Source organism: Sinorhizobium kostiense (assembly GCF_017874595.1).
GTDB lineage: Bacteria > Pseudomonadota > Alphaproteobacteria > Rhizobiales > Rhizobiaceae > Sinorhizobium > Sinorhizobium kostiense.
In genome coordinates, this window is sequence record NZ_JAGILA010000012.1 from 1 (window position 1) to 54113 (window position 54113).

The window sequence follows — 54113 nt, forward strand, 5'->3', positions numbered from 1 at the left end:
GGCCGTATGCTTTGGCTACGCCGCGCGCCAGCCGGGCAAACATTCCGCTCCGCTTGAGCCAACAGAATTGTTTCCATTTAACCCGGAAAGGCTCTGGAGCGGTGCCGGCGCCGCGTCCAATCAGACGCGCGAAGACTACTGGAGCATTCCGAACTGCTGTGGTCGGTTCGAGGATGTGCAGCAGGGCGGCGCAGCACACCGCCGCCCTTCGTCGCTTACCCGGCGATGTAAGCCTTGATCTCTTCGGTTTCCCGCTCCATGGCGCGAATGTGATACTTCACCACGTCGCCGATCGAAATGATGCCGGCAAGTCGTCCGTCCCTCTCCACCGGCAGATGGCGCGCGCGCAATTTGCTCATCATTTCCATCAGCGTCTGGGCGGTCATCTCCTCGCTGCAGCAATAGACGTTCTGCCACATCACGGTCGAGACCGGCTTTTCGAGACACGAGGCGCCATGTTTCGCAATCGAGGCGACAATGTCGCGTTCCGTCAGAATGCCGATAATACGGTCGTCCGGATCAACGACGACGACGGCACCGATATGATTGTCATGCAGAAACGCCGCCACTTGCTGTACCGTAACCTGCGGCGTCACGGTTACGACGTTGTGGCCCTTTTCGTTGAGTATCGCTCTTACTGACATGCACACATCTCCCGTTGCGATAATACCGGGCCGAATGGGGAAAAGTTCCGGCCTGCCCACCCGAGCGTCCCAAGGTCGCAATGGTGCGCGCAGTCGGCCGCAGGAACCTCTACCCATGCCGGCACCAAACCGGCTTTCCGCCCTTCCTCCTTCGGGCGAAGCCGCACCGACACTCGGCCCTTCAGCGGGCGCCGCACATGAGGGTGGCCGGCGACCATGGCGGATGGTGCCCTTACGACCGGGGGAAATCAAGCATTGTCACGACGCTGTCCCGGCTCGACGTCAGAATCCGCCATCACGAAAATTCCGATGTTGAAATAAACCATTTTGCAGGGCCTGATTTCGCATTCGCGGTACAGCCGCCCATCTCATCAGACTCGAAGGTTGCGGGCGCAGCGCACTCGTCGCAAGCATTCCGGGTTCGATCCTTTGCACGTCAAACCCCTCACCGGCGCGGGTCGAACCATCCGAACAGCAGGAAGCCGAACAGGAAGCCGCCGATATGCGCTTCCCAGGCAACGCTTTCCGCGCCGCCTATCGACAATAGTCCGAACGCCACGAGAAAGTTGGTGAGGAACCATACGCCCGTAAAGATCAGCGCCGAGCGATTGGCGAGCGTCTCGGTCAGGGACAGGCGCCGATTGAGATGTGCGAACTGGCGGCTGATGCGACCGCTCGGTGAGAAGACGAAGCGCACCGCGGCGCCCATGAGAGCTGATACGACTCCGGAAGCGCCGACCACAACCGCCATTTCTGCCCAATGGAAAACGAGGTGCAGGGCGACGGATGCTGCCGCCGAGAGACACCAGAAGACGGCGAGGCGTGCCGGTCCGATACGCCGCACGACCGGCGCCCCGAACGCAACCATCCAGAAGATATTGAATATCAGATGCTCCCAGCTGCCGTGCAGAAGGGAATAAGTCACCGGCGTCCATAGCCAGGCGAGTCCCTGCTCGGCGAGCGGGATCGCGTAGCGCGCCGGAATGAAGGCGAAGTTGAGGATAACTTCCTGATCGGCCGCAACGGACAGCACGTAGCTTCGCAGTACATGGACGGCGATGAGGAACAGGAGGACCGCGGTCAGCCCCGGGGGGAGATTGAAAGCGGGCTCACGACCGTGCCGAGCGGCAGCCTCGGCATTCGCTTCCGCCGGCGCTGCCGACTGATCCTGCTCCATCGTTCGAATCCTATCGATATGCCGGCTGGACCAAGATCCAGCCGCTTCGGCGACGTTCGCGCGCCGGAGGCAAGGCATAAGCAAAGGAAAAATGGCCGTCCAGCAAAAACTGAACGGCCATGAGCGCAATGTTCGGCGCTCCAGTCGATGTGCCGAAGACAAGCTTCGTGAAGTGATGGGAGAGCAATGCCAGCACCGCGCGTCAGGCGCAATTGGAACCAAGCGTTAACCTTAATACCGACGGCAGCAGATTCTGACCGATCTGACCGGAGCGCTGGTGTGTCATGGCAAGGCGCGTCCCGCGCCGTGATGCCGGAGCATGAGAAGTGCGGCGCAACGCAAGTCAGAATCTACTGCCTTTGGCAATTATTCCATCTGGCACGAATCTCGCTCGGCTCATTGCAGGGTCGAATCCCGCGGCGGCAACTGTACCGATCCGGAACAGCCTGCCTCCCCACGGCATGAGGACAAGCATATGCGTAGCAAAACGGCCAACGAACTGTTCCAGTACTGGAATACGGTTCGCGGTGACCGCCCCCTTCCCCGACGCGACGAAATCGCGCCAGCGGAAATCCGCTCGCTGCTACCTGATCTCTTCATGCTCCAACGACAGGCGGACGGAACCAGCCGCTTCCGTCTTGCCGGCACCGGCGTTTGTGCGTTGTTCGGGAGCGAGCTGCGCGACCGGCAATTTTCGCTGCTGTGGCAGGAATCGGAGAAGGCGGAACTCGCTTGCGTTCCCGATCAGGTGATGACGCGCTGCGCGCCGATCCTCGTTTCCGCCGTCGGCCATTCGGCAGCCGGAGAGGTGCTCGACGTGGAACTGCTGCTTACTCCCCTTGCCTCCGCCGACGGAAGCAACGACCGCGTGCTCGGAACGCTTTCGCCACTCTCCCGTCCGCTCTGGCTGCACATGGCTCCAGTCACGAGGCTCACCGCGAGCAGCCTCAGCATTCTCGGTCCCACCAGGAACGTTTCGCTGGACGACCGACATATGCCTCCCCGGACGACGGCGGTCGGCGCCATGAACGAATGTGCGACCCGGCGAACGCTGCACCTTCGCGTCCTCGACGGCGGACGCCGGGATTGAGACCTTTAAAGCGGCACGGGAACCACTCAGCAGGGTGCATTGCAGCGCGCGCGTCCATCAGACGCTCGTGTCGTGTGGGGGCGCCGCTGCAACTCTTTGAATTTGCGCATGGAGCTTTCAAAAAAACGGCTCGGATTTTCAGCCTGTGCGCTGGAACTGATTTCAACAGCCAACCTTCTATTAACCGCCCCGACCTATACTGACGCGTGCAAGCCTATGTCGATTGCAGAGCAACAATGTTCTCGTTTCAGCACACTCAAAGCACCCACGCGAAGACACAGCAGGAAAGCGCATTTCAGCGGGTTTCGGTCAACCTTGCCGGACGGCTGATGCTTGCCAACCGCGACGAATACGAGTGCACAGCAGTTGACATGTCGCCCGGCGATGTTCTCTTTGCCACCGTAGCGAGGCCGCGCGCTGGTGAGCGCATAATCGCCTATATCGATCACGTCGGGCGGATCGAGGGCACCGTCTCCCGGCTTGCCGAAGATGCGTTCGTTATCCAGATCAACGCGACGGAACGCAAGCGCGAGAAGCTCGCGGCGCAGCTTACCTGGATCGCGAACAAACACGAACTCGGCCTGCCCGAGGACCGGCGCCACGACCGGCTCGCTCCACGCAAGACCTTGACGGAACTGGCCGTCGAAGGCGGCGAGAAATACCGTTGCCGGATCATCGACCTTTCATTGTCCGGCGCAGCGATCGATATTGAGGTTCGACCTGCGATCGGCACGCCCGTCACGCTCGGCAACAGCATGCGTGGCCGGATCGTCCGCCACTTCCAGGAAGGCGTCGCCATGGAGTTCTCCGGCATTCAGTCGCGTGAGGCTCTTACCGAGTTCCTCTGAGCAATCGCTGGCGGGCCGCCGCAAAGCTGCCGCCGCGTAATTCGCTTGGACCGCTGGTCGCCTTGCTCCGCCTGCCCCCCGCGCCATGCCGACTTTTGCAAGGGCAAGCACGCCACTCGACCGGAGCCGCTTCAAGGCCCCATGCAGTACTACGGCGTTCTCATCCTGGTGAGATGGTCGTTCGGCAAGTAAAACCAATCTTCTGATAAAGAAATATCTTCTGGTAAATCATCCGTTGCTGCAACTTTGCCCGACCGCGGCAAGAGGCGCCCGCCCTTGACTAACTCCCCGCCGCCATCGCCATCCGCCGTGAGCCAAAGCAGCAAAAAGCGCGCTCGAAATCTCTCCAATTTTTCATTAGCTTAGATGTTGTCCGCCTTACCCGGCAGGCGCCACAGCGGTGACTTCGCTCAACTTTTAGCTAAATTTTCCGAAAATACAAATCGAGATTTATTCTTATTTCTCTAGAACACCGCTCGAATTTGTACTTGTTTTTACCTCCCATCTTCGCCGCCGATAAAAAACTCTGTGCCAATGTCGAACCAGAACGGGGAGACAAAAATGCACAAGTTCATCACCAGCACGCTTGCGGGCGCAGTCATGGCAGTCGGCCTTCTCGCCGGTTCGGCGTACGCCCTCCCGACAAATATGGTCGCGAGCGGCGCGACCAATCCGCCAGTCGGCCACTATGAGTTCTGCAAGAGCCATGCGCCCGAGTGCAGCCCGGTCGGCTCCGATCAAGGGCCAACCGTGCTCTCGCGCGCGGGATGGCAGACCATTCTCGCGGTGAATTATGAGGTCAACCACGCCATCATGCCGATGACGGACATGGAGATCTATGGCGTCGAAGAAAAATGGACCTATCCAGACAGTATTGGTGATTGCGAAGACTACGTGCTTCTGAAGCGCCGCAAACTGATCGATGCCGGCTTCTCGCCCGCCGATCTGCTGATCACAGTCGTCCTGCAGCCGAATGGCGACGGACACGCGGTCCTTACAGTCCGCACCGACCGCGGCGACTTCATCCTCGACAACATGCGCAACAAGGTCCTGCTTTGGTCGGAGACGGAATACACGTTCCTCAAGCGGCAATCTTCGGAAAACGCCGGACGGTGGGTGAAACTCCAGGACGGCCGTGCGGTTGCGGTGGGCACTGTGCGAACGGAATAAGATGCCAACGCCGGTTCGCCGCATAGCGGCGAACGGCTCTCCCATCGGGCTTCGGTCAGTCCCTTGTGTCCCCGTCCAGACCAAGCCCCTCCGGCCGGCTTCGATTGTCCCCGAAGCCGGCCGTTTCTTTGTCCATGAACCATCCACGACTTCGCCATCGGCCGCGGAAGCGCACATGCTTCAGTGAAAATTAACCATATTCGACGACTGTCGGGCAGCACACACATCGACGGCGTCTCTCATGAACTCACCTGACGTCCCCGATCCGAACTTTCTTCCGCTCCTGTCGTCGCGTTTCGCATACAGAATAACGACAATCGTCGGATTGCTGGCAGCCTTGGCTGTCGCCATTTCCTTCACGGGGCGATGGTTCGGCGAGAATCTCGCGCTCGCCGGACACACATCCAGCCTCGAAACCTACGACATCTTCATCGGGCAGGATCACTTGCGCCTACCCGCCAATGTCATCCGCTTCGAAAGCCAGCGCATGACACGCGTTGCCGAGCGCGTGGACCTCTATCTGACATGGCCGACCCTCGCCGGATACAGCGACGAGACGCGGCACCTCTTCAACGATTTTGACCATCCGGAGAAGCTGATCTTTCTTCAGATCGCGCAAAGCACCATGTCGCGCGACATGTCGGGACGGCTGGAGCCGATTTATCGACACCTCTTCGAAGGCGCGCCCCGCTCCGGCCCGGCGGGGCTCGCGAGATATGACGCCAAGGCGAGTTCCAGCTATGCGGGCGAGGTTTTCTTTACTGGCCCCCGTCTCGCACGTAGTCCCTATGTCGTGCGCTGCCTCCTGCCTGAAGACCTGGCCGCCTCCTCCAGCGCCGACTGTCAGCGAGACATTCATGCGGGCAAGGATCTTATCGTTCTTTACCGCTTCTCCAGCAAGTTGCTGCCCGAATGGCAGGCGATCGACGAATCCATCGAATCTTTCGTGCGCGGCCGGCTGGTGCCGTGAATTTGTCCAAGTGTCGTGGTGGAGGGCAGCGTGCGTGGCCGATGCGGCACGTAACGCTCCCGAACAAATCGCCCAGCCAGGGAAACCAATCATTCATCATAAACCGATTGGTAACGCTATCCGGCTACAGTCCTGGGAACGATCGTTTCCGGAAACGACGTCCGGACGGCACCCCCGAAATAAGAATGAAGAGCAGCGCAGTGTCTCGATCCGTTTTTTCTGATCTCGCGAAACGTCCACTTGGTGTCTTTGCACATGTTGTGGGACGATTTTTCCTTGCAGCCGTCATCGCCGTTTTGGCCCTTTCGGCGCCGGCCTTCGCCAACTCGAAGTATGCCGGCATCGTCGTCGATGCAAAGACCGGCAAGGTGCTTTACGGCGAGTCTGCAGACGAGCTGCGCTATCCGGCGTCCTTGACCAAGATGATGACATTGTACCTGGCTTTCGAGGCGCTCGAAGCCGGAAGGGTCAGCAAGTCCACGCCGGTGCCCTTTTCCAAGAATGCGGCGGCCGAGCCGCCATCGAAACTGGGGGTCCGCGCGGGCCGGTCGATTACGGTGGAGCAGGCGATCCTCTCACTCGTCACGCGTTCTGCCAATGACGCCGCCACGGCATTGGGCGAGCTCCTGGGCGGCTCCGAACAGCGCTTCGCGCGGATGATGACGAACAAGGCTCGCGCACTTGGTATGACCCGCACGACCTATCGCAACGCCCACGGTCTGCCGAACTCGGAGCAGCGGACGACGGCGCGCGACCAGGCGCGGCTCGGCCTCGCCCTGAGGCAGCACTTCCCCCAATATTACGACTATTTCTCCACGCGCAGCTTCCGCTTCGGCAAGCAGACGATCGGCAATCACAACCGGCTGCTAGGCAATGTGCGCGGCGTGGACGGTATCAAGACCGGCTATACCCGCGCATCCGGCTACAACCTGGTAACCTCGGCGCAGCTCGAAGGTCGCAGCATCGTCGCGGTGGTGATGGGCGGAACGTCCGGCGGTGCCCGCGACGCCCAGATGCGCAAGCTCGTCGCCAAATACATGCCGGCGGCCTCACGCCGCGGCAGCGGCAACCTCATTGCGCAAGCACCGGCAACTCCGGTTGCTGTCGCCGAAGCCGAGAGCCAACCGAGTGAACCCGCAGCCATGGCCGCGGCGGCCTTGCCGCACACGGGGCCGGTCCCGGACTTCCGTTATGGTGGCGAAGAAGCCGCGGGAAGCGTCGAGATGGCCTATGCGGAAGCAGAGCCCGCCTCCGACAACCCGGTCCTATCCGGCAAGATCGCGCCGAACACGCTCGAGGCCCAGAGTGTCAAGCTCGCGCAGCATCCGACGCCGTCGTCCGACGTCGATGCCCAGATCACAAATTCTGTGGCCAAGGCCGAGGTCGCCGCGGCTAAGGCCGAAGCGCAGACGGAAACGGTGCCTGAGGGCTGGGTCATCCAGATCGGGGCGACAGCCGACAAGGCGCAAGCGATGACGCTCCTCGGCAATGCCCAGGAAAAGGGCGGCAAGGTGCTGCGCCATGCGACGCCATTTACCGTCGCCTTCGGCAGCGGTGCAGCGCAGGTCTACCGCGCTCGCTTCGGCGGCTTCGATGACCAAAACAAGGCCGTCAACGCATGCAAGGTGTTGAAGAAAAAGGGATTTGCATGCTGGGCGAGCCAGCAGTGACCTGGCGCATCGTGCCGAGAATCGGAATCGCTTGTCGGAAAGCGTGATGCGCAGTTTCAAAGACCTACAGCGTCCTTTGTGCGTCCTGAAGGACGGACGGCGTTGTAGGACACATGACGGCCGGACGCGTTCCCTCCGGCCGCCCCTCGGATTTGTACAGCGTAACGAGGTCAGTCATGGCAATGAACGAGAATGTTCCCGGCATGAACATCGCGGCCGGGAAGAAACCTAAGCCCTCGCGTCTTCGGTTGCATCCACTCCATGAGGCAGCCATGCGCATCGCCGATCTCGGGCTCAACCGCTCAAAGGCGAGGACTCGGGATCTGGTGAGCATGCTTCTCACCCATGGGGCGCGAGCATGGCGCTCGACCCAACCGCGCGCGGTGATCCACCTGCACGTGACCGCTCCCGGTCGCGGCCGACCTCTCAGACTGCACATGGATAGTTGTTTGCCTGAGCGTATGTGAGCGCATACGGGGCCAGCTTGTCAGATTGACCAGGTTTAGGATTAGGGTCGATCCGACCTGAAATCGCGATCTAGAGAAGACCGAGTTCCGCAAGCTCGCGCCGCAGTTCTAGGGGCATATCGGCAGAACCTGAAAGCGAGGCGAGGTCGCGCGGCGCTTCTTTGGCCTCGAGATAACGCCAACCTTGGAAGGCGCGTCGCGGCTGGAGTTCCGTCTCGACGACCTCAGGGCCGAGAATGAGGTTGCAGCGGCCGATCGCCTCGCCGTCCGTAAAGGGTTCGACCCCGATCAGCGGCTGTCTCGCCTGCACATACCCCTTGATTACCCAATAAAGCGAGCCGCCGGAGAGAAGCTCCTCCGTGCGCTTCGGCACCATGCGGGTCGTATGGAACGAGTGCGGCTCCTGTCCGGCCGCGATCGCGGCGAGCGACCGGCGCGAGACCCACTCGCGAAGGTCTTCAATGGATTCGGCACCGACGCAGAGCTTTATGATATGCAGAGCCATGGAATGCTTGAACACCCGTCGGGCGGCGCGGTCAACCTTGGTGAGGAGCCCCATCCACAGGGGCACCTTTTCGACCCGCCTCTCCTGAGCCCGCTGCAAGTCAAAGTGCTGCAGCGAGCTTTGCGCGTCTGATAACACGCCGACGCTGTCGTCAGCACTCGACCATGTTGACCGCAAGCCCGCCGGTGGATGTCTCCTTGTACTTCTCGTTCATGTCGACGCCTGTCTGCCTCATCGTTTCGATGCAGGCGTCGAGCGGTACGAAATGCTTGCCGTCGCCCTTGAGGGCAAGCGAGGCGGCAGTGACCGCCTTGACTGCCCCGAGGGCGTTACGCTCTATACAGGGGACCTGCACAAGGCCGGCCACCGGATCGCAAGTCATACCGAGATGATGTTCGAGCGCGATCTCCGCCGCATTCTCGATCTGTTCGGGGGTGCCGCCCATCACCGCCGCCAGTCCAGCCGCCGCCATCGCGGAGGCCGAGCCGACTTCGCCTTGACAGCCGACCTCCGCACCGGAGATCGAAGCATTATGCTTGATGATGCCACCGATTGCCGCTGCTGTCAGCAGATAGTCGCGAATGCCTTCCTGGTCGGCATCGTCATGGAATTGCAAATAATAGCGGATCGTCGCCGGAACGACGCCGGCCGCTCCGTTCGTCGGCGAGGTCACCACGCGGCCGCCAGCGGCATTCTCCTCATTGACCGCCATTGCATAGACGCTCAACCAGTCGTTGGCGAGCAGGGGATTGGTTTTGTTGGAGCGCCATTCATCCTGCAGCTTGTCGTGGATCGCCCGGGCGCGGCGGCGTACCTTCAGGCCACCCGGCATGATGCCGTCCTGGCTGAGACCGCGATCGATGCAGGCGTTCATCGCCGCCCAGATGCGGTCGAGCCCGGCATCGAGCTCTTCCCTCGATATTGAGCACTCCTCATTCGCCCTTTTCATCTGCGCGATCGTCAGCCCGGAACGCGCGGCCATGTCGAGCATCTGCTCAGCCGTCGCGAAGGGATAGGAGACCTTGATGCCGGCGGGCTTGTTCTTCGCCGCCCGCATGGCCTCGAGCTCGGTATCGGTGACCACGAAGCCGCCGCCGATCGAATAATAGATGCGCTTCAGCAGCAGCCGCCCGTCTCGGTCGAAGGCGGAGAAGGACATGCCGTTGGCATGGCCCGGCAGCGGCACCTTCTTATCGAAGACGAGATCGGGCTTCGGCTGGAACAGATACCCCGGGTGCCCGGGCGGCGAGATGCGGCCGGTCCGCTCCACCTCCTCGATGATCGCGTCCATACGGTCGGGGTCGACCACGTCCGGACGCTCTCCCATCAGCCCGAGAATGACCGCCCTGCCCGTTCCGTGGCCGATCCCCGTATGCGCCAGCGAGCCGTGAAGGCTAACCTTTATGGCGGCGACGGCCGCATGCGACGGCCGCGGCCACTCGTCGGACAGGATGAGGTCGAGAAACCTATTGGCGGCCGACATCGGCCCCATCGTATGGGAGCTCGAGGGACCGATACCGATCTTGAACACGTCGAAGACGGAAAGAAACATAAACTGCCTGCCCAGACCCGGCCACGCGCCAAGCGCCACGCCGACAATAAGATCGGAACTGCGCCGGTTTCTAGGAGGTGGCGTCCGATCCCTTCTCTTATATAGGAAGAAACCTATGCGATCCTATGCCGGTCCATCAGGCAGCCGACCGACATCGAATTTGGTCCGTGCGACATCGTCTCCGAAGGAAGTCCGTCAACGTGCCAAGCGAGAGGTAAAAAAGCGATGCCGTCGGCGGACACGCATCGCTTCGATCCTTCATCTTAGAAGCCACCAAAGAGATAGGCAAGAACGAGAACGCCAGCGAAACCTGCCACGGCGCGCACGGTTACGCCCCAGCATGACTTCTGTATTGTGCTGTCCATGATTTCTCCGATAGCCAAGTGTCGACAAGCGGCGAAGGGCTCGCTTGTGGCGGCATCCATACTGAAGAAAGTGTAAACGCGCAATGCTGAAATGTGGCAAAACGATGTCACAGTTCTCCGACCTTCGTGGCGCGGAGTGGTAGAGCCCCAGAAATGCCCGGAAGCCCGGTGCGTCAGGGAACAAGAATGGCCGCGGTTTTGCCGCATTGTTTGCGCGTGAAGGGCTATCTTGCGCGGCACACCGATGTTGCATTTTCAAAGGAGCGTGCGAAAAGACGCGCATGACAACGGAAGATTACATAGCCTTCTCGATCTTCTTGCTGCTATGGGGCGGCTTCAGCTGGGCCAGCGATGGCCGCCGGAACTTCAAGCGCATCAGCCTGACGCGGTTGATGAACGAGCACAGGGCACGCTGGATCCGCAACTCGCTCAGTCGCGACCTGAAGATGATCGACACGCAGATCATGGCGGGTCTGCAGGCGGGTACTGCTTTCTTCGCCTCGACGACGATCTTCGCTCTGGGCGGCTGCTTTGCCCTGCTTGGCGCGACCGAGCAGGTGCAGATGATCTTCAATGACCTGCCGCAGATTTTTCGCGGCGGGCGGGCCGGTTTCGAACTGAAGGTCGGCGGGCTTACCTGTCTTTTTGGCTATTCCTTCTTCAAGTTCGGCTGGTCCTATCGGCTCTTCAACTATTGCTCCATACTTTTGGGCGGCATTCCGATGACGGCCGATATGTCACGCGATCGCCCTGCGGCCGAACAGGCTGCGGAGCGCGCGATCCGCATGAACATCATGGCAGCGAAACACTTCAATGCCGGCCTCAGGGCGATCTTCCTGTCGATCGGTTATCTCGGCTGGTTCATCAGCCCCTATGTCTTCATCCTGCTTACCGGCTTCGTGATTTTCGTGCTGACGCGGCGGCAGTACTTTTCCGAAGCGCGGGCAGCCCTGCTGGCAGACGGGCAGTAGTCAACGGTAGCCGGAGATATATGGACCGTCCCCGCTGGGTGACCGAGACCGTCAAGCATCGCGCGTTCTCCCCCGCAATCCCGTTTCACTTTCGAGAGAACATTGCAATAGTCAGGGCGAACACCGCTACATGAACAGGATGGCATCAGAATGGGCGACAGCCGCACGACAACGGTCGACCAGACGAAGGCTTCGCGTCCCATCACCAAGCGGATCGCGCTCCTGGATGCGTTGCGCGGTGTGGCGCTCGTCGCAATGGCGATTTACCACTTCGTCTGGGATCTCGAGTTCTTCGGCTACGTGACCGCCGGCACCGCTGGAACGGGCGGCTGGCGGCTCTTTGCGCGCCTGATCGCCAGCAGCTTCATCTTCCTCGCCGGCTATAGCCTCGTCCTCGGTCACGGGGCCGGGTTCCGTCCCCGAGCCTTCATGCGCCGTTTCGTCCGGATTGCCGGTGCGGCCGCACTCATCAGCTTCGCCACGTGGTTCGCCTTCCCCGCCTCCTTCATATTCTTCGGCATTCTCCATGCGATAGCCGCGGCAAGCCTCATCGGCCTCTTGTTCCTCCGGCTTCCCGCACCCGCCTCCTTCCTCGCCGCAGGCGCCGCCCTCGTCGCACCGCTTTATCTGCGTTCGCCGCTCTTCGACGCGCCTCTGCTCTGGTGGGTGGGCCTCTCCGAAACTATCCCAAGGTCGAACGACTATGTGCCACTGCTCCCGTGGCTCGGGCCGTTCCTGGCTGGCCTCGGAACGGCAAAGCTGCTGCAGCCGCTGCTCAGGCCGCGACAACAATCCCTCGCGAACAGCGAGAGCGGGCGCAAATTGTGGATAAGGCCCCTTGCCTTCGGCGGGCGTCACAGTCTGGCCATCTATCTTATCCACCAACCGGTGCTTATCGGACTAGTTTATGCCTTCTCTCTCGCCTTCCCTGCTCCCGCTCCGGATGCGAGCTGGGCCTACCGGCGGAACTGTGAACGGGCCTGCAGCCTCAACAATCCCGCAATCGACTGCGGCGCATTTTGCGGCTGCACGCTTACCCGGCTCCAGGAACAGAACCTGTTCGAGGACTTAAACCTAGGTAAGATCGACGTGAATTCGGATGAACGCATTGCGCGAATCGCCGGTCAGTGCACAATGGATGCTCGTTCAGGGGACTAGGACATGAATGCCTATCGTGCCAAGCCGCTGAGTTTCCCGTGGCCGCCGCTCGTGTACGGCGCGGCAGTGCTGATGGCGCTGGTCCTCGCCCGCCTCTACCCAATTCCGGTTGCACATGGAGATGGCTGGACTCCCTGGCTCGTGGGCGGCGCTATGATCCTTGCAGCCATTTCCCTTGATCTTTGGGCCGTCAAGACGCTGCTCGAGCGGCACACGGCGGTCCTGCCGCATCGTTGCGCCACTTGCCTCGTCACTTGCGGACCCTTTCGCTTCACCCGCAATCCGATCTATCTCGGCTATACGCTCGCAATGATCGGCCTCGGGCTGATGACTCTGAACCCCTGGTTCTTCATCATGGCGATCGGCGCCGTCGTCGTCATGACGCTCTTTGCGATCCGGAACGAAGAGCGGCACCTGCTTTCCCGCTTCGGCTTCGAATTCGAGCGTTATTGCCGCCACACCACGCGATGGTTGTGAGTGCCACCTAAAGCGCCGCGCGTCTTATCAGACGCGCAAGATCGCTGTAGCACCTTGAATTGCTCTATTGCCTTGGGAGGTCAGGTCCCGACGCCGATCTCGGCCAGGCGTGTAAGGCAGGCTTCCTCGACATTGTCGAGTTCGGCAAGCGTATCTTCGATATCCTTACGCTTCTGCCGCAGATCCTCGCGCTTTTCCTCGACGCGCTTCATCAGGAGCTGCAATTGGCCGATCTCGCCCGGCGGGTCCTTGTAGACCTGAATGATTTCGCGGATTTCGGCGATGGTGAAGCCGATCCGCCGACCGCGAAGGATTTCCTTGATGAGACGCCGGTCCGCCGGCCGAAACAGACGCGTACGACCTCGGCGCTCCGGATGGATCAGCCCCTCATCCTCATAGAAGCGCAGCGTCCGGGTCGAGATGCCGAATTCCCGCGTCAGCTCGGTGATGCTATAGTATTTGTCCACGCCGCCATTCCATCAATTCATGCGCATACACTATTGTTGACTTTGACGTAAAAGTCAAACAAGCGCCCTCATGTGACGTGGAACCACCATGTCGCCAGACCCAGGAAGCTGAAGAAGCCGATTATGTCGGTGACGGCTGTGACGAATACGGCGGAGGAGACGGCCGGGTCGGCGCCGGACCTTTCCAGCAAAAGCGGGATCAGGATGCCGGCGAGCGCCGCAGCCATCATGTTGATCAGCATTGCCGCGGCGATGATGCCGCCGATATGAACGTCCTGAAACCAGAGCCCGGCCACGACGCCGATGAACGTGCCGAAGATCAGGCCGTTCAAGAGACCGACGCCCGCTTCGCGGCGGATGATCCTGGGCGCATTGTGTATATCGAGGCCACGGGTCGCTAGCGCCCGCACCGTGACCGTCATCGTTTGCGAGCCGGCATTGCCGCCCATGCCGGCCACAATCGGCATCAGGATCGCCAGTGCCACGATTTGCTGAATCGTGGCGTCGAACAGGCCGATCACCGATGCGGAGACGCAGGCTGTCATCGAATTGACGAACAGCCACGGCACTCGTGAACGAGACGCCCCGGTGATGGTATCCGAAAGCTCCTCGTCGCCGACACCGCTCATGCGCAGGAAGTCCTCTTCGGCCTCTTCCTGGATCACGTCCACCACGTCGTCGATCGTCAGCACGCCGACCAACCTACCGTTGTCGTCCACCACCGCCGCGGACAGGAGGTCGTATTGCTCAAAGAGTTGCGCGGCCTCCTCCTGATCCATCTCCGCCGGGATGGCATGACTCGTATCGCGCATGATCGCGTCGATCTTCACCGAGCGCTTGGTGCGCAGCACCCTGTCGAGATCGACGGCGCCGAGCAGCTTGAAAGTCGGGTCGATGACGAAGATCTGCGTGAAGCTGTCGGGCAGATCCTCGTCCTCGCGCATGTAATCGATCGTCTGCCCCACGGTCCAGAAAGGCGGGACGGCGACGAACTCGGTCTGCATGCGCCGGCCGGCGGTGCTTTCCGGATAGTCCAGCGACCGGCGCAGGCGAACACGTTCGGTGAATGGGAGCTTGGCGAGGATCTCTTCCTGATCCTCCTCGTCGAGGTCCTCGAGAATATAGACCGCGTCGTCGGAATCCATCTCGCCGAGCGCCTCCGCGATCTGCTCGTTCGGCAGGTGCTCGACGATGTCGAGACGGATCGCCTCATCGACCTCGGTCAGTGCCGCCAGGTCGAACTCCTTGCCGAGCAACGAAACCAGAGCCAGCCGCTGCTCCGGTTGGATCGCCTCGAGAAGGTCGCCCAGTTCCGACGCATGCAGACCAGCGACGTGCTGGCGCAGGTAGATCGTGTCACGATCGGCGATCGCTGCGCCGACATGCATCAGGAAGTCTGAACGTACCGAGCCGTCCTCGGCATAGATGTCCGAATGTTCAAAGGCGGCGATTTCATCGGAACCGCGGTCGTCGCCAATATCGCTCATGGACCCGCCCTCGAAAAGAATGCCGCCGTCGGGATCCGCTGCCAGCCCCGAAAACGGTGTGCCGTCTTAAGCCCGGCCCCACACGGGCCAAGCTATAGCCCTGCTAACGCAAACTACCGCCAAGGTCCACAGCCAGGCGGAGGCAGCTGGACGTTTTAACCAAGCTGTTGCAAATGCATGGGAACAGTGGAAAAAGCGCGACACGCCAATGGCTCCGCTCAAGCGAATTTGGACGGGCTCGGCGAGCCCGGCCCCAGCAAAGAGAACTGCGCATGGCGATCCGACCAATCATTCGATTCCCCAATCCGCTGCTGAACATGGCCGCGGAGAACGTCAGCCAGTTCGATGAAGATCTCCGGCAGCTTGCCGACGATCTGCTCGATACGATGCATGCCGCTCCGGGAATCGGCATTACGGCCCCGCACATCGGCATCCTGCGACGTCTGACGGTCATCGAGATCGACCCTGAGGCCGGTCCCCGCACCTTTGTCAACCCGGAGATTGTCTGGCAGTCGGAGGAGACGGCGCGCCAGGACGAAGGCAGCGTTTCGATGCCGGGCATCATCGAGGAGGTGGAGCGACCAAGGAACGTGCGGGTCCGCTATCAGACGCTCTCTGGCGAAACGCGAGAGGAGGAGGCCGCCGGTCTGTTGGCGATCTGCCTCCAGCATGAAATCGACCAACTCAACGGCATGTTCTGGACGCGGCGACTATCGCGCGTGAAACGCGAACGCGCGGCGAAGCGCTTCGAAAAGTCGCTTGCGGCTCCCCGCCCCCTATCCAGGGCCTGAAGCTTGCGCTAAAGCACGCCTCCAGCGACCTTTGCGCGTCTCATCAGACGCGCAAAGGTCGCTGCAGCACTTCGATGCGCTGCACGGCGAGTTCCCCAAGACCGCAGCACACCATCAGTTTCAGCAACAGACCGAAGGATATGCGATGAGATCGATGCGTCTGATACTACTATGCGTGACGGTACTGGCGGGATGCACGGCCACGCCTGACCTCGAACCGCTCCCGGGGAGCCTCACCTATGGGGAGACGGCCTCGTCTCGCAAGACCCAGGCGGCACCGGGCACCAAGATACAGAACCGGTTCCTGCACGAAGGCAGATACGTCCACGAGACCTATGAGGTGCAGTCCGACCACACCTACAAGCTCATCCGACGTACGGTCGTCGACAGCCTCGGCGATTGATCGCGAAACGCTGCCTCGCTGCTCAACCTACAGCGCCGCGCGTCTTATCAGACGCGCAAAGGTCGCTGTAGCACTTTGAAGCGCTGCATGTCTTTGTCCTTAAATCGAGGTAGATTTAAGGAGACATGCAGTAGCCGGAACCTTGCGCCCCCCTCGCCGTTCTCCGTTGAGGCAACAAAGGGAGACGAAGCGATGGCAAGAAATTTGGATGAGCGTGGCGAGCCGCTCGACGCCACACACGGGGCGGATAGGGGAGAGTTCTCGGCCGAAGAGGCGAAGCAGGGCCGGAGTGGAACGGCCGTCCTCGCCGTACTGCTTGGCGGGCTCGTTCTTGCTTTCCTCGTATGGGGGGCAGTCGAAATCTGGGGCGAGAGCACAGACAGCGATCGCACGGCCGAGACGGAAGAGGTGCAGCCGTCTCCCTCGGAAGAGCAAACCGGGGCGGTTCAAAGCGCGCCGACGCCCGCCACGCCTGCCCCCGTCGACAGCGACCCGACCGCGCAGACGGGAACCGGCGGCGAATCGCAGCAGGTCTCGCCCGACGGCACGCAGAGGTGAGCAGAGGCTACAGCGCCGCGCGGCCTATCAGACGCGCACAGGTCGCTCACTTTTCCGACCTGAAGACGCGCGGCGCAACAACGACAGGCTTTCACTAATCCCGAGCGATATTCCAGGGGCGACCGCGATCGAGTTCCTCAGTCCTCCGAGAGATCGGCGGTCGAGCATTCGTAGAGCGTCTCGCCCGTTTCGGAGTCGACGCCCGCGAGGCTGACCTCGTAGCCCCACAGATGGCGCACGTGGCGCAGGGTGGCATCCCGGCTGTCCTCCTCGAGCAGGACACCGTTCTTCACATTGTGTTGCAGCCGCAAGTGCCGGTCACCAAGAAGGTCGACGTCCATCACCTGGATGTCGGGCTGGTTCGCACCAATGTCGTAGCTGCGGGCCAGCGCCGTGCGGATCGCCTCATAACCGCGTTCATTGTGAATGGAAGCCACTTCGCAATAGTTGTCGTCAGCCTCGTCGGTGAGCAGGAACAGCCTGAATTTGCGGATCAGGGCCGGGCTCAGATATTGCAGGATGAAGGACTCGTCCCGGTGGTTCGCCCAGGCGTCGAGCAGCGTCTCCCGCCAATTGCCTGTGCCGGCGATCTCGGGGAACCAGTCGCGGTCCTCCGGCGTCGGGTCCACGCAGATGCGTTCGATCTCCTGCATCATCGCAAATCCGAGCGCATAGGGATTGATGCCGGGGAACCGGGGATCATCGAAGCCCGGCTGGGAGACGACATTGGTATGGCTCTGGAGAACCTCCAGCATCGCGCCTTCACTGATCTTGCCCTGATCGAAGAGCCTGTTCATGATGGTGTAATGGACGAAGGTGGCGCATCCCTCGTTCATTACCTTCGTCTGCCGCTGAGGGTAAAAATATTGGGCGATCACGCGGACGATCCGCAGGATTTCCCGTTGCCAGGGCTCGAGGATCAGGCTGGTCTTTTCCAGGAAATAGAGCAGGTTCTCCTCGGGAAGGTTGAGCGCCTTCTTTCGTTCCGAGACGGCGCGCTCGACCTCCTTCGGATCGCTGCCCTCGGTGGTGGGCGGAAGCGTGCGCCAAAGGTCGCTATAGGTCTGTTCCTCGTATTCGAGCCTCTCGCGGGTCCGCTCCCGCTCCTTCTCCGACGACAGTCTCGGCGGGCGACGGTAGCGGAAGACCCCCTGGTCCATCAGCGCATGGGCGGAGTCGAGCATGGCCTCGACTGCGGTCGTTCCATGCCGCTCCTCGCATTTGGCGATATATTTCTTGGCGAACTCCATGTAGCTGAGGATCGCACTGGCGTCGGTCCACTGCCGGAACAGGTAGTTGTTCTTGAAGAAGTGATTGTGACCGAAGGCCGCGTGGGCGGTGACCAGCGCCTGCATGGCCATGGTATTTTCTTCCATCAGGTAGGTGATGCAGGGATTGGAGTTGATCACGAGCTCATAGGCGAGCCCCCGCCGACCCTTACGGTAGAGGTGATCCTCGAAGACGAAGCGCTTTCCGAAGGACCAGTGCTGGTACATCAGCGGCATGCCGACGGAGGAATAGGCGTCGAGCATCTGCTCGGAGGAAATGATCTCGAGCTGGTTGGGATAGACCTCCAGCCCTAGCTCATCGAGAGCAATCGTCTCGATTGCGTCATAGGTGCGCGCCAGCGTCTCGAAGTTCCAGTCCGAACCCTGAAACAGGAGGTTTGAGGACGCGCCCTCTCGCATCATCGTTGCCTTTCACTTACGAAGTTGCACCGTCTGCTGTTTGCCGAAGAGCTTGCGGAACACCGGATAGATGTCCGCCGGCTTCGCTATGCGGGTCATCTGAAAATTCGACCATTCGTCATCGACGGTGCGATAGGCCCGCCACAGCGACGTGCCGTTGTCGGTCGTCCCGAATATTTCCGTTTCGCGTTCATCGATGATTTCGACATAGGCGTAATACTGACACAGTCGCATCAGTTCGTCGTTCAGCAGCGAAGCGCAGCGCTCCGAATCTCCGGAGATGTTTTCCCCGTCCGAGGCCTGGGCGGCGTAGATGTTCCACTCGTGCGCCGGATAGCGCTCGCGTATCACGCGGAGCATCTCCTCGAGCGCCGTCGAAACGATCGTGCCGCCGCTCTGCTTGCTGTAGAAGAACGTGTTTTCGTCGACCTCGCCCGCCTCGTCCGTGTGGCGGATGAAGACGATCTCGATGCGCTCGTACCGCCGTTTCAGGAAAAGGTGCAGCAGAACGAAGAAGCGCTTGGCGAGATCCTTCTCGCGCTCGCCCATCGAGGCGGAAACGTCCATCAGGCAGAACATCACGGCGCTCGCGTTCGGCAGCGGCTGCGGTTCGAAGCGGTTGTAGCGGATGTCCACCGGATCGACATAGGCTATACGCCGGCGCCGGCGCTCCAGCTTGTCGAGCATCGTGCGCAGTTCCTCGAGACGCTGCTTGTGCTTCGTCCCGGCGCCCGGCGCCGATTCGAGCCTGGCGATCTCTTCCGCGATTGCCTCGACCTCTCGCCGCGACGGCCGTCGCAGCGCGATACGACGGCCGAAACTGTTGCGCATCGTACGGCCGACATTGATGTTCGTGGGAGAGCCGCTAGCGGTGAAGCCTGCGCGGCGCCGTTTGAAGGCGACGGATTCCTTCAGGTTGAGCTTCACCATGTCCGGAAGCTCAAGGTCCTCGAAGAAGAGGTCGAGCACCTCCTCGCGCGAAAGGGCGAACTGGAAGTCGTCCTCGCTTTTTCCGATTCCGGCGCCGGCGCCCGTCGCTCCTGCACCGGAGCCCTTCTTCGGAAGACGATCGCCGGCGGCAAATTCGCGATTTCCAGGCAAGACATATTGCCGCTCCCCGGTGTCGCTGTCCGGCTGAAAGCTCGGCTCGGTGACGCCGCGCGCCGGCATCGAGACGCTGTGTTCGGCATCGACGTCGGCAATCTTCCCCGATTTGACGCGCTCCTTTATGACGCGCTTCAATTCCTCCCGGGCCCGCTTCAGAAAACGCTGCCTGTTACCGAGGCTCTTGTCCTTTGGATTAAGGCGGCGGTCGATGAAATTCGGCATTGATTGGCCCCTGCGTCACGCATCTTCAACCTGCCTTGTTCACGCGCATGTACCAGTCGACGAGCCGCCGCACCTGCCGTTCCGTGTATCCACGCTCTTTCATGCGCTGAACGAATTCGGCATGCTGCTTCTCGGTGGCGCTGTCCTTCTTGGAACCGAAGCTGATCACCGGCAGCAGGTCTTCGACCTGACCGAACATTCGCTTCTCGATCACTTCGCGCAGTTTTTCGTAGCTGGTCCAGGCGGGGTTGCGTCCGTGGTTCTTGGCGCGGGCCCTGAGCGTGAACTTGACTACCTCGTTGCGGAAGTCCTTCGGATTGGCGATGCCGGCCGGCTTCTCGATCTGCGATAGTTCGCTGTCGAGAATCTTGCGGTTAAGGATCTGCCCCGTATCCGGATCCTTGAAATCCTGGTCTTCGAGCCATGCGTCGGCATAGGCGATATAACGGTCGAAGAGGTTTTGGCCGTATTCGCTGTAGGATTCCAGATAGGCTTTCTGGATCTCGTGACCGATGAACTCCGCATAACGGGTCGCGAGTTCCGACTTTATGAAGTCGAGATAGGCGGCTTCAGCCTCCTTCGGGAATTGCTCGCGCTTGATCGCCTGCTCCAGAATGTACATCAGGTGCACGGGATCGGCCGCAACCTCCTTGGTGTCATAATTGAAGGTTTCCGACAGCACCTTGAAGGCGAAGCGGGTGCTGACGCCGGTCATGCCTTCGTCGACCCCGGCGGCATCGCGATACTCCTGGACCGAGCGCGCCTTCGGATCCACGTCCTTGAGGTTCTCGCCGTCATAGACCCGCATCTTCGTGTAAAGTGAAGAATTCTCGTGCGGGACGAGGCGCGTGGAGACGGTGAAGCGGCTCAGTATCTCCAATACCTCCGGTGCGCAAGGATTGCTGACCAGCTCGCTTTCGCGGAGAAGCTTCTCATAGATCATCTTCTCCTCGGTGACGCGCAGGCAATAGGGAACCTTCACCACCAGGATGCGGTCGAGAAACGCTTCGTTGTTGCGGTTGTTCTTGAACTGCAGCCATTCCGATTCGTTGGAATGGGCGAGGATCGTGCCCTGGTACGGGAAGGCACCGAAGTTTTCCGTACCGTTATAGCTGCCCTCCTGGGTCGCTGTCAGGAGCGGGTGAAGAACCTTGATCGGCGCCTTGAACATCTCGACGAATTCGAGCAGGCCCTGGCTCGTGCGATTCAAGCCGCCGCTATAGGAATAGGCGTCAGGATCGGCCTGGCTGTAGTTCTCGAGCTGCCGGATATCGACCTTGCCGACCAGCGAGGAAACGTCCTGGTTGTTTTCGTCGCCCGGCTCGGTCTTGGCGATGGCGATCTGGCGAAGGCGCGAGGGCGTCAGCTTGACGACGCTGAACTTGGAAATGTCGCCGCCGACCTCGTCGAGTCTTTTTGCCGCCCAGGGAGAGATCAGCCCGGTCAGGCGCCGCCGGGCGATGCCGTATTTGTCCTCCAGAAGATCGGCCATGCGCTCGGGATGGAACAGGCCGAGGGGCGATTCGAAAATCGGGCTGATCTGACCGTTGACCATCAGCGTGTAGATCGGCCGCTGCTCCATCAGTCTCTTCAGCCGCTCGGCGAGCGACGACTTGCCGCCCCCCACCGGACCCAGCAGATAAAGAATCTGCTTGCGTTCTTCCAGGCCTTGCGCTGCGTAGCGGAAGTATCCCACGATTCGCTCGATCGTGTCTTCCATGCCGTAGAAATCGGAAAACGCTGGATAGATCTTGATGGTCCGATTCGCAAAGATCCGGCCGAGACGCTCGTCAGCGCTGGTATCGATGAGAACCGGTTCTCCAATCGCGTCCACCATCCGCTCCTGAGCGGTGGCGTACATACTCTTGTCGTCGCGACATGCGAGGAGATATTCCTGCAGACTTATCTCTTCTTGCGCTGCACTCGAATAGATCTCCGAAAAGAGGTCGAAGACGTCAGATTCACTCCTTTGCATCGTGCTCTCCCGCGGCAGGCCGCTTGGTTGAAACGGGATCGCTGCCTGCTGGCTTCTGCTTCAAGTGAACGGTTTTCGTGTCTTCAAAGTTCCTTACTTTATAACCGGCACTGGAATTGGATGCCGAAGCAGCAGCTCACGACGACATCCGCACATCAGTTCGGGACCGACCGATCGGCGCCTCTTCAAATTCGAGGCGCACTCCGCAAGACTCGTCGCTCTGTCACCCCATCATGACGGCCGCCTTGGGCGAATCCGTTCGTGACAAAAGAAGCATAGCCAATCCCTGCCCGTTCGCCGACTTTTTTTTTTGGATTTCGCGAATTTAGCCATCAACATTATCGTGTAGGGAAGTTGCTTCGTGAGCATTGCGCTCGGCCTAAGGGCGTAATACCGCCGCTGGGCAAAGGCGGCTGAAGACAACCCTCGCAACGCCGCGCGTCTTATCAGACACGTGCTATGGCACGATTGCTGCCTGTCGTCCGTTAAGTCGAAGGAGACATGCAGTAGCGCAACATTCCGGCCTTCAGATGGCGAGATGATGGAAGCTGAAAATAAAAAACCCGCCGAACCACTTGGTTACGGGGGCTTCTTATCGAGCTCTTGGTGCGGTCGAGAAGACTCGAACTTCCACGGGTTGCCCCACAGCGACCTCAACGCTGCGCGTCTACCAATTCCGCCACGACCGCATCGTGGTAGGTGCCGATTGCGTCGGCGGGGCTGCATGTAGCAAAAGCATTTGGGGTGCACAAGGGCATGACGACAGAAATTTGAAGCCAAACCGAACTATTTCCACCGCGCCCGCCCAACGCGCTGGAAACGCTGGACTCTTGTCGCCCGACGGCCCATGTACAAGCCGTGAAAATCAGCAATGCAGGGGCTCCCATGCAGCGAGAAGACCTCAGTCAAAGCATGTTCGCTTCGCCGGAGTCGCCGCCGGTGCGTTGGCGCATCGCCCCTGCCCTCGTCAATTATTCACAGGCGGTCGAAACGATGGAACGCGAGGCCGCTGCCATTGCCGCCGGCGCCGCCGACGAACTCGTCTGGCTGGTCGAGCATCCGCCACTCTATACGGCCGGAACCAGCGCCGATGCCGCCGATCTCGTCATGCCCGATCGCTTTCCGGTGTTTGCAACCGGCCGCGGCGGCGAATACACCTATCATGGCCCCGGCCAGCGGGTCGTCTATGTCATGCTCGATCTAAGACGCCGCCGGCAGGACGTCCGTGCCTTCGTCGCCGCCCTCGAGAGCGTCGTCATCACCACCCTCGATGCGATGAACGTCAAGGGCGAGCGCCGGGAGGACCGCGTCGGCGTATGGGTACGCCGGCCGGAGAAGCCGCCGCTCCCCGATGGGACCATGGCCGAGGACAAGATAGCCGCCATTGGCATCCGGCTGCGCCGATGGGTCAGCTTTCACGGTTTCTCCCTCAATGTCGATCCGGACCTCGACCACTTCAATGGCATCGTTCCGTGCGGTATCCGTGGCTACGGCGTGACAAGCCTCGTCGACCTCGGCCTGCCCGTCATGATGGCCGATGTCGACATCCGCCTGCGCGAAGCATTCGAGACGGTTTTCGGCCCTACCCGCTTCGAGGCAGGTTAGGAATCGATAAGCCCGAGGTCGGCCGGGAGGCCGCAATTGACCGCCTTTTTGCCGCTACGAAATAGTCCTTTCGCAGGGTATGACCTATAAGCTCGCCTCACCTTCGCCCCACTGCGGGCAGTCAAGGCGCTTGCGGCGCCGCCGACAACGATAACAGGCGAAAGGAGCAAACATGCTATTTTCTACGGAAAGCGCGATTGAACGTCTGCGCCAGACCGGAGACGGCGACACGTTGGGCGGTCGCATCTCAAGGGCGCGGGACGCAGCGAATCTTTCGACGAAGGAACTCGCAAGCAAGCTCGGGGTTCGCAGCGAGACCATCTCCTCCTGGGAAAGCGACCGGGCCGAGCCCAGGGCCAATCGCCTTTTCATGCTGGCTGGCGTGCTTGGTGTGACCCCGGCCTGGCTGATCACCGGCATCGGCCGGGCACCGGACGGCGATGCTGCGGGGTCAGCCGGCGACGAGCTTCGAAAGCAGCTGGACCTCATCAAGAAGCTGCACAAGCAGACCAGTGAAGCTATCGCGGCTATCGAGACGGAGCTTGATCGGGTCGAGCAGACCATTCGTTAAGAGCGTACCTTTTTCAGCTTACGCGTATCGCGTGCTGTTGTATTGACGATTGCAATACTCTGCCAAACATTTGCGATTAGGGAGAAAAGAGATGGACGTACGGGCCGCCGTGGCCGTTCAGGCCGGCAAACCCTTGGAAGTGATGACGGTGCAACTCGAAGGACCGAAGGCCGGCGAGGTGCTGGTCGAGGTGAAGGCGACCGGCATCTGCCACACCGACGACTTCACCCTCTCCGGCGCCGATCCGGAAGGGCTGTTTCCGGCCATCCTCGGCCATGAGGGAGCTGGCATCGTCGTCGACGTCGGTCCTGGCGTCACGAGCGTGAAGAAAGGCGATCACGTCATCCCGCTCTATACGCCGGAATGCCGCGCCTGCCCCTCCTGCCTCTCGCGCAAGACCAATCTCTGCACCGCCATCCGCGCCACGCAAGGCCAGGGCCTGATGCCGGACGGCACCTCGCGCTTTTCGATGGGCGGCGAGAAGCTGCACCACTACATGGGCTGCTCGACCTTTGCGAACTTTACCGTCTTGCCGGAGATCGCCGTCGCCAAGGTCAACCCGGACGCCCCCTTCGACAAGATCTGCTACATCGGCTGCGGGGTGACCACCGGCATCGGCGCGGTGATCAACACGGCACGAGTGGAGATCGGCGCGACGGCGATCGTCTTCGGTCTCGGCGGCATCGGCCTCAACGTCATCCAGGGGCTTCGCCTTGCCGGCGCCGACATGATCATCGGCGTCGATTTGAATAACGACAAGAAGCCCTGGGGCGAGAAGTTCGGCATGACCCACTTCGTCAATCCGACCGAGGTCGGCGACGACATCGTGCCCTATCTCGTCAACCTGACGAAGCGCGGCGCCGACCAGATCGGCGGCGCCGACTACACCTTCGACTGCACCGGCAACGTCAAGGTGATGCGCCAGGCGCTCGAAGCATCGCATCGCGGCTGGGGCAAGTCGGTGATCATCGGCGTCGCCGGCGCCGGCCAGGAGATATCGACGCGGCCGTTCCAGCTCGTCACCGGCCGCACCTGGATGGGCACCGCCTTCGGCGGCGCGCGCGGCCGCACCGACGTGCCGAAGATCGTCGACTGGTACATGGAGGGCAAGATCGAGATCGATCCGATGATCACCCATACGATGCCGCTCGAGGACATCAACAAGGGCTTCGAGCTGATGCATTCCGGCGAAAGCATCCGCAGCGTCGTCGTCTACTGAGCCAGCGATGCCCCGCGAAGCGCCCGATCTATTGAATTCCGGCGCTTCGCAGTTCAATGGAGACGTTCTCCGATGATTTACGTCGATGCCGATGCTTGTCCGGTAAAGGCCGAAATCCTGAAAGTGGCCGAGCGCCACGGTATCGAGGTCACCTTCGTCGCCAATTCGGGACTGCGTCCGTCGCGCGATCCTATGGTCCGCAACGTCATCGTCTCGGCGGGTTTCGACGCCGCCGACGATTGGATCGCTGAACGCGCAGGTAAGGGCGATGTCGTGGTGACTGCCGACGTACCGCTTGCCGTGCGGTGTGTAACCGCCGGGGCGCTCGTCACCGGCCCAACCGGTCGGGTATTCGACCGGGCGAATATCGGACTGGCATCAGCAATGCGCGATCTCGGTGCACATCTGAGGGAGACTGGCGAAAGCAAGGGCTACAATGCCAGCTTCACGGGCAGGGATCGCTCCGCTTTTCTGGAAACGCTTGACCGCCTCTGCCGACAGGTGGGAAAGTGACCCGCAAGCGGGAAACGCGGATGTATTCCCATACTGGTCTGAGGCATTGGCCTTTTTACCTTGCGCTTGCCGGCGCTCTTGGCAGCATTGCAGTCGGCGTCCCGCTCTTCCGCGAACATAGCCACCGGGCATGTCGGTCCCCGGAAAGTGCGGTGCAGCTGGCCGGCGGCACGTAAACACCTACTGCAGGTCTCCTTGAATCGACCTCGATGCAAGGGCAAAGACATGCAGCAGTTCAAGTGCTACAGCCACCTTTGCGCGGCTGATGAGACGCGCGGCGGCATAGCAGGGAGAGTGCAATGAAAATAATCTCGCAAAACACCGCCTTCGGCGGCATGCAGGGCGTCTTCGCCCACGAGTCTAGGTCCTGCAAGGGCGAAATGACCTTTGCCGTGTATCTGCCGCCGCAGGCGATCAACGAGCCTCGACCGGTGCTCTGGTATCTTTCCGGCCTCACCTGCACACATGCGAATGTAATGGAAAAGGGCGAGTACCGCCGCATGGCTTCCGAGCTCGGGCTCATTGTCGTCTGCCCGGACACGAGCCCGCGCGGTCCGGAGGTGCCGGACGAACTGACCAACTGGCAGATGGGCAAGGGCGCCGGATTCTATCTCGACGCGACCGAGGAGCCCTGGGCCGAGCACTATCAGATGTATAGCTACATCACCGAGGAACTGCCCGCCCTCATCTTCGAACAGTTCCGCGCCGACAGGAGCCGCCAGGGCATTTTCGGCCACTCGATGGGCGGGCATGGCGCCATGACGATCGCGCTCAAGAATCCGGAGCGGTTCCGCAGTTGCTCCGCTTTCGCGCCGATCGTTGCGCCGTCAAGCGCCGACTGGTCGGTGGGCGCTTTCGAGAAATATCTCGGAGCCGATAAAGCGACCTGGCGCAAATACGACTCCTGCGCTCTCGTCGAGGACGGCGCGCGCTTTCCGGAATTCCTGATCGATCAGGGCAAGGCTGACAGCTTCCTGGAAAACGGCCTTCGCCCATGGCTCTTCGAAGAGACGGTTAGGGGCACGGGCATCGGCCTCACATTGCGGATGCACGAGCGCTACGACCATTCCTACTACTTCATTTCGACCTTCATGGACGATCACCTGAAGTGGCATTCCGAGAGGCTCGGCTGAGACGGAGAAGCTTCGCTTTTCAATGCGCCGGCTGGAATCGCGGCCGGCCGGCAGCCTCCACCACCTTTACGCTCGATTCGGCAAGACCGTGGTGGCCTTCCGTGTCGATCACCAGATGCCAGTGCGCCGTCTCCGGAATGATCATCCGGAGCGGCGATTTGCGCGCTACACCGCCAAAGAACTGGTGCTTGAGTGTTTCCTTGTAGCGCGTGAAGTTGACGTCGGTCATCAGTCGAACATTGGCCACCGCCGACAGCGTGATCTCGATGCGCGTTCCAGCCTTCTGTGCCTTCAGGTCATAATGGGTGTAATTCAAGGATCGGTTGGTCATCGGCATCTCACCGGAAAGGTGGGCAATATATAAGAGAAGTCTCACGATCGTAGCGGCCGAGACTTAACGAACGGTTTTGCCTCCGCTGCAGCAGAACAGGAATTGCGACCTTTCGATGCCTGCAGCCCTCACTGGACTGGTCCTCATGCCCGCAATGGGCTAAAGCCAGCCAGAAGAACAGCAAGCGGATTGCGGCAGATGGCAGGCATAGAACACAGGCAGGTGGATAGCGACGAGGCGGGTATGCGCCTCGACCGCTGGTTCAAGGTGCATTATCCGGGGCTCGGCTTCGGTCCCCTGCAGAAGCTGCTGCGGTCCGGCCAGATTCGCATTGATGGCGCCCGCGCAAAATCCGACACGCGCGTGCAGCCCGGTCAGACGATCCGCATCCCCCCGCTCGGCGTCGATCCGAAGAGCATGAAGGCCGGCCCGATCGGTGGGCGGGACCTGCGCAGTTCCTCGGATGCGGAGCTCTTGTCGCGCATGGTGCTGCACGAGGACGCCAAGGTGATCGTGCTCAACAAGCCGGCAGGACTAGCGGTTCAGGGCGGCTCGGGGGTCAGCCGGCATATCGACAAGATGCTCGAGGCCTGGACGAACCAGAAGGGCGAGAAGCCGCGGCTCGTGCACCGGCTGGACCGGGACACGTCAGGGGTGCTCGTTATCGCCCGCACGCGCGGGGCCGCGCAACAACTGACCGCCGCCTTCCGCGAGCGCGACACCAAGAAGACCTATTGGGCGCTGGTCAAGGGCGTGCCGCGCAAGCGCGAGGATCGGATTTCAAGCTGGCTCGTCAAGGAGCAAACGCCGGACGGCGATCGCATGCGGATCGCCAAGCATGGCGACGAAGGTGCCGATCATGCGATCTCCTATTACCGGATCATCGAACAGGCCGGCCAGAATCTCGCCTGGCTCGAAATGGAGCCCTATACCGGCCGCACTCATCAGCTCCGCGTGCACGCCGCCCATATCGGCCATCCGATCATTGGCGATCCGAAATATTTCGAGGCGGACATCAACTGGACCTTCCCCGGCGGCATCCAGAACCGGCTGCACCTGCATGCCCGGCATATCGATATTCCCCATCCGAACGGCGGTAGGCTGAAGGTCACCGCGCCCCTCCCGCCGCACATGGTGCAAAGCTGGAACCTGCTCGGATTCGACGAGAACGTCGCTGACGAGGAGGATTGATGAAGCTCGTCCTGTTCGATTGCGACGGCACGCTGGTCGACAGTGCCGCACTGATCCACGAAGTAATGGCCCGTACGTTCGAGGCTTTCGACCTTCCCCGGCCGGAACCCCGGGCGACGCGCTCGATCATCGGGCTCACGCTCGACATTGCGATTGCGCGTCTCATGGGCCATTTCGAGGTCGATCAGCGCGCGACCAAAATGACGGCGCATTATAAGTCCATATTCGCCTCGGTGCGCAGCGAAGGGGCTTTGCAGGAAGCCCTCTTTCCGGGAATCGCCGAATTGGTGCAGAACCTTGCCGGCCGGGACAAATTGCTGATCGGCGCCGTCACCGGAAAGTCGCGACGCGGGCTCAGGCAGATCGTCGAGACCCACGGCTTCGACAAGCTCTTCTTCGTCTCGCGCACCGCGGACGACTGCCCCTCGAAGCCGCATCCGGCCATGGTGATGGAATGCTGCGTCGAAGCGGGCATCGATCCGCAGCAGACGATCGTCATCGGCGACGCGATCTATGACATGCAGATGGCAAAGTCGGCGGGTACCGGCGCCCTCGGAGTCTCCTGGGGCTATGCGAGTGTCCCCGAGCTGGTCGAAGCCGGTGCCGATCACATCGCCCATGCGCCGGCAGACATTATCGAATGGATGGAAGCAAACCATGCCTGATATTCGCGACGACTTGAACAGCGCCCTCACCCATGAGGACCCCGTGCGCCGTGCCCAGATCCAGATGCAGAAGCCGCTCGCAAAACGCTTCTACAAGGAAGTCAGCGTCGCGGAAGCGGATGGCGGCCATACGGTGCTTCTCGACGGACGAACCGTGCGGACGCCGGCCAGGCGGCCATTGACGGTACCGACACGCAAGCTCGCGGCGCTTCTCGCGGACGAATGGGATGCGCAGAGTGACATCATCAATCCAAGCGCCATGCCGCTCACCCGCCTAATCAACACGGCCATCGACGGCGTGGCGCTCGACCAGCGCGCGGTCTTCGACGACATACTGCGCTTCGCCGGCAGCGATCTTCTTTGCTACCGCGCTGATAGTCCGGAGGGCCTGGTCAAGCGGCAGAACGATATCTGGAACCCCATTCTCGACTGGGCCGCCCAAACACTCGGCGCCCGCTTCATCCTTGCGGAGGGCGTTATCCATCAGGAGCAGCCGAGCGAAGCGATCTCGGCCTATGCCGAGGGCCTGCGGGCCTTCGCAACACCCCTCGGTCTCGCATGCCTGCACACAATCACAACGCTTACAGGCTCTGCCCTGCTGGCCCTCGCCTTTGCTTCGGGGCGGCTATCTGCCGAAGACGCCTGGGCGGCTGCCCATGTCGATGAGGACTGGCAGATCGAACATTGGGGCACCGACGAGGAAGCTTTCCAGCGCCGCGAAAATCGCTGGCAGGAGATGCGAGCCGCCGCCCTTGTGATCGAGGCGCTGAGATAGCGCAGCACCTGCCGCTACGGCAGGTGCTTTACGCACCGTCAGCAGCGAGCTTCAAACCGGCGATACCCGCAACGATCAGGCCAATGCAGCCGAGGCGGACGGCGCCAACCGGCTCGGCAAAGAGGACGATGCCGAGAACCACCGTGCCGACTGTGCCGATGCCGGTCCATACCGCATAGGCGGTGCCGAGCGGCAGCGAGCGGACGGCGATACCGAGTAGAGCGATGCTCAGGACCATCGAGCCGACCGTAAACACGGTCGGGATGAAGCGCGTGAATCCATCCGTGTATTTGAGACCGACGGCCCAGCCGACTTCGAGAAGTCCGGCGAGCAGCAGGGTAAACCAAGCCATGTTCGACTCCTTCGTCTGGAGCGAGGCCGTCCCCGCGGAAGGTCAGATCATCTGTCGATCCGTGCAGCCGTCTGCACCGCAGTCTTCTATGCCACAGGGCTGATGGGGGCAACCTGGCCTCTGGCAAGCCTGCCCTGCAGAAAGGGCAGACTTCACGAATTCCGTTCGCGACGGAGTTTCGCCCACCACTCCAGCCGCTTGCGTATATCCCGTTCGAAACCGCGTTCCGGAGGGTCGTAAAAAGTCTTCCGGCCCATTTTCTCAGGGAAATAATCCTGCCCGGAAAAGGCATCCGGCTCGTCGTGGTCGTAGCGATAGCCCTCGCCGTAGCCCTCCCCTTTCATGAGCTTCGTCGGTGCGTTCAGAATGTGCTTCGGCGGCAAGAGCGACCCGTGTTCCTTCGCCGCCCGCATTGCCGCTTTGTAGGCAGTATAGACCGCGTTCGACTTCGGCGCGGCGGCGATATAGACGCAAGCCTGCGCCAACGCCAGTTCGCCCTCCGGGGAGCCGAGATAATCATAGGCGTCCTTCGCCGCATTGCAGACCACCAGCGCCTGCGGATCGGCAAGGCCGATATCCTCGACCGCCATGCGAACGAGCCGCCGGCCGATATAGAGAGGATCCTCGCCGGCGTCTAACATGCGGCAGAGATAATAGAGCGCCGCATCCGGATCGGAACCGCGCACGGACTTGTGCAGTGCCGAGATCAGGTTGTAATGCCCGTCCTGGCTCTTGTCATAGACCGGCGCACGGCGCTGGACGATATCCTGGAGCGCCGCCGCGTCGAAAACCTCGTCCTTGCGGGCCGCGCGCCAGAGCTCTTCGGCAAGTGTCAGTACGGCGCGGCCGTCGCCATCGGCCATCCGAACGAGGCTTGCGCGGGCCTCCTCGTCGAGCGGCAGCGCCCGGCTCTCGGCCGCCTCGGCGCGCTTCAGCAATTCCTCGAGGCTTGCCTCGTCAAGCGGCTTGAAGGTCAACACGCGCGCCCGCGAGAGGAGCGCCGCGTTCAGCTCGAAGGACGGGTTTTCCGTGGTGGCACCGACGAGGATCACCGTGCCGTCTTCCATCACCGGCAGAAAGCTGTCCTGCTGGGCGCGGTTGAATCGATGGATCTCGTCGACGAACAACAGTGTCTGGCGGCCCGACATGCGTCGAGTCCGAGCGGAATCGAAAACCTTCTTCAAGTCGGCAACGCCGGAGAAGATCGCCGAGATCTGCTCGAAGGCGAGCCCCGCCTCGCCGGAAAGCAGCCGCGCCGCCGTCGTCTTGCCGGTGCCGGGCGGTCCCCAAAAAATCATCGAGCCGAGCGAGCCGGACGCAATCATCCGCGTCAGCGTGCCGTCCGGACCGGTCAGGTGCTCCTGGCCGGTGACCTCAGCGAGCGTCTTCGGTCTCAGCCGATCGGCGAGCGGTCTTGCCGAGGCCATCTCCGGCGGCTCTTGGGGGGAAAAAAGATCGCTCATCGGAAGAATTGTCGAATGATCTGGCCGTCGCGTTCGATTTCGACGCGCCAGAAAGAAGCATCGTCGGCCGTGGCCAATTCCAGTGTCTTCGAACTGTCGACCGTGATCCCGTTGACCGACCGGACGACATCCTTCGGCTGAAGCCCTATCCGGGCCGCCGGCGAACCGCGGTTGACGGCGGTGACGACAACCCCCTGCAAGGACGTCGGCATCTGCAGTTCCTCCGCCAGCCGCGGCGAGAGGTTTGCCACGACAGCGCCTGCGAAGGGATTCCTCCCCTCGATCAGCCGTTCGTCGCGTGGCGTCGACTCCGGAGCCCGATCCAGCTTCAAGGTGATGTCGTGCTCCCGACCGCGATCCGCGATCGTGACGCGGGCCTCATGACCAATGCCGACGGTGGTCAGGCGATAGCCAAGTGCGTCGGGGTGCTCCACCGGTATGCCGTTGACAGCGACCACCACTTGGCCGGGCTTCATGCCCGCGCTCGCAGCCGGACCGTCCCGCAGGACTGCAGCGACCAGCGCGCCGCGGGCACGGTCGAGTCCGAGCGCTTCCGCGACATCCGCGGTTACCGGCTCGAAGCTCGCCCCGACGAACGGACGGACGAAGGAGCCGTTGCCGCCTTCCGCCGACGCCACGAAGACCTTGACCAGATTGGCGGGGATGGCGAAGCCGACGCCGTTTGATCCGCCGCCGCGCGAGAAGATCGCGGTGTTGATCCCGATCAGTTCCCCTTTCATGTTGATCAAACCACCACCGGAATTGCCGGGGTTGATCGCCGCATCCGTCTGGATGAAGAAACCGAAATCGCCGTTCGAGATCTGGTTGCGGGCCAGCGCCGAAACGATGCCGCTCGTCACCGTCTGCCCGACCCCGAAAGGGTTGCCCATCGCCAACACCAGGTCACCGACCTCGACCGCATCCGAGTCCCCGATCGGGATGATATCGAATGGGCCGTCCGACTCGATCTTCATCACCGCGAGATCCAGCCTCTCGTCCTTGAGCACGACCTTGCAGGGGAATTCGCGTCCGTCGGCAAGCGCCACCTTGATGTCGTCTGCGCCCTCGATCACGTGATTGTTGGTCACGACGACTCCGTTGCGCCCGACGATCACTCCCGATCCGAGCGACGACTGTTTCTCGGTCCGGTTCGGCATGCGCTGGCCGAAGAATTCTTCCAAGAACGGGTCGTCGGAAAATATCGACCTTCGCTCGACCACCCGCTCCGCATACACGTTCACGACGGCATTCGCCGTCTGCTTGACCAGAGGCGCGAAGGAGAGCTGCATTTCCTGCCGGGACTCGGGGAGTACCTTGGGATCCTGCGCTGCGGCGGAGGTGGAAATCGCGAATGCGAGAACCAGAGCAGACAGGGCCCGACCGCCAAAGATCATGAAACATTCTCCTTTTCCTGTCACTAAAGAGCCTCGTAACCATTCGGGGCCGCACCCCGCGAACCAGGCGACAGGCGCAAGGTTCAGATAGGATTTCGCGCGAAAAAAGGCAAATGCACGGGCCACGGCGATCCGCCGAACAGGCGCTCCGTTTCTTTCGGTGCCGCGGGTCCTTTCAGACGCGCAAAGGCCGCTGTGGCTCACTTCAGTCTGCGCATCGAGCTCTCCGAAAATCGGTCCCCATTCTCCGGCCGAGGCGCTGACACGTGCTCCTCACGAGCCGGACACGAAAACGTGGTCTTTCCCGTCTTTCGCAGTGATCTAAACTCTGGTGATGTGTTCGCTCACCACTCGCCGAGGAATCGATATGCCTTGCTACAGACCGCCGCGCATCGCCGGATCCGAAATCACTCCGGAACGCTTCTTTCTCGACCGGCGGACCTTCCTCGCGGGCGCCGCCGGCGGCCTGGCATTGGGACTGGGGATGGAAACGGCCAACGCGGCCGCCCTCAAGGCAGCGCCAGACCCATACAAGCTCGATGAGACACGGACGCCGGAGAAGGATGTCACGAGCTACAACAATTTCTACGAGTTCGGCACAGGCAAAGGCGATCCGGCCGCCAATTCGGGGGCGTTCAAACCATCGCCCTGGACCGTGAAAATCGACGGCCTCGTGGGCAAGCCGAGAGAATTCGGTCTGGAGGACCTGCTGGCCTTCCCGCTCGAAGAGCGGACCTATCGCATGCGCTGCGTCGAGGCCTGGTCGATGGTGATTCCCTGGGTCGGGTTTCCGCTTGCAGCGCTCATCGACAAGGTCGAGCCGCTCGGCAGCGCCAGATATGTGGCCTTCGAGACGGTGGTGCGCCCGGAGGAAATGCCCGGCCAATCCGGTTTTTTCCAGCCGCTGCCCTGGCCCTATCGTGAAGGCCTGCGATTGGACGAGGCCCGCCACCCGCTGACGATTCTCGCAGTCGGGCTCTATGGCAAGACCCTGCCGAACCAGAACGGCGCCCCGATCCGCTTGGTGGTGCCGTGGAAATATGGCTTCAAGGGAATCAAATCAATCGTGCGCATCTCGCTCACCGAAACGATGCCCCCCTGCACCTGGAACCTCGCTGCGCCCGACGAGTATGGGTTCTATGCCAATGTGAACCCGGCGGTCGACCACCCGCGCTGGAGCCAGGCGACGGAGAACCGCATCGGCGAAGGCGGCTTCTTCGGTTCCAACCGCCGCGACACGCTCCCCTTCAATGGATACGCCGAAGAGGTTGCGAGCCTTTATGCCGGAATGGATCTGAGGGCGAATTTCTGACCATGGCTCTCGTTCCCGCATTACCGAAACGCCTGCACGGTCCCTCGATCTGGGCGGTTTATGCCCTTGGCCTCGTACCGGCCGCTTTGGCCTTCTACCTCGGCGCCACCGGGCAACTGCCCGGCAATGCGGTCAAGGAGTTCGAACACCTGCTCGGCCTCTGGGCGCTGCGCTTCCTGATCGCTACACTCGCGATCACGCCCATTCGAGATCTCTTCGGCCTCAATTGGCTGAGATATCGCCGGGCGCTCGGGCTGCTCGCCTTCTACTACGTGCTGATGCACTTCCTTGCCTACATGCTGCTCGACCAGATGCTGCGGTTGCAGGCGATCGCCGCGGATATCGCTCGCCGTCCCTTCATCACCATCGGCATGACGGCCCTGGTGCTCATAATCCCGCTTGCACTGACCTCGAACAATTGGTCGATCCGCCGGCTCGGGCCACGGTGGAACAAGCTCCACCGCCTCGCCTACGTGATCGCGGCGGCCGGTGCCATCCATTTCGCGATGGCGGTCAAGGTCGTGGGGCCGGAGCAGATGCTCTATCTTGCACTCGTCGCGGCCCTGCTCGCCTGGCGGCCGATCAGGAAACCGTTCCTTCGCTGGAAGAGACTGCGCAGCGGCGGCCCTACAGCGCCGCGCGTCCTATCAGACGCGCAAAGGCCGCTGTAGCACTATCAATCGCAGCATGTCTTTGTCGCTGAACCCATGCCGATCTAAAAAGACGTGCAGTACAAACGGAAAAAGCGGCCGGGTGAGAGCACCCGGCCGCTTTATGTTTTTCTCGTCAACCTGTGGATCAGGCGGCTTCGGCTGCTTCCGATTCGGCGGCGACGCGAGCGCGATCCTTCGCACCCTTGGCATCGACGTCGCGGTCAACGAATTCGATGACGGCGAGCGGAGCGTTGTCGCCCTGGCGGAAACCCGCCTTCATGATGCGCAGGTAGCCGCCATTGCGGGTGGCGTAGCGCGATGCGATTGCGTCGAACAGCTTCGAGACAACGGCAACATCGCGGATCTGCGAGATCGCCTGACGGCGGGCATGTAGATCGCCACGCTTGCCGAGGGTGACGAGCTTCTCGACAATCGGACGGATTTCCTTCGCCTTCGGCAGGGTCGTCACGATCTGTTCATGTTCGATCAGCGACGCGGCCATGTTGGCAAACATCGCCTTACGGTGGCTGGCGGTTCTATTCAGCTTGCGACCGGCTTTAGCGTGGCGCATGGCTATTCTCCTTTACTTGCAGGCATTCGCCCGCAGTCTAATGGGGCGTATATCCGCTGAGAGCCGAAGGCTTGAAGCGATGAGACATATACGCAGTTTAACGTTCTAAGGCCAGCTTTACGCGTTCTTTCGAACGCGTGCGGCCTTAGTACTGGTCTTCGTAGCGCTTGGCGAGGTCTTCGATGTTCTCGGGCGGCCAGGACGGCACTTCCATGCCGAGATGCAGTCCCATGGAAGCGAGAACTTCCTTGATCTCGTTCAGCGACTTGCGACCAAAGTTCGGGGTACGGAGCATCTCTGCTTCCGTCTTCTGAATAAGGTCGCCGATATAGACGATGTTGTCGTTCTTCAGGCAGTTGGCCGAGCGGACGGAAAGTTCCAGTTCGTCGACCTTCTTGAGAAGCGCCGGGTTGAAGGCGAGCTCGGTGACTGCCTCTTCCTCTGCTTCCTTCTGCGGTTCTTCGAAATTGACGAAGACCGAAAGCTGGTCCTGAAGAATGCGGGCGGCGAACGCAATCGCGTCCTCGCCGGTGACGGAGCCATCGGTCTCGATGGACATCGTCAGCTTGTCGTAATCGAGAACCTGACCTTCACGGGTGTTCTCGACCTTGTAGGAGACCTTCTTCACTGGCGAGTACAGGCTGTCGACCGGGATGAGGCCGATCGGCGCGTCTTCCGAACGGTTGCGGTCGGCCGGCACATAGCCCTTGCCGTTGTTGACGGTGAATTCCATGCGAATTTCCGCGCCCTCGTCGAGGGTGCAGATCACATGGTTCGGGTTGAGGATCTCGATATCGCCAACCGTCTGAATGTCACCGGCCGTTACGACGCCCGGGCCCTGCTTGCGCACGACCATGCGCTTTGCGTCGTCGCCATCCATCTTGATGGCGATTTCCTTGATGTTGAGCACGATGTCGGTCACGTCTTCCCGCACACCCGGGATCGACGAGAACTCGTGCAGCACGCCGTCGATCTGCACCGCCGTAACCGCAGCACCGCGCAGCGACGACAGAAGCACGCGGCGAAGCGCGTTGCCAAGCGTCAGACCGAAGCCGCGCTCGAGCGGTTCCGCCACCAACGTTGCCCTGGTGCGGCCGGAGGAGGAGAACTCCACCTTGTTCGGCTTGATCAGTTCCTGCCAATTTTTCTGGATCATGTTTTCTGCCTTCCGTTCGTTGCCACCATCCAATCGTGACAACCGAGCCCCGAAGACCGGGAGAACGCCACGAGCGCCCTCACCGGAATGTGGAATACATATGATCAGACGCGGCGCTTCTTGCGCGGACGGCAGCCATTGTGCGGGATCGGGGTCACGTCGCGGATCGACGTGATCATGAAGCCCGCAGCCTGCAGCGCGCGAAGGGCGGATTCGCGACCGGAACCCGGACCGCAAACTTCCACTTCGAGCGACTTCATGCCGTGCTCCTGCGCCTTGCGGGCGCAGTCTTCCGCAGCGATCTGAGCGGCAAACGGGGTCGACTTGCGCGAACCCTTGAAGCCCTTCGCACCGGCGGACGACCAGGCAATCGCGTTGCCCTGGGCGTCGGTGATGGTGATCATCGTGTTGTTGAACGACGAATTGACGTGCGCGACGCCAGACGTGATGTTCTTGCGCTCGCGGCGGCGAACGCGGGTGGCTTCCTTGGCCATAGGATCCCTTTCTTAGATCTCTGCACCGCCGTAGTTCCAGCGGCTCCACCGGGAAAAGGATTGGTCGTCCCCTGCCCTGCATCTTCCTGTTCACGAAGCCGGCAACCGGCTTCGCCATCGGTTCACCGAACCTGCCAAGGTTCGGCAAGGTCAGGCAATCGCCTTTCCCAAACTGCAAAAGGAGGCCGGCGCGGACGCCAGCCTCCCGCTTTCCCTTTTCGGGAAATTACTTCTTCTTGCCGGCGATCGCCTTTGCCGGACCCTTGCGGGTGCGGGCGTTGGTATGCGTACGCTGACCACGCACCGGCAGACCGCGACGATGGCGCAGGCCACGGTAGCAGCCAAGGTCCATCAGGCGCTTGATATTCATCGCCGTCTCGCGGCGCAGGTCACCCTCGACCTGGTAGTCACGGTCGATCGTCTCGCGGATCTGAAGGACTTCCGCGTCCGTCAGCTGGTGTACGCGACGGTCAGCCGGAATGCCGACCTTCTCGATGATTTCCTGCGCGAATTTCGGGCCGATCCCGTGGATATAGGTCAGCGCGATGACGACGCGCTTTGCCGTCGGGATGTTGACGCCAGCGATACGTGCCACGTCTATTCTCCTTGCGTTCCAGTTGCCATCCGGCAATAGGTGCTTCGTTACGCGACCTTGAAGAGCCGCTCGTTGATTGAGGTTCGAGACACGTCAAAAACGACCGTACCCGGACTTCATTGTTTTGAAGACCGCGCCGATCGCTTCTGATGTCGCGAGTTGACGCTGTCTTTGGAGGAATCGCCCGGAAAAGTCAACTCCCCGGCGCTTCCATTTCGGCAAAGGCAACAGCCTGGTCTTAGACCCTAGGCCAGAACCCTCTCGATCTCTGCGGTGACCGCGTCCACGTCGGCCATACCATCGACCGTCTTCAATTGGCCGGTGCTCGCATAATGCTGCGAAAGCGGCGCGGTCTTTGCCCGATACTCCTCCAGGCGGCGCCGGAACGCTTCCGGGTTGTCGTCGGAGCGAACGGTCCCGCCGGCCGCGACGGTTTCCGCAACGCGATTCTCCATGCGCCGGACAAGTGCCGCTTCGTCGACCTTCAGCTCAATCACCGCATCGAGCTTCAAGCCCTTGTCGTCGAGCATCCGGTCGAGCGCTATCGCCTGCGGGACGGTGCGCGGGTAACCGTCGAGAATGAAGCCCTTCGCGCAGTCCGGTGCATCGATGCGGTCGGAGACGATCTCGTTGACGATTTCGTCGGAGACAAGCTGGCCCGCATCCATCACGGCTTTCGCGCGCTGGCCGACTTCCGTCTGCTGGGCCACGGCGGACCGGAGCATGTCACCGGTCGACAGCTGGGGTATGCCGTACCGCTCCGTCAGAAGCTTGGCCTGCGTACCTTTGCCAGCGCCCGGCGGGCCCAAAAAAATAAGTCTCATCGTCCCCTCTTTCCTCCGCGCAGCTTCGACTTCTTGATCAGCCCCTCATATTGCTGGGCAATGAGGTGACCCTGAACCTGTGCTACCGTATCAAGGGTCACGCTGACAACAATCAAAAGCGACGTACCACCAAGGTAGAACGGCACGCCGGTCTGCGCGATGAGGATTTCAGGCAGGATGCAGACGAAAACCAGATAGATCGCACCGATGACGGTGATGCGCGTCAGCACGTAGTCGATGTATTCCGCCGTGCGCTCGCCCGGGCGAATCCCGGGAATGAAGCCGCCGTGCTTCTTCAGATTGTCGGCGGTGTCCTTCGGATTGAAGACGATCGCCGTATAGAAGAAGGCGAAGAAAGCGATCATCGCCGCATAGAACACCATGTAGAGCGGCTGCCCGTGGGCGAGCGCGCCGACGATGGTCGTCGCCCAGTCAGGCAGCGTCGCAGCATTGGTGAAGCCCGCCGCCGTCGCCGGCAGCAACAGCAGCGACGAGGCAAAGATCGCCGGAATCACGCCCGAAGTGTTGAGCTTGAGCGGCAGGTGCGACGTATCGCCCTGGAACATGCGGTTGCCAACCTGACGCTTCGGGTACTGGATCAGCAGGCGGCGCTGCGCGCGTTCGACGAAGACGATGAGCGCGATCACGGCAACCACCATCACGATGATCGCAAGAATGAGCGGCGTCGACAGCGCGCCCGTCCGGCCGAGCTCCAGCGTGCCGGCAAGGGCCGACGGCAGGGCCGCGACGATGCCGGCGAAGATGATCAGCGAGATGCCGTTGCCGATGCCGCGCGACGTGATCTGCTCGCCGAGCCACATCAGGAACATCGTGCCGCCGAGCAGCGAGATGACGGTGGAGATACGGAAGAACCAACCCGGATCGTTGACGAGACCGCTGCCGCTTTCAAGGCCGATGGCGATTCCGTAAGCCTGCATCGTTCCCAGCAGCACCGTTCCGTAGCGCGTGTACTGGTTGATGACCTTGCGGCCCTGCTCGCCTTCCTTCTTCAATTGCTCGAGCGCCGGGATGACCGAGGTCATCAGCTGAACGATGATCGAGGCAGAAATATAGGGCATGATCCCGAGTGCGAAGATCGCCATGCGCTCGACGGCGCCGCCCGCAAACATGTTGAACAGGCCGAGGATACCGCCTGACTGGCCTTGAAAGGCCTGCGCGAACGCTTCCGGATTGAGGCCGGGCAGCGGGATATAGGTGCCAAGACGGTAAACCAGAAGCGCACCGAGGGTGAACCAGAGCCTTTTCTTCAGATCTTCCGCCTTGGCGAAAGTCGAGAAATTCAGGTTCGAGGCCAGCTGTTCCGCTGCAGAAGCCATGCAATTCTCCGCGTACCATATGCCGGCGGGAAGCCCGGATCCGGCAACGAGTAGTCTTCCAAGTTGAAAACCTGACGCGAGGCGATTGTCGCTGCAATCGGATGCCTCACCGCGGTTTCCGTTATGTCGCGTCGCGGCAGGCGATTCGCCGCGCTCGGACGTGAGGCTCACATATGGGAGCAAAACCGCCCGGCGTGAAGCACCCCGGGCGGCTTATACGTGCATTATTCCGCGGCGGCAGCCGCGAGCAGCTTCACCGAGCCGCCAGCCTTTTCGATCTTCTCGACAGCGGGCTTGGAGGCGCCGGCGACCTCGAGCGAGATCTTCGCCTTCAGCTCGCCATCAGCGAGAACGCGGACACCGTCCTTGGCGCGGCGGATGACGCCGGCCGCCTTGAGCGCAGCCGCATCGATGGTCTTCGAAGCGTCGAGCTTCTTCGCGTCGACGGCAGCCTGGATGCGGCCGAGCGAAACGACAACGAACTCGGAAGCGAAGATGTTGTTGAAGCCACGCTTCGGCAGACGACGGTAGATGGGCATCTGACCGCCTTCGAAGCCGTTGATCGAGACGCCCGAACGAGCCTTCTGGCCCTTCACGCCGCGACCGCCGGTCTTGCCGGAGCCGGAGCCGATACCGCGGCCAACACGCTTGCGGCTCTTGGTCGCGCCTTCGTTGTCCTTGATTTCATTCAGTTTCATTTCTGGATCCCCCTCACTTCTCGTCGACGACGCGAACGAGGTGCTGGACGGCCCGGATCATGCCGCGAACAGCCGGAGTATCCTCCAGCGTGCGAACCCGGTGCATCTTGTTGAGGCCCAGACCGATGAGCGTCTGACGCTGTACGGCCGGACGGCGGATGGGGCTACCAATCTGCTCGACGGTAACCGTCTTCTTGGCAACTTCTTTCTTGGCCATCTCTCAGCTCCCTTATTCTTCGGAAGCAGCGCCGGCGGCAACGCGACGGGCCTGGAGCGTGGCGTATTTCATGCCGCGCTGTGCCGCGATGTCCTTCGGGTGCATCTGGTTCTTGAGCGCGTCGAAGGTCGCGCGAACCATGTTGTAGGGGTTCGACGAACCGGTCGACTTGGCGACGACGTCATGAACGCCGAGCGTTTCGAAGACGGCGCGCATCGGTCCGCCCGCGATGATACCGGTACCGGGCTTGGCCGAACGCAGCAGCACCTTACCGGCGCCGTGGCGGCCGTTGACGTCGTGATGCAGCGTGCGACCGCCGCGCAGCGGAACGAAGATCAGGTCGCGCTTTGCGGCTTCCGTCGCCTTGCGGATGGCTTCCGGCACTTCGCGTGCCTTGCCATGACCGAAGCCGACGCGGCCCTTCTGGTCGCCGACGACGACGAGAGCGGCGAAACCGAAACGGCGACCGCCCTTCACCACTTTAGCGACGCGGTTGATAGCGACGAGCTTGTCGACAAATTCGCTGTCGCGCTCTTCGCGGCTCTGGCGATCTTCGCGAGAGCCTCTTTTTTCTTGTGCCATTGTCCTCTTCCTTTTTCTTTTCCGGGTGCAATCGGCAGATTGAAGAAAGGCCGCTTCACTTCCTCAGAAATCGAAGCGACCGTGAGATGCGAAGCCGAGTGTCGCCCGGGCATTGCTGCCCGGGCGATGAACCTTAGAAGTTCAGGCCGCCTTCGCGGGCTGCCTCGGCCAGCGCCTTTATGCGGCCGTGGTAGATGAAGGCGCCGCGATCAAAGACGACGTCCTTGATGCCGGCCTTGGAGGCGCGCTCGGCAATAAGCTTGCCGACGGCCGCAGCGGCAGCCGTGTCCGCGCCGGTCTTCAGCGAGGACTTCAGATCCGCTTCGAGGGTCGAAGCGGCGGCAAGGGTCTTGCCGGCAACATCGTCGATGATCTGAACGTAGATGTTCTTCGACGAGCGATGAACCGACAGCCGCGGCCGGCCATTGGCGACCGCCTTGATTTGACGGCGCACGCGGCTGGCGCGACGCACAAGAGTATCTTTCCTGCTAGCCATAACGCGTGATCCTTACTTCTTCTTGCCTTCTTTGCGGACGATCCGCTCTTCGGCATACTTGACGCCCTTGCCCTTGTAGGGCTCGGGGCCGCGGTATTCGCGGATTTCCGCGGCTACCTGGCCGACCTGCTGCTTGCTGATTCCGGAGACGACGATTTCCGTCGGCTTCGGCACAGCGATCGTGATGCCTTCCGGCGTCTGGTAGATCACGTCGTGGCTAAAGCCGAGCGCCAGCTGCAGGTTCTTGCCCTGCATGGACGCGCGGTAACCGACGCCGTTGATTTCGAGCTTGCGTTCGTAGCCGTCCTTGACGCCCTTGAAGATGTTCTCGATCATCGTGCGGGACATGCCCCACTTCGAGCGAGCATCCTTGCTCTCATTGAGAGGCTGAACGACGACCGCGTTCTCTTCGAGCTTTACCGAAACTTCATCGTTCGCAATGAAGAACAGTTCGCCCTTAGGACCCTTCGCCGTTACCTTCTGGCCATCAACGCTTGCCGTGACGCCTGCCGGAACCTGAACGGGTTTCTTACCGATACGAGACATTGTTGTACCTGTCTGTTCGCTATGGAGATCCTGCCCGGCCTTAGAAGACCGAGCAAAGAACCTCGCCACCAACATTCTGTTCGCGTGCCTGGTGATCGGCCATCACGCCCTTCGGGGTCGAAAGGATGGTGATGCCGAGGCCGTTCGCGACCTGCGGAATGGACTTAACCGAGACATAGACCCGGCGGCCCGGCTTGGAGACGCGCGCGATCTCACGGATCACGGAAGCGCCTTCGTAGTATTTCAGTTCGATATTCAGCTCGGACTTGCCGTTGCCGAATTCGACTTCCGAATATCCGCGGATGTAACCTTCGGACTGAAGGACATCCAGGACGCGCGCACGGAGCTTGGAAGCCGGCGTCGAAACGCTCGACTTGCGGCGCGCAGCACCGTTGCGGATACGGGTGAGCATATCGCCCAAAGGATCAGTCATTGCCATGTGCCCGTCTCCTTACCAGCTCGACTTGACCACGCCCGGCACCTTGCCGAGATTGCCCAGTTCGCGAAGCGCGATACGCGACATGCGAAGCTTGCGATAGTAGGCGCGCGGACGGCCGGTGACTTCGCAACGGTTGCGGATGCGGGTCTTCGACCCATCGCGCGGCAGCTCTGCCAGCTTGAGGGTCGCCTTGAATCGCTCTTCGATCGGCAACGACTGGTTCATGATGATTGCCTTGAGAGCCGCGCGCTTGGAGGCGTGGCTGGCAACCAGTTTGCGGCGGCGCTTGTTCTTTTCAACTGCGCTCGTTTTCGCCATAACAGTTATCCTTCTTTACGCTTGTCGTTACGGATTACTGACGGAACGGGAAGTTGAACTCTGCGAGCAGAGCGCGTGCTTCGTCGTCGTTAGTAGCCGTCGTGCAAACGATGATGTCCATGCCCCACATCTGATCAACCTTGTCGTAGTTGATCTCAGGGAACACAATGTGCTCCTTGACGCCCATGGCGAAGTTGCCACGGCCATCGAAGGACTTCGGATTGAGGCCACGGAAGTCGCGAACGCGCGGCAGGGCGATGTTCACGAGACGATCGAGGAATTCATACATCCGAACGCCGCGCAGGGTAACCTTGGCACCAATCGGCATGCCTTCGCGAAGCTTGAAGCCAGCGATGGAGTTGCGTGCGCGGGTGATTACCGGCTTCTGGCCGGCAATCGCAGCGAGGTCGGCGGCAGCAACGGACGGCTTCTTGGAATCGCCGGTCGCTTCGCCAACACCCATGTTGATGACGATCTTTTCGAGGCGCGGGATCTGCATTTCGTTGGCGTAGGAGAACTTCTCCTGCATCGCCTGGCGGATGCGCTCGACATATTCTTTCTTGAGCCGCGGCTCATAAGCGGTCTTAGCCATCGATCACTTCTCCCGAACGCTTGGCCACGCGGACCTTCTTGTCACCCTCGACCTTGAAACCGACGCGGGTCGGCTTGCCGTCCTTGGGATCGGCGATCGCGATGTTCGAAAGGTGGATCGAGGCTTCCTTGGTAATGATGCCGGCTTCCTGGTTCTGGGTCTGGCGCTGGTGACGCTTCACCATGTTGACGCCACGGACGACAGCCCGGTCTTCCTTTGGCATGACCTGAACGACTTCGCCGGTGCGGCCCTTGTCCTTGCCGGTGAGCACGACGACCTTGTCGCCTTTGCGAATCTTCTGCATCTCTGTTCGCTCCCTTAGAGTACTTCCGGAGCCAGCGAGATGATCTTCATATGGTTCTTGGCGCGCAATTCGCGCGGAACCGGTCCGAAGATACGGGTGCCGATCGGCTCTTTCTTGTTGTCGATGAGAACGGCTGCGTTGGTGTCGAAACGGATGACGCTGCCATCCGGACGGCGGATGTCCTTCGCGGTGCGAACGACAACAGCCTTCATGACATCACCCTTCTTCACGCGGCCGCGCGGAATGGCTTCCTTGATCGAAACGACAATGATGTCGCCGACCGACGCATACTTGCGCTTGGAGCCGCCCAGCACCTTGATGCACATGACACGACGTGCGCCGGAATTATCCGCCACGTCGAGGTTTGTTTGCATCTGAATCATGTCAGGTCGCCTTCTTGTTTTTACCAGGCCGGTTGGGCCGAAACCCCCTTGCCCGGCTTATTTTGCTCATCTCAAAGCAAAAGAACGCTCGGACTCGAGCGTTCCTCGGCTTTAATTGCGTGCTTCATACAGATATTTGCCCGAGACGCAAGGGTCAGAAAGGCAAATCCTGCAGAAATCAAGCCTGGGCGGATACCACCGTCCAGCGCTTGTCCTTGGAAATCGGCGCGCATTCCTGGATGGAAACGACGTCACCGACCTTGTACTGATTGTTCTCGTCGTGAGCCTTGTACTTCTTGGAACGACGTACGGTCTTCTGGAGGATCGGGTGCGCAAAGCGGCGCTCGACTCTGACGACCACGGTCTTGTCGTTCTTGTCGCTGACGACGGTGCCCTGCAGAATGCGTTTCGGCATTATTTCTGGTCCTTAGGCCTTGGCTTCTGCCGCCTTCTGGCGGGCGATGGTTTTGATGCGTGCGATATCCTTGCGGACTTCGTTGATACGCGAAGACTTCTCGAGCTGGCCCGTCGCCTTCTGGAAGCGCAGGTTGAACTGCTCCTTCTTCAGCTTGGCAAGCTCTTCCTTGAGCTGGTCGGCGCTCAGAGCGCGAACATCTGCGGCTTTCATGAGCTTCACTCCTTACTCTGCGATACGCTGCACGAAGCGCGTCTTGACAGAGAGCTTGGCAGCGCCAAGACGAAGTGCCTCACGGGCGATCTCTTCGCTGACACCATCGATCTCGAACATCATACGGCCGGGCTTGACCTTGCATGCCCAGTATTCGACCGAACCCTTACCTTTACCCATGCGGACTTCCGTCGGCTTGGCGGTGACCGGGACATCCGGGAACACGCGGATCCAGACGCGACCGGCGCGCTTCATGTAGCGGGTGATCGCGCGGCGAGCCGCCTCGATCTCGCGCGCGTTGACGCGGTTCGGCTCCTGAGACTTCAGACCGAACTCGCCGAAGGCAAGCGTGGAACCGCCCTTGGCAACGCCCTTGATGCGCCCCTTGAACTGCTTGCGATACTTCGTACGCTTTGGCTGCAACATTTTTTTACTTCTCCGATATTGGCTGCCACTCGCGAATGTTACGCGTTTTCACGACGGCGGTCTCTGCTGCCAGAGCCCTGGGAGTCACTCTCGGTCGCGCGGCGCTCGGAAGCCATCGGATCATGCTCAAGGATTTCGCCCTTGAAGATCCAGACCTTGACGCCGCAGATGCCGAATGCGGTTTCAGCTTCAGCCGTGCCGTAGTCGATATCGGCGCGCAGCGTGTGCAGCGGAACGCGGCCTTCACGGTACCATTCGGTCCGGGCGATTTCGGCACCGCCGAGGCGGCCGGCGCAGGTGATCTTGATGCCTTCGGCGCCAAGACGCATCGCGGACTGAACGGCGCGCTTCATCGCGCGGCGGAAGGCCACGCGGCGCTCGAGCTGCTGAGCGATCGACTGGGCAACGAGCGTTGCGTCGACCTCCGGCTTGCGCACTTCGACGATGTTGAGGTGCGTTTCCGAGTTGGTCATTTCCGAGAGCTTCTTGCGCAGCTTCTCGATGTCGGCGCCCTTCTTGCCGATGATCAGACCCGGACGGGCCGAGTGGATCGTCACGCGGCACTTCTTGTGCGGGCGCTCGATCACGACCTTGGCGATGCCGGCAGACTTCAGCTCTTCCATCAGGTAGGCGCGGATCTTCAGGTCTTCATGCAGAAGCTGACCGTATTCCGCGTTATCCGCGAACCAACGGCTGTCCCAAGTCCGGTTGATGCCGAGACGGAAACCGATCGGATTGATTTTCTGGCCCATTATGCGGCCTCCCCTTTGGCTTCCACTTCACGAACAACGATCGTCAAGTGCGAGAACGGCTTTTCGATGCGCGATGCGCGGCCGCGGCCACGGGCGTGGAAGCGCTTCATCACGATCGACTTGCCAACAAAAGCTTCCGCGACGATGAGGGAATCAACGTCGAGGTCGTGGTTGTTCTCGGCGTTCGCGATCGCGGATTCAAGCGTCTTCTTGACCGTACCTGCGATGCGCTTGCGGGAGAACTCAAGTTCGGCCAGAGCGCGGTCGACCTTCTTGCCGCGGATCATCGCGGCAACGAGGTTGAGCTTCTGGGGGCTGACGCGGATCGTGCGCGCAATGGCCTGCGCCTCATTATCCTTCAGCCGGCGTTCGGCTTTTGCCTTGCCCATTGTTACTTCCTTTTCGCTTTCTTGTCCGCGCCGTGACCGTAATAGGTCCGGGTCGGAGCGAATTCACCGAACTTGTGACCGACCATTTCCTCGGACACCGAGACGGGAACATGCTTGTTGCCGTTGTAGACGCCGAAGGTCAGACCGACGAATTGCGGAAGGATCGTGGAGCGGCGGCTCCACATCTTGATCACTTCGTTGCGACCGCCTTCACGAACCTTCTCAGCCTTCTTGAGAAGATAGCCGTCAACAAACGGACCTTTCCAAACTGAACGAGCCACTTGAGACTTCCTCTCTTACTTCTTGCGCTGATGACGCGAGCGCATGATGAACTTGTCGGTCGACTTGTTGGAGCGCGTGCGCTTGCCCTTCGTCGGCTTGCCCCACGGGGTAACCGGGTGGCGGCCACCGGAGGTGCGCCCTTCACCACCACCGTGCGGGTGGTCGACCGGGTTCATGACGACGCCGCGTACGTGCGGGCGCTTGCCGCGCCAACGCGAACGGCCGGCCTTACCGTCATTGATGTTGCCGTGATCGGGGTTCGATACAGCACCGATCGACGCGAGGCAAGAGCCGTGCACGAGGCGCTGTTCGCCGGAATTCAGGCGAAGGATCGCCATGCCCTGGTCGCGGCCGACGAGCTGCGCATAGGTGCCGGCCGAGCGAGCGATCTGACCACCCTTGCCCGGCTTCATCTCAACGTTGTGGATGATCGAGCCGACCGGGATGTACTGCAGCGGCATCGCGTTGCCGGCCTTGACGTCGACCGCCTTGTCCGAGGCGATCACCTTGTCGCCGGCAGCCAGCCGCTGCGGCGCCAGGATATAGGCCTGTTCGCCATCGGCATAGCTGACGAGCGCGATGAACGCGGTGCGGTTCGGGTCGTATTCCAGACGCTCGACAGTGCCTTCGACGTCGAACTTGCGACGCTTGAAGTCGACCAGGCGATAGGCGCGCTTGTGACCGCCGCCCTGGAAGCGAACGGTGATGCGGCCCAGGTTGTTGCGACCGCCCTTGGAGGACAGGCCCTCGGTCAGCGCCTTGACCGGCTTGCCCTTGTAGAGGCCGGACCGGTCCACGATGACCAGTTGACGCTGGCTCGGCGTCGTCGGATTGAAACTTTTCAATGCCATTTTCTTGTTCCCTTTTGGGTTTTTACCCTACTGGGCCTATCCGTTAGAGACCGGTGGAAACGTCGATGGACTGACCCTCGGCGAGCGTTACGATCGCCTTCTTCACGTCCTTCTGCTTTCCGGCGAAGCCGCGGAAGCGCTTCAGCTTGCCCTTGCGGACGAGCGTGTTCACAGCGGTGACCTTCACGCCGAAAAGAGCTTCGACGGCAGCCTTGATCTCAGGCTTCGAAGCGCCCTTGGCGACGTTGAAGACGACCTGGTTCTGTTCGGAAACCAGCGTCGACTTTTCGGTGATCGAGGGAGACACGATCACGTCGTAGTGGCGAAGATCCGTCATTTGAACCGCTCCTCCAGAGCTTCCACGGCGGCCTTGGAAAGCACGAGCTTGCCACGGCGCAGAATGTCGTACACGTTGATGCCCTGAACCGGCAGAACGTCCACATTCGGGATGTTCTGGGCTGCGAGCTTGAAGTTGCTCTCGATCTCGGCGCCCCCGATGATCAGAGCATTGGTGAGGCCGAGCGAGGCGAATGCGCCGGCGAGCGTCTTCGTCTTTGCCTCGTTGGCGACGAGATCGTCGAGGACGATGATCTCTTCGGCCTTCAGCTTGGCCGACAGCGCGTGGCGCAGGCCGAGCGCGCGGATCTTCTTCGGCAGGTCATGCGCATGGCTGCGGACGACCGGACCATGTGCCTTGCCGCCGCCGCGGAACTGCGGAGCGCGAGCGGAATGGTGGCGAGCACGGCCCGTGCCCTTCTGCTTGTACATCTTGGCGCCGGTACGCGCGACTTCCGCGCGGCCCTTGGCCTTGTGCGTGCCTTGCTGGCGCTTGGCGAGCTGCCAGCGAATGACGCGGGCGATGATGTCTTCACGGGGCTCGAGACCGAAAATGGCGTCAGAAAGGGAAACCTTTCCCGCGTCCTTGCCCTCGAGGGTTTTGACGGTGAGATCCATTATCCGGCTCCCTTACTTCGATGCTTCGGCGCGCAGACCGGCCGGGCGCGGAGCGCCTTCCGGAGTGCCCGACTTGATTGCGTCGCGAACGACGATCCAGGAACCCTTGGAGCCAGGAACGGCGCCCTTGACCAGGATCAGCCCACGGTCTTCGTCGGTGGACACGACTTCGAGGTTCTGCGTGGTGACGCGGGTCTGGCCCATGTGACCAGCCATGCGCTTGCCCTTCCAGACGCGGCCCGGGTCCTGGTTGGAGCCGGTCGAACCATGCGAGCGGTGCGATACGGAAACGCCGTGCGTGGCGCGAAGGCCGCCGAAGTTGTGACGCTTGATCGCGCCGGCAAAGCCCTTACCAATCGTGGTGCCGGTGACATCCACCAGCTGGCCGGCAACGAAATGGCTCGCCGTCAGCTCGGCGCCGACTTCGATCATGTTGTCGGCGCTGACGCGGAACTCGACGAGCTTCGCCTTCGGCTCGACGCTCGCAGCGGCAAAGTGGCCGCGCAGAGCCTTCGTCGTATTCTTGACCTTCGAGCGGCCGGCACCCAGCTGAACTGCGGTGTAGCCGTTCTTATCTTCCGTGCGGTGGGCCACGACCTGGCAGTTCTCCAGCCGCAATACTGTTACCGGGATATGCTCGCCGGCGTCGTTGTAGACGCGGGTCATTCCCACTTTCTGTGCAATCACACCTGAACGCATCGGTTCACGCCTCTTGTTTAGGGTTCCCGTCCGGTGCCTGGTGCACCTTCCGGTTTCCTGTTCCTGGAAGCCGTTGGATAACTCCACGTACCTTCCTTGTTATTTCGGCTTGCGCCGGACCTTAGAGCTTGATCTCGACGTCGACGCCAGCGGCCAGATCCAGCTTCATCAGCGCATCAACCGTCTGCGGGGTCGGATCAACGATATCGAGAAGACGCTTGTGGGTGCGCATCTCGAACTGTTCGCGGCTCTTCTTGTCGACGTGTGGCGACCGGTTGACCGTGAATTTTTCAATCCGGGTCGGAAGCGGCACGGGCCCACGCACACTCGCACCGGTGCGCTTGGCCGTCGACACGATTTCGCGCGTGGAGGCATCGAGGATCCGGTGATCAAACGCCTTGAGGCGGATGCGGATATTCTGGCCGTTCATTCGACTTGTCCTTGCTCGTGTTTTCCGGTGTGCCTCGAAAGCACACGCTCAAAACTTCTGAAATTCGTTTCGCTTGAGCCGCTTCTTTTCAAAAATCGCAGGGACATGGGCGACCATGTCCCTGCCGAAACGGCCAAGCCGTTTTCCTGTTACTTGATGATCGAGGCGACGATGCCGGCGCCGACGGTGCGGCCGCCTTCGCGGATGGCGAAGCGCAGCTTTTCTTCCATCGCGATCGGCACGATCAGCTCGACGTCGACCGTCACGTTGTCGCCCGGCATCACCATTTCCGTGCCTTCCGGCAGCGTCACGATGCCCGTCACGTCCGTCGTGCGGAAGTAGAACTGCGGACGGTAGTTGGTGAAGAACGGCGTATGACGGCCACCTTCTTCCTTCGTCAGGATGTAGGCCTCGGCCTTGAACTTCGTGTGCGGCGTCACCGAACCCGGCTTGCACAGAATCTGGCCGCGCTCGACGCCGTTGCGGTCGACACCGCGCAGCAGCGCGCCGATGTTGTCGCCGGCCTGGCCCTGGTCGAGCAGCTTGCGGAACATTTCAACGCCGGTGCAGGTCGTCTTCGTCGTCGGACGGATGCCGACGATCTCGACTTCCTCACCAACCTTGATGATGCCGCGCTCGACGCGGCCGGTGACGACCGTGCCACGGCCGGAGATCGAGAACACGTCTTCGATCGGCATCAGGAACGGCAGGTCGACCGGACGCTCCGGCGTCGGGATGTAGGCGTCGACCGCTGCCATCAGCTCGCGGATCGCGTCTTCGCCGATCTTCTTGTCGGAATCTTCGAGAGCGGCGAGCGCCGAGCCCTTGATGATCGGAATGTCGTCGCCCGGGAATTCGTAGGACGACAGCAGCTCGCGCACTTCGAGCTCGACGAGCTCGAGCAGCTCGGCGTCGTCGACCTGGTCGACCTTGTTCAGGAACACGACGATCGCCGGAACGCCGACCTGGCGGGCGAGCAGGATGTGCTCGCGGGTCTGCGGCATCGGGCCGTCGGCGGCCGAAACGACGAGAATCGCGCCGTCCATCTGCGCCGCACCGGTGATCATGTTCTTGACGTAGTCGGCGTGGCCGGGGCAGTCGACGTGCGCATAGTGACGGTTCGGCGTCTCGTATTCGACGTGCGCCGTCGAGATCGTGATGCCGCGGGCCTTCTCTTCCGGCGCGGCGTCGATCTGGTCATATGCCTTGAACTCGCCGAAATATTTCGTGATCGCTGCAGTCAGCGACGTCTTGCCATGGTCAACGTGGCCAATCGTGCCGATGTTGACGTGCGGCTTGGTGCGCTCAAATTTGCTCTTTGCCATTTCCGGCTCTCCGTTTCCTGTTCCCTATCGGGGAAAACTTTTCATTCTGTTTCAGCGCGAGCTATTCCGGTCACTTCTGACCGGAATACTTCGCCTGGATTTCCTGCGCGACGTTCGACGGAACCGGCGCGTAGTGATCGAACAGCATCGTGTACTGAGCGCGACCCTGCGACATGGAGCGCAGATTGTCGACGTACTTGAACATGTTCGCGAGCGGCACGTGGGCATTGATCACCACAGCGACGCCGCGCGATTCCTGACCCTGGATCTGGCCACGACGAGAGTTCAAGTCACCGATCACGTCACCGACGTAATCTTCCGGCGTCACGACCTCGACCTTCATGATCGGCTCGAGGAGCTGAGCACCGGCCTTTTTGGCTGCTTCACGGAAGCAGGCGCGCGAAGCGATTTCGAACGCCAGAACGGACGAGTCGACATCGTGGAACGCGCCGTCGATGAGCGTCGCCTTGACGCCGAGCATCGGGAATCCCGCGAGCGGACCGGAAGACAGAACGCTTTCGATGCCCTTCTGAACGCCCGGGATGTATTCCTTCGGAACCGCACCGCCAACAATCTTGGATTCGAAGACGAAATCTTCGCCTTCCGGGTTCGGTTCGAAGACGATCTTGACGCGCGCGAACTGACCGGTACCACCGGACTGCTTCTTGTGCGTGTAGTCTTCTTCGTGCTGACGCGTGATTGTCTCACGGTAGGCAACCTGCGGAGCGCCGACGGATGCCTCGACCTTGAATTCGCGACGCATGCGGTCGACGATGATGTCGAGGTGGAGTTCACCCATCCCCGCAATGATCGTCTGGCCGGATTCCTCGTCGGTCTTGACGCGGAAGGACGGGTCTTCTGCAGCCAGGCGGTTGAGCGCAAGGCCCATCTTTTCCTGGTCGCCCTTGGTCTTCGGCTCGATCGCGATCTGGATGACCGGCTCCGGGAATTCCATGCGCTCGAGGATAACCGGCTTCAGCGGATCGCAGAGCGTATCGCCGGTCGTGGTTTCCTTCAGACCAGCGAGAGCAACGATGTCGCCGGCAAAGGCTTCTTCGATGTCTTCGCGCGAGTTCGAGTGCATCTGCAGCATGCGGCCGACGCGCTCGCGCTTTTCCTTGACCGTGTTCATCACCGACGTGCCCTTTTCGAGCTTGCCGGAATAAATGCGAGCGAAGGTCAGCGAACCGACGAAGGGGTCGTTCATGATCTTGAACGCCAGCATCGAGAGCGGCTCGTTGTCGTCAGCCTTACGGGTGATTTCACCTTCGGTCTTGACGTCGATGCCCTTGATCGCCGGAATGTCGACGGGCGACGGCAGGTAGTCGACGACGGCGTCGAGCAGCGGCTGAACGCCCTTGTTCTTGAAGGCGGTGCCGCAGAACATCGGGTGGAACTTCACGTCGATCGTGCCGCGACGAACCAGTTCACGGATCTTGTCGTTGTCCGGATAGGTACCTTCGAGATAGGCTTCCATTGCCGCTTCATCGATCTCGACAACCGTCTCGATCAGCTTCTCGCGGTATTCTTCAGCCTTTTCCTTCATGTCGGCCGGAATTTCGACGACATCCCACTGGGCGCCGAGCGATTCGTCGCGCCAGACAAGAGCATTCATCTCGATCAGGTCGACAACGCCCTTGAACTCGCTTTCAGCGCCGATCGGCAATTGCATGACGACAGCGGTCGCGCCCAGACGGGACTTGATCATCTCGACGGAGCGGTAGAAGTCCGCACCGGTCTTGTCCATCTTGTTGCAGAAAATCATGCGCGGGACATGATACTTCTCTGCCTGACGCCAGACGGTCTCGGTCTGCGGCTCGACGCCGGCGTTGGCATCGAGGAGCGCGATGGCGCCGTCGAGAACGCGCAACGAACGCTCGACTTCGATGGTGAAGTCCACGTGGCCGGGGGTGTCGATGATGTTGAAGCGACGCATCTTGCCGTCACGACCCTTCCAGAAGGTCGTGGTCGCGGCCGACGTGATGGTGATGCCGCGCTCCTGCTCCTGCTCCATCCAGTCCATGGTCGCGGCGCCGTCATGGACTTCGCCGATCTTGTGGGACTTACCGGTGTAGTACAGGATGCGCTCGGTCGTCGTCGTCTTGCCGGCGTCGATATGCGCCATGATACCGAAATTTCGGTAGTCTTCGATTTTATATTCGCGAGCCATGGGTGACTGCCTTTCGAGACGTAATTCGTATTACCAGCGGTAGTGCGAGAACGCGCGGTTGGCATCAGCCATCTTGTGCGTGTCTTCGCGCTTCTTCACAGCACTGCCGCGGTTGTTCGCCGCATCCATGAGTTCTCCGCAAAGGCGATCGACCATGGTCGTTTCGTTGCGCTTGCGCGCAGCGGCGATCAGCCAGCGGATAGCGAGAGCCTGACGACGCTCCGGACGGACGTCGACCGGAACCTGGTAAGTAGCACCACCGACGCGACGCGAACGCACTTCGACGTGCGGAGCAATGTTATCAAGCGCAGAATGGAAAACGGAGATCGGCTCCTGCTTCAGCTTTGCCTGCACTGCATCGAAGGCACCATAGACGATGCTCTCTGCAACGGACTTCTTGCCGTCCAGCATGATTGCGTTCATGAATTTGGTGACGACCAGATCACCGAACTTCGGATCCGGGTTGATCTCACGCTTTTCTGCTCTGTGACGTCGGGACATACTTCTCGTCTCTCAACTTTATATCTTCTGACCAGCGAAATGGCGCCGGTTGCGATGTTATTTCGGACGCTTCGCGCCGTACTTGGAACGACGCTGCTTGCGGTTCTTCACACCCTGCGTATCGAGAACGCCACGGATGATGTGGTAACGAACACCCGGAAGGTCCTTCACGCGGCCGCCGCGGATCATGACCACGGAGTGCTCCTGAAGGTTGT

Annotated in this window: 67 protein-coding genes and 1 tRNA gene (1 of these 68 running past the window's edge); 23 read left to right on the forward strand and 45 right to left on the reverse strand. The window is 61.1% G+C overall.

What is annotated here, in order from left to right; genetic code table 11:
• Nucleotides 1-238, forward strand: a 238-nt coding sequence (locus J2Z31_RS28100) for a hypothetical protein (RefSeq protein WP_209606926.1), incomplete at its 5' end; no start/stop codon positions are given.
• Here J2Z31_RS28100 and J2Z31_RS28105 read toward each other — a convergent pair.
• A complete protein-coding gene (locus J2Z31_RS28105; protein WP_209606928.1) occupies nt 216-644 on the reverse strand; it encodes a CBS domain-containing protein in 429 nt (142 codons plus the stop codon). The genes J2Z31_RS28100 and J2Z31_RS28105 overlap by 23 nt on opposite strands.
• A gap of 445 nt (nt 645-1089) precedes the next feature.
• Nucleotides 1090-1821, reverse strand: coding sequence for a rhomboid family intramembrane serine protease (locus tag J2Z31_RS28110; RefSeq protein WP_209606931.1), 732 nt, complete (start codon nt 1819-1821; stop codon nt 1090-1092).
• 475 nt (nt 1822-2296) lie between these two features.
• Between J2Z31_RS28110 and J2Z31_RS28115 the strand changes: the two genes are divergently transcribed.
• The 6 genes from J2Z31_RS28115 to J2Z31_RS29550 all read left to right on the forward strand — a co-directional run bounded on the left by J2Z31_RS28115 (nt 2297) and on the right by J2Z31_RS29550 (nt 8036).
• Nucleotides 2297-2911 carry a PAS domain-containing protein gene (locus J2Z31_RS28115; protein WP_209606933.1) on the forward strand — a complete coding sequence of 205 codons (615 nt, stop codon included), beginning with the start codon at nt 2297-2299 and terminating at the stop codon, nt 2909-2911.
• A 236-nt stretch (nt 2912-3147) separates the two neighbouring features.
• Nucleotides 3148-3759 (forward strand): PilZ domain-containing protein, encoded by a 612-nt coding sequence (locus J2Z31_RS28120; protein ID WP_209606935.1) that lies wholly within the window; start codon nt 3148-3150, stop codon nt 3757-3759.
• 561 nt (nt 3760-4320) lie between these two features.
• Complete coding sequence (locus J2Z31_RS28125) at nt 4321-4929, forward strand: transglutaminase-like cysteine peptidase (RefSeq protein WP_209606937.1); 609 nt, start codon at nt 4321-4323, stop codon at nt 4927-4929.
• Nucleotides 4930-5170: 241 nt separating this feature from the next.
• A complete protein-coding gene (locus J2Z31_RS28130; protein ID WP_209606939.1) occupies nt 5171-5899 on the forward strand; it encodes a hypothetical protein in 729 nt (242 codons plus the stop codon).
• Nucleotides 5900-6078: 179 nt separating this feature from the next.
• A complete protein-coding gene (locus J2Z31_RS28135) occupies nt 6079-7569 on the forward strand; it encodes an SPOR domain-containing protein (RefSeq protein ID WP_209607129.1) in 1491 nt (496 codons plus the stop codon).
• Between the two features lie 176 nt (nt 7570-7745).
• Nucleotides 7746-8036, forward strand: a complete 291-nt coding sequence (locus tag J2Z31_RS29550) for a hypothetical protein (protein WP_234939732.1) — start codon at nt 7746-7748, stop codon at nt 8034-8036.
• Nucleotides 8037-8106: 70 nt separating this feature from the next.
• Here J2Z31_RS29550 and J2Z31_RS28140 read toward each other — a convergent pair whose 3' ends face one another.
• Both J2Z31_RS28140 and J2Z31_RS28145 read right to left on the reverse strand, forming a co-directional pair.
• Entirely contained in the window at nt 8107-8541 is a 435-nt protein-coding gene (locus J2Z31_RS28140) for a DUF1489 family protein (protein WP_209607131.1), read from the reverse strand.
• A gap of 151 nt (nt 8542-8692) precedes the next feature.
• Entirely contained in the window at nt 8693-10093 is a 1401-nt protein-coding gene (locus tag J2Z31_RS28145) for an L-serine ammonia-lyase (RefSeq protein ID WP_209606941.1), read from the reverse strand.
• A gap of 646 nt (nt 10094-10739) precedes the next feature.
• Between J2Z31_RS28145 and J2Z31_RS28150 the strand changes: the two genes are divergently transcribed.
• The 3 genes from J2Z31_RS28150 (at nt 10740) to J2Z31_RS28160 (ending at nt 13064) form a co-directional block, all read left to right on the forward strand.
• Nucleotides 10740-11429 (forward strand): DUF599 domain-containing protein, encoded by a 690-nt coding sequence (locus J2Z31_RS28150; RefSeq protein ID WP_209606942.1) that lies wholly within the window; start codon nt 10740-10742, stop codon nt 11427-11429.
• Between the two features lie 150 nt (nt 11430-11579).
• Nucleotides 11580-12587 carry a heparan-alpha-glucosaminide N-acetyltransferase gene (locus J2Z31_RS28155; RefSeq protein ID WP_209606944.1) on the forward strand — a complete coding sequence of 336 codons (1008 nt, stop codon included), beginning with the start codon at nt 11580-11582 and terminating at the stop codon, nt 12585-12587.
• A 3-nt stretch (nt 12588-12590) separates the two neighbouring features.
• Nucleotides 12591-13064, forward strand: a complete 474-nt coding sequence (locus J2Z31_RS28160; protein ID WP_209606946.1) for a methyltransferase family protein — start codon at nt 12591-12593, stop codon at nt 13062-13064.
• An 80-nt stretch (nt 13065-13144) separates the two neighbouring features.
• On the opposite strand, the gene J2Z31_RS28165 is transcribed toward J2Z31_RS28160, so the two are convergent.
• Nucleotides 13145-13531 (reverse strand): MerR family transcriptional regulator, encoded by a 387-nt coding sequence (locus J2Z31_RS28165; protein ID WP_209606948.1) that lies wholly within the window; start codon nt 13529-13531, stop codon nt 13145-13147.
• A 68-nt stretch (nt 13532-13599) separates the two neighbouring features.
• Complete coding sequence (gene mgtE / locus J2Z31_RS28170; protein ID WP_209606950.1) at nt 13600-15018, reverse strand: magnesium transporter; 1419 nt, start codon at nt 15016-15018, stop codon at nt 13600-13602.
• A 272-nt stretch (nt 15019-15290) separates the two neighbouring features.
• On the opposite strand from mgtE, the gene J2Z31_RS28175 reads away from it, so the two are divergent.
• The 3 genes from J2Z31_RS28175 (at nt 15291) to J2Z31_RS28185 (ending at nt 16770) form a co-directional block, all read left to right on the forward strand.
• Nucleotides 15291-15809: a peptide deformylase gene (locus tag J2Z31_RS28175; RefSeq protein WP_209606952.1), complete on the forward strand. Its 519-nt coding sequence runs from the start codon at nt 15291-15293 to the stop codon at nt 15807-15809.
• A gap of 145 nt (nt 15810-15954) precedes the next feature.
• On the forward strand, nt 15955-16212 hold the full coding sequence (locus tag J2Z31_RS28180) for a hypothetical protein (protein WP_209606954.1): 258 nt from the start codon (nt 15955-15957) through the stop codon (nt 16210-16212).
• Between the two features lie 192 nt (nt 16213-16404).
• Nucleotides 16405-16770, forward strand: coding sequence for a hypothetical protein (locus J2Z31_RS28185; RefSeq protein WP_209606956.1), 366 nt, complete (start codon nt 16405-16407; stop codon nt 16768-16770).
• Between the two features lie 137 nt (nt 16771-16907).
• Here J2Z31_RS28185 and J2Z31_RS28190 read toward each other — a convergent pair whose 3' ends face one another.
• The 4 genes from J2Z31_RS28190 to J2Z31_RS28205 form a co-directional block, all read right to left on the reverse strand.
• Nucleotides 16908-18458: a SpoVR family protein gene (locus J2Z31_RS28190; RefSeq protein WP_209607133.1), complete on the reverse strand. Its 1551-nt coding sequence runs from the start codon at nt 18456-18458 to the stop codon at nt 16908-16910.
• Nucleotides 18459-18470: 12 nt separating this feature from the next.
• Entirely contained in the window at nt 18471-19787 is a 1317-nt protein-coding gene (locus tag J2Z31_RS28195; RefSeq protein ID WP_209606958.1) for a YeaH/YhbH family protein, read from the reverse strand.
• 25 nt (nt 19788-19812) lie between these two features.
• The gene (locus J2Z31_RS28200; protein WP_209606960.1) at nt 19813-21762 is read right to left on the reverse strand and encodes a PrkA family serine protein kinase; all 1950 of its coding nucleotides are present in this window, start codon (nt 21760-21762) and stop codon (nt 19813-19815) included.
• 604 nt (nt 21763-22366) lie between these two features.
• A tRNA-Leu gene (locus J2Z31_RS28205) sits at nt 22367-22451 on the reverse strand.
• 196 nt (nt 22452-22647) lie between these two features.
• Here J2Z31_RS28205 and lipB point away from each other — a divergent pair.
• The 5 genes from lipB to fghA all read left to right on the forward strand — a co-directional run bounded on the left by lipB (nt 22648) and on the right by fghA (nt 26803).
• Nucleotides 22648-23367 (forward strand): lipoyl(octanoyl) transferase LipB, encoded by a 720-nt coding sequence (gene lipB / locus J2Z31_RS28210; protein ID WP_209606961.1) that lies wholly within the window; start codon nt 22648-22650, stop codon nt 23365-23367.
• Nucleotides 23368-23539: 172 nt separating this feature from the next.
• Nucleotides 23540-23938, forward strand: a complete 399-nt coding sequence (locus tag J2Z31_RS28215; RefSeq protein WP_209606964.1) for a helix-turn-helix domain-containing protein — start codon at nt 23540-23542, stop codon at nt 23936-23938.
• Nucleotides 23939-24029: 91 nt separating this feature from the next.
• The gene (locus J2Z31_RS28220; RefSeq protein ID WP_209606966.1) at nt 24030-25157 is read left to right on the forward strand and encodes an S-(hydroxymethyl)glutathione dehydrogenase/class III alcohol dehydrogenase; all 1128 of its coding nucleotides are present in this window, start codon (nt 24030-24032) and stop codon (nt 25155-25157) included.
• Between the two features lie 72 nt (nt 25158-25229).
• Nucleotides 25230-25670, forward strand: coding sequence for a YaiI/YqxD family protein (locus J2Z31_RS28225; protein ID WP_209606968.1), 441 nt, complete (start codon nt 25230-25232; stop codon nt 25668-25670).
• A gap of 299 nt (nt 25671-25969) precedes the next feature.
• The gene (gene fghA / locus J2Z31_RS28230) at nt 25970-26803 is read left to right on the forward strand and encodes an S-formylglutathione hydrolase (RefSeq protein WP_209606969.1); all 834 of its coding nucleotides are present in this window, start codon (nt 25970-25972) and stop codon (nt 26801-26803) included.
• Between the two features lie 19 nt (nt 26804-26822).
• On the opposite strand, the gene J2Z31_RS28235 is transcribed toward fghA, so the two are convergent.
• Nucleotides 26823-27134 (reverse strand): DUF1883 domain-containing protein, encoded by a 312-nt coding sequence (locus tag J2Z31_RS28235; protein WP_209606971.1) that lies wholly within the window; start codon nt 27132-27134, stop codon nt 26823-26825.
• Between the two features lie 198 nt (nt 27135-27332).
• On the opposite strand from J2Z31_RS28235, the gene J2Z31_RS28240 reads away from it, so the two are divergent.
• The 3 genes from J2Z31_RS28240 to J2Z31_RS28250 are packed head-to-tail and all read left to right on the forward strand — an operon-like array spanning nt 27333 to nt 29765.
• Entirely contained in the window at nt 27333-28325 is a 993-nt protein-coding gene (locus J2Z31_RS28240; RefSeq protein WP_209606973.1) for an RluA family pseudouridine synthase, read from the forward strand.
• Nucleotides 28325-28990 carry an HAD-IA family hydrolase gene (locus tag J2Z31_RS28245; RefSeq protein WP_209606975.1) on the forward strand — a complete coding sequence of 222 codons (666 nt, stop codon included), beginning with the start codon at nt 28325-28327 and terminating at the stop codon, nt 28988-28990. The genes J2Z31_RS28240 and J2Z31_RS28245 overlap by 1 nt, the downstream gene beginning before the upstream one ends.
• The gene (locus J2Z31_RS28250) at nt 28983-29765 is read left to right on the forward strand and encodes an ATP12 family chaperone protein (RefSeq protein ID WP_209606977.1); all 783 of its coding nucleotides are present in this window, start codon (nt 28983-28985) and stop codon (nt 29763-29765) included. Before J2Z31_RS28245 ends, J2Z31_RS28250 begins: the two co-directional genes overlap by 8 nt.
• A gap of 28 nt (nt 29766-29793) precedes the next feature.
• On the opposite strand, the gene sugE is transcribed toward J2Z31_RS28250, so the two are convergent.
• The 3 genes from sugE to J2Z31_RS28265 form a co-directional block, all read right to left on the reverse strand.
• The gene (sugE, locus tag J2Z31_RS28255) at nt 29794-30117 is read right to left on the reverse strand and encodes a quaternary ammonium compound efflux SMR transporter SugE (RefSeq protein ID WP_209606979.1); all 324 of its coding nucleotides are present in this window, start codon (nt 30115-30117) and stop codon (nt 29794-29796) included.
• Nucleotides 30118-30269: 152 nt separating this feature from the next.
• Nucleotides 30270-31580, reverse strand: a complete 1311-nt coding sequence (locus tag J2Z31_RS28260; RefSeq protein WP_209606981.1) for a replication-associated recombination protein A — start codon at nt 31578-31580, stop codon at nt 30270-30272.
• Complete coding sequence (locus tag J2Z31_RS28265) at nt 31577-32974, reverse strand: DegQ family serine endoprotease (RefSeq protein WP_209606983.1); 1398 nt, start codon at nt 32972-32974, stop codon at nt 31577-31579. The genes J2Z31_RS28260 and J2Z31_RS28265 overlap by 4 nt, the downstream gene beginning before the upstream one ends.
• Before the next feature lie 367 nt (nt 32975-33341).
• Between J2Z31_RS28265 and msrP the strand changes: the two genes are divergently transcribed.
• Complete coding sequence (gene msrP, locus J2Z31_RS28270; RefSeq protein ID WP_209606985.1) at nt 33342-34286, forward strand: protein-methionine-sulfoxide reductase catalytic subunit MsrP; 945 nt, start codon at nt 33342-33344, stop codon at nt 34284-34286.
• A gap of 2 nt (nt 34287-34288) precedes the next feature.
• Complete coding sequence (gene msrQ / locus J2Z31_RS28275) at nt 34289-34957, forward strand: protein-methionine-sulfoxide reductase heme-binding subunit MsrQ (protein WP_209606987.1); 669 nt, start codon at nt 34289-34291, stop codon at nt 34955-34957.
• A 127-nt stretch (nt 34958-35084) separates the two neighbouring features.
• On the opposite strand, the gene rplQ is transcribed toward msrQ, so the two are convergent.
• The 31 genes from rplQ to rpsL form a co-directional block, all read right to left on the reverse strand.
• Entirely contained in the window at nt 35085-35510 is a 426-nt protein-coding gene (gene rplQ, locus J2Z31_RS28280; RefSeq protein WP_209606989.1) for a 50S ribosomal protein L17, read from the reverse strand.
• Between the two features lie 145 nt (nt 35511-35655).
• Nucleotides 35656-36666 carry a DNA-directed RNA polymerase subunit alpha gene (locus J2Z31_RS28285; protein WP_209606991.1) on the reverse strand — a complete coding sequence of 337 codons (1011 nt, stop codon included), beginning with the start codon at nt 36664-36666 and terminating at the stop codon, nt 35656-35658.
• Between the two features lie 104 nt (nt 36667-36770).
• Nucleotides 36771-37160 carry a 30S ribosomal protein S11 gene (rpsK, locus tag J2Z31_RS28290; RefSeq protein ID WP_026617374.1) on the reverse strand — a complete coding sequence of 130 codons (390 nt, stop codon included), beginning with the start codon at nt 37158-37160 and terminating at the stop codon, nt 36771-36773.
• 226 nt (nt 37161-37386) lie between these two features.
• The gene (rpsM, locus tag J2Z31_RS28295; protein WP_066875641.1) at nt 37387-37755 is read right to left on the reverse strand and encodes a 30S ribosomal protein S13; all 369 of its coding nucleotides are present in this window, start codon (nt 37753-37755) and stop codon (nt 37387-37389) included.
• Nucleotides 37756-38000: 245 nt separating this feature from the next.
• Nucleotides 38001-38579 (reverse strand): adenylate kinase, encoded by a 579-nt coding sequence (locus tag J2Z31_RS28300; RefSeq protein ID WP_209606993.1) that lies wholly within the window; start codon nt 38577-38579, stop codon nt 38001-38003.
• Nucleotides 38576-39916 carry a preprotein translocase subunit SecY gene (gene secY / locus J2Z31_RS28305; protein ID WP_209606995.1) on the reverse strand — a complete coding sequence of 447 codons (1341 nt, stop codon included), beginning with the start codon at nt 39914-39916 and terminating at the stop codon, nt 38576-38578. The genes J2Z31_RS28300 and secY overlap by 4 nt, the downstream gene beginning before the upstream one ends.
• A 224-nt stretch (nt 39917-40140) precedes the next feature.
• Nucleotides 40141-40614: a 50S ribosomal protein L15 gene (gene rplO / locus J2Z31_RS28310; protein WP_209606997.1), complete on the reverse strand. Its 474-nt coding sequence runs from the start codon at nt 40612-40614 to the stop codon at nt 40141-40143.
• A gap of 13 nt (nt 40615-40627) precedes the next feature.
• Nucleotides 40628-40831 carry a 50S ribosomal protein L30 gene (gene rpmD, locus J2Z31_RS28315; RefSeq protein ID WP_026617379.1) on the reverse strand — a complete coding sequence of 68 codons (204 nt, stop codon included), beginning with the start codon at nt 40829-40831 and terminating at the stop codon, nt 40628-40630.
• Nucleotides 40832-40843: 12 nt separating this feature from the next.
• On the reverse strand, nt 40844-41413 hold the full coding sequence (gene rpsE / locus J2Z31_RS28320) for a 30S ribosomal protein S5 (protein WP_065999828.1): 570 nt from the start codon (nt 41411-41413) through the stop codon (nt 40844-40846).
• Between the two features lie 133 nt (nt 41414-41546).
• Nucleotides 41547-41909 (reverse strand): 50S ribosomal protein L18, encoded by a 363-nt coding sequence (gene rplR, locus J2Z31_RS28325; RefSeq protein WP_209606999.1) that lies wholly within the window; start codon nt 41907-41909, stop codon nt 41547-41549.
• Between the two features lie 12 nt (nt 41910-41921).
• A complete protein-coding gene (gene rplF / locus J2Z31_RS28330) occupies nt 41922-42455 on the reverse strand; it encodes a 50S ribosomal protein L6 (RefSeq protein ID WP_209607001.1) in 534 nt (177 codons plus the stop codon).
• A gap of 40 nt (nt 42456-42495) precedes the next feature.
• Nucleotides 42496-42894: a 30S ribosomal protein S8 gene (gene rpsH, locus J2Z31_RS28335; protein ID WP_066875648.1), complete on the reverse strand. Its 399-nt coding sequence runs from the start codon at nt 42892-42894 to the stop codon at nt 42496-42498.
• A gap of 12 nt (nt 42895-42906) precedes the next feature.
• Nucleotides 42907-43212, reverse strand: coding sequence for a 30S ribosomal protein S14 (gene rpsN, locus J2Z31_RS28340; RefSeq protein WP_071023178.1), 306 nt, complete (start codon nt 43210-43212; stop codon nt 42907-42909).
• A gap of 34 nt (nt 43213-43246) precedes the next feature.
• The gene (gene rplE, locus J2Z31_RS28345; protein WP_209607003.1) at nt 43247-43804 is read right to left on the reverse strand and encodes a 50S ribosomal protein L5; all 558 of its coding nucleotides are present in this window, start codon (nt 43802-43804) and stop codon (nt 43247-43249) included.
• Nucleotides 43797-44108 (reverse strand): 50S ribosomal protein L24, encoded by a 312-nt coding sequence (gene rplX / locus J2Z31_RS28350; protein WP_209607004.1) that lies wholly within the window; start codon nt 44106-44108, stop codon nt 43797-43799. Before rplX ends, rplE begins: the two co-directional genes overlap by 8 nt.
• 14 nt (nt 44109-44122) lie before the next feature.
• On the reverse strand, nt 44123-44491 hold the full coding sequence (gene rplN / locus J2Z31_RS28355) for a 50S ribosomal protein L14 (protein WP_034795548.1): 369 nt from the start codon (nt 44489-44491) through the stop codon (nt 44123-44125).
• A 178-nt stretch (nt 44492-44669) separates the two neighbouring features.
• Nucleotides 44670-44906: a 30S ribosomal protein S17 gene (gene rpsQ / locus J2Z31_RS28360; protein WP_209607006.1), complete on the reverse strand. Its 237-nt coding sequence runs from the start codon at nt 44904-44906 to the stop codon at nt 44670-44672.
• Between the two features lie 12 nt (nt 44907-44918).
• Nucleotides 44919-45119: a 50S ribosomal protein L29 gene (gene rpmC / locus J2Z31_RS28365; protein WP_003536529.1), complete on the reverse strand. Its 201-nt coding sequence runs from the start codon at nt 45117-45119 to the stop codon at nt 44919-44921.
• Between the two features lie 12 nt (nt 45120-45131).
• Nucleotides 45132-45545 (reverse strand): 50S ribosomal protein L16, encoded by a 414-nt coding sequence (gene rplP, locus J2Z31_RS28370; RefSeq protein ID WP_209607008.1) that lies wholly within the window; start codon nt 45543-45545, stop codon nt 45132-45134.
• 38 nt (nt 45546-45583) lie between these two features.
• The gene (rpsC, locus tag J2Z31_RS28375) at nt 45584-46297 is read right to left on the reverse strand and encodes a 30S ribosomal protein S3 (RefSeq protein WP_209607010.1); all 714 of its coding nucleotides are present in this window, start codon (nt 46295-46297) and stop codon (nt 45584-45586) included.
• Complete coding sequence (gene rplV, locus J2Z31_RS28380) at nt 46297-46686, reverse strand: 50S ribosomal protein L22 (protein ID WP_209607013.1); 390 nt, start codon at nt 46684-46686, stop codon at nt 46297-46299. The genes rpsC and rplV overlap by 1 nt, the downstream gene beginning before the upstream one ends.
• A gap of 2 nt (nt 46687-46688) precedes the next feature.
• Nucleotides 46689-46967 carry a 30S ribosomal protein S19 gene (gene rpsS / locus J2Z31_RS28385; protein ID WP_002964358.1) on the reverse strand — a complete coding sequence of 93 codons (279 nt, stop codon included), beginning with the start codon at nt 46965-46967 and terminating at the stop codon, nt 46689-46691.
• Between the two features lie 15 nt (nt 46968-46982).
• A complete protein-coding gene (rplB, locus tag J2Z31_RS28390; protein WP_209607016.1) occupies nt 46983-47819 on the reverse strand; it encodes a 50S ribosomal protein L2 in 837 nt (278 codons plus the stop codon).
• Between the two features lie 43 nt (nt 47820-47862).
• Nucleotides 47863-48156: a 50S ribosomal protein L23 gene (locus J2Z31_RS28395; protein ID WP_034859451.1), complete on the reverse strand. Its 294-nt coding sequence runs from the start codon at nt 48154-48156 to the stop codon at nt 47863-47865.
• Entirely contained in the window at nt 48153-48773 is a 621-nt protein-coding gene (rplD, locus tag J2Z31_RS28400) for a 50S ribosomal protein L4 (RefSeq protein ID WP_209607018.1), read from the reverse strand. The genes J2Z31_RS28395 and rplD overlap by 4 nt, the downstream gene beginning before the upstream one ends.
• Before the next feature lie 12 nt (nt 48774-48785).
• Nucleotides 48786-49472: a 50S ribosomal protein L3 gene (gene rplC, locus J2Z31_RS28405; protein ID WP_209607020.1), complete on the reverse strand. Its 687-nt coding sequence runs from the start codon at nt 49470-49472 to the stop codon at nt 48786-48788.
• 121 nt (nt 49473-49593) lie between these two features.
• The gene (gene rpsJ / locus J2Z31_RS28410; RefSeq protein ID WP_003507767.1) at nt 49594-49902 is read right to left on the reverse strand and encodes a 30S ribosomal protein S10; all 309 of its coding nucleotides are present in this window, start codon (nt 49900-49902) and stop codon (nt 49594-49596) included.
• A 149-nt stretch (nt 49903-50051) separates the two neighbouring features.
• On the reverse strand, nt 50052-51227 hold the full coding sequence (tuf, locus tag J2Z31_RS28415) for an elongation factor Tu (RefSeq protein ID WP_209607021.1): 1176 nt from the start codon (nt 51225-51227) through the stop codon (nt 50052-50054).
• Nucleotides 51228-51297: 70 nt separating this feature from the next.
• The gene (gene fusA, locus J2Z31_RS28420; RefSeq protein WP_209607022.1) at nt 51298-53397 is read right to left on the reverse strand and encodes an elongation factor G; all 2100 of its coding nucleotides are present in this window, start codon (nt 53395-53397) and stop codon (nt 51298-51300) included.
• Between the two features lie 30 nt (nt 53398-53427).
• The gene (gene rpsG, locus J2Z31_RS28425; protein ID WP_209607024.1) at nt 53428-53898 is read right to left on the reverse strand and encodes a 30S ribosomal protein S7; all 471 of its coding nucleotides are present in this window, start codon (nt 53896-53898) and stop codon (nt 53428-53430) included.
• 57 nt (nt 53899-53955) lie between these two features.
• Nucleotides 53956-54113 carry the end of a 30S ribosomal protein S12 gene (gene rpsL, locus J2Z31_RS28430; RefSeq protein WP_003507760.1) on the reverse strand. The gene runs 214 nt beyond the window's last position, so the window shows 158 of its 372 coding nt (coding positions 215-372); its start codon lies beyond the right edge, outside the window; the stop codon is at nt 53956-53958.

Coding starts and splice junctions, on each gene's coding strand:
- J2Z31_RS28105 (WP_209606928.1), bottom strand. CDS start 644: ATGTCAGTAAGAGCGATACTCAACGAAAAGGGCCACAACGTCGTAACC.
- J2Z31_RS28110 (WP_209606931.1), bottom strand. CDS start 1,821: ATGGAGCAGGATCAGTCGGCAGCGCCGGCGGAAGCGAATGCCGAGGCT.
- J2Z31_RS28115 (WP_209606933.1), top strand. CDS start 2,297: ATGCGTAGCAAAACGGCCAACGAACTGTTCCAGTACTGGAATACGGTT.
- J2Z31_RS28120 (WP_209606935.1), top strand. CDS start 3,148: ATGTTCTCGTTTCAGCACACTCAAAGCACCCACGCGAAGACACAGCAG.
- J2Z31_RS28125 (WP_209606937.1), top strand. CDS start 4,321: ATGCACAAGTTCATCACCAGCACGCTTGCGGGCGCAGTCATGGCAGTC.
- J2Z31_RS28130 (WP_209606939.1), top strand. CDS start 5,171: ATGAACTCACCTGACGTCCCCGATCCGAACTTTCTTCCGCTCCTGTCG.
- J2Z31_RS29550 (WP_234939732.1), top strand. CDS start 7,746: ATGGCAATGAACGAGAATGTTCCCGGCATGAACATCGCGGCCGGGAAG.
- J2Z31_RS28140 (WP_209607131.1), bottom strand. CDS start 8,541: ATGGCTCTGCATATCATAAAGCTCTGCGTCGGTGCCGAATCCATTGAA.
- J2Z31_RS28145 (WP_209606941.1), bottom strand. CDS start 10,093: ATGTTTCTTTCCGTCTTCGACGTGTTCAAGATCGGTATCGGTCCCTCG.
- J2Z31_RS28150 (WP_209606942.1), top strand. CDS start 10,740: ATGACAACGGAAGATTACATAGCCTTCTCGATCTTCTTGCTGCTATGG.
- J2Z31_RS28155 (WP_209606944.1), top strand. CDS start 11,580: ATGGGCGACAGCCGCACGACAACGGTCGACCAGACGAAGGCTTCGCGT.
- J2Z31_RS28160 (WP_209606946.1), top strand. CDS start 12,591: ATGAATGCCTATCGTGCCAAGCCGCTGAGTTTCCCGTGGCCGCCGCTC.
- mgtE (WP_209606950.1), bottom strand. CDS start 15,018: ATGAGCGATATTGGCGACGACCGCGGTTCCGATGAAATCGCCGCCTTT.
- J2Z31_RS28175 (WP_209606952.1), top strand. CDS start 15,291: ATGGCGATCCGACCAATCATTCGATTCCCCAATCCGCTGCTGAACATG.
- J2Z31_RS28180 (WP_209606954.1), top strand. CDS start 15,955: ATGAGATCGATGCGTCTGATACTACTATGCGTGACGGTACTGGCGGGA.
- J2Z31_RS28185 (WP_209606956.1), top strand. CDS start 16,405: ATGGCAAGAAATTTGGATGAGCGTGGCGAGCCGCTCGACGCCACACAC.
- J2Z31_RS28190 (WP_209607133.1), bottom strand. CDS start 18,458: ATGCGAGAGGGCGCGTCCTCAAACCTCCTGTTTCAGGGTTCGGACTGG.
- J2Z31_RS28195 (WP_209606958.1), bottom strand. CDS start 19,787: ATGCCGAATTTCATCGACCGCCGCCTTAATCCAAAGGACAAGAGCCTC.
- J2Z31_RS28200 (WP_209606960.1), bottom strand. CDS start 21,762: ATGCAAAGGAGTGAATCTGACGTCTTCGACCTCTTTTCGGAGATCTAT.
- lipB (WP_209606961.1), top strand. CDS start 22,648: ATGCAGCGAGAAGACCTCAGTCAAAGCATGTTCGCTTCGCCGGAGTCG.
- J2Z31_RS28215 (WP_209606964.1), top strand. CDS start 23,540: ATGCTATTTTCTACGGAAAGCGCGATTGAACGTCTGCGCCAGACCGGA.
- J2Z31_RS28220 (WP_209606966.1), top strand. CDS start 24,030: ATGGACGTACGGGCCGCCGTGGCCGTTCAGGCCGGCAAACCCTTGGAA.
- J2Z31_RS28225 (WP_209606968.1), top strand. CDS start 25,230: ATGATTTACGTCGATGCCGATGCTTGTCCGGTAAAGGCCGAAATCCTG.
- fghA (WP_209606969.1), top strand. CDS start 25,970: ATGAAAATAATCTCGCAAAACACCGCCTTCGGCGGCATGCAGGGCGTC.
- J2Z31_RS28235 (WP_209606971.1), bottom strand. CDS start 27,134: ATGACCAACCGATCCTTGAATTACACCCATTATGACCTGAAGGCACAG.
- J2Z31_RS28240 (WP_209606973.1), top strand. CDS start 27,333: ATGGCAGGCATAGAACACAGGCAGGTGGATAGCGACGAGGCGGGTATG.
- J2Z31_RS28245 (WP_209606975.1), top strand. CDS start 28,325: ATGAAGCTCGTCCTGTTCGATTGCGACGGCACGCTGGTCGACAGTGCC.
- J2Z31_RS28250 (WP_209606977.1), top strand. CDS start 28,983: ATGCCTGATATTCGCGACGACTTGAACAGCGCCCTCACCCATGAGGAC.
- sugE (WP_209606979.1), bottom strand. CDS start 30,117: ATGGCTTGGTTTACCCTGCTGCTCGCCGGACTTCTCGAAGTCGGCTGG.
- J2Z31_RS28260 (WP_209606981.1), bottom strand. CDS start 31,580: ATGAGCGATCTTTTTTCCCCCCAAGAGCCGCCGGAGATGGCCTCGGCA.
- J2Z31_RS28265 (WP_209606983.1), bottom strand. CDS start 32,974: ATGATCTTTGGCGGTCGGGCCCTGTCTGCTCTGGTTCTCGCATTCGCG.
- msrP (WP_209606985.1), top strand. CDS start 33,342: ATGCCTTGCTACAGACCGCCGCGCATCGCCGGATCCGAAATCACTCCG.
- msrQ (WP_209606987.1), top strand. CDS start 34,289: ATGGCTCTCGTTCCCGCATTACCGAAACGCCTGCACGGTCCCTCGATC.
- rplQ (WP_209606989.1), bottom strand. CDS start 35,510: ATGCGCCACGCTAAAGCCGGTCGCAAGCTGAATAGAACCGCCAGCCAC.
- J2Z31_RS28285 (WP_209606991.1), bottom strand. CDS start 36,666: ATGATCCAGAAAAATTGGCAGGAACTGATCAAGCCGAACAAGGTGGAG.
- rpsK (WP_026617374.1), bottom strand. CDS start 37,160: ATGGCCAAGGAAGCCACCCGCGTTCGCCGCCGCGAGCGCAAGAACATC.
- J2Z31_RS28300 (WP_209606993.1), bottom strand. CDS start 38,579: ATGAGACTTATTTTTTTGGGCCCGCCGGGCGCTGGCAAAGGTACGCAG.
- secY (WP_209606995.1), bottom strand. CDS start 39,916: ATGGCTTCTGCAGCGGAACAGCTGGCCTCGAACCTGAATTTCTCGACT.
- rplO (WP_209606997.1), bottom strand. CDS start 40,614: ATGAAACTGAATGAAATCAAGGACAACGAAGGCGCGACCAAGAGCCGC.
- rpmD (WP_026617379.1), bottom strand. CDS start 40,831: ATGGCCAAGAAAGAAGTTGCCAAGAAGACGGTTACCGTCGAGCAGATT.
- rpsE (WP_065999828.1), bottom strand. CDS start 41,413: ATGGCACAAGAAAAAAGAGGCTCTCGCGAAGATCGCCAGAGCCGCGAA.
- rplR (WP_209606999.1), bottom strand. CDS start 41,909: ATGGCTAGCAGGAAAGATACTCTTGTGCGTCGCGCCAGCCGCGTGCGC.
- rplF (WP_209607001.1), bottom strand. CDS start 42,455: ATGTCTCGTATCGGTAAGAAACCCGTTCAGGTTCCGGCAGGCGTCACG.
- rpsH (WP_066875648.1), bottom strand. CDS start 42,894: ATGGCAATGACTGATCCTTTGGGCGATATGCTCACCCGTATCCGCAAC.
- rpsN (WP_071023178.1), bottom strand. CDS start 43,212: ATGGCGAAAACGAGCGCAGTTGAAAAGAACAAGCGCCGCCGCAAACTG.
- rplE (WP_209607003.1), bottom strand. CDS start 43,804: ATGGCTAAGACCGCTTATGAGCCGCGGCTCAAGAAAGAATATGTCGAG.
- rplX (WP_209607004.1), bottom strand. CDS start 44,108: ATGCAGAAGATTCGCAAAGGCGACAAGGTCGTCGTGCTCACCGGCAAG.
- rplN (WP_034795548.1), bottom strand. CDS start 44,491: ATGATTCAGATGCAAACAAACCTCGACGTGGCGGATAATTCCGGCGCA.
- rpsQ (WP_209607006.1), bottom strand. CDS start 44,906: ATGCCGAAACGCATTCTGCAGGGCACCGTCGTCAGCGACAAGAACGAC.
- rpmC (WP_003536529.1), bottom strand. CDS start 45,119: ATGAAAGCCGCAGATGTTCGCGCTCTGAGCGCCGACCAGCTCAAGGAA.
- rplP (WP_209607008.1), bottom strand. CDS start 45,545: ATGTTGCAGCCAAAGCGTACGAAGTATCGCAAGCAGTTCAAGGGGCGC.
- rpsC (WP_209607010.1), bottom strand. CDS start 46,297: ATGGGCCAGAAAATCAATCCGATCGGTTTCCGTCTCGGCATCAACCGG.
- rplV (WP_209607013.1), bottom strand. CDS start 46,686: ATGGGCAAGGCAAAAGCCGAACGCCGGCTGAAGGATAATGAGGCGCAG.
- rplB (WP_209607016.1), bottom strand. CDS start 47,819: ATGGCATTGAAAAGTTTCAATCCGACGACGCCGAGCCAGCGTCAACTG.
- J2Z31_RS28395 (WP_034859451.1), bottom strand. CDS start 48,156: ATGACGGATCTTCGCCACTACGACGTGATCGTGTCTCCCTCGATCACC.
- rplD (WP_209607018.1), bottom strand. CDS start 48,773: ATGGATCTCACCGTCAAAACCCTCGAGGGCAAGGACGCGGGAAAGGTT.
- rplC (WP_209607020.1), bottom strand. CDS start 49,472: ATGCGTTCAGGTGTGATTGCACAGAAAGTGGGAATGACCCGCGTCTAC.
- rpsJ (WP_003507767.1), bottom strand. CDS start 49,902: ATGAACGGCCAGAATATCCGCATCCGCCTCAAGGCGTTTGATCACCGG.
- tuf (WP_209607021.1), bottom strand. CDS start 51,227: ATGGCAAAGAGCAAATTTGAGCGCACCAAGCCGCACGTCAACATCGGC.
- fusA (WP_209607022.1), bottom strand. CDS start 53,397: ATGGCTCGCGAATATAAAATCGAAGACTACCGAAATTTCGGTATCATG.
- rpsG (WP_209607024.1), bottom strand. CDS start 53,898: ATGTCCCGACGTCACAGAGCAGAAAAGCGTGAGATCAACCCGGATCCG.